Origin of the sequence: Burkholderia lata (genome assembly GCF_902499025.1) — a bacterium.
GTDB lineage: Bacteria > Pseudomonadota > Gammaproteobacteria > Burkholderiales > Burkholderiaceae > Burkholderia > Burkholderia lata_C.
Genome location: NZ_CABVPW010000049.1, coordinates 1 through 55858 on the forward strand (window position 1 = coordinate 1; position 55858 = coordinate 55858).

General features: G+C 67.2%; 55 protein-coding genes and 1 tRNA gene (1 of these 56 cut by a window edge). 34 read left to right on the forward strand and 22 right to left on the reverse strand.

Annotation, left to right across the window (positions count from 1 at the left end):
• Positions 1-182: hypothetical protein (locus BDI24065_RS35045; protein WP_217481842.1), on the forward strand; the 182-nt coding region annotated here is incomplete at its 5' end.
• Positions 183-358: 176 nt separating this feature from the next.
• Here the strand turns inward: BDI24065_RS35045 and BDI24065_RS35050 are convergent.
• The gene (locus BDI24065_RS35050) at positions 359-1630 is read right to left on the reverse strand and encodes an SGNH/GDSL hydrolase family protein (RefSeq protein WP_175035025.1); all 1272 of its coding nucleotides are present in this window, start codon (positions 1628-1630) and stop codon (positions 359-361) included.
• Between the two features lie 199 nt (positions 1631-1829).
• On the opposite strand from BDI24065_RS35050, the gene paaA reads away from it, so the two are divergent.
• The 8 genes from paaA to BDI24065_RS35090 all read left to right on the forward strand — a co-directional run bounded on the left by paaA (position 1830) and on the right by BDI24065_RS35090 (position 8110).
• Positions 1830-2828 (forward strand): 1,2-phenylacetyl-CoA epoxidase subunit PaaA, encoded by a 999-nt coding sequence (paaA, locus tag BDI24065_RS35055; RefSeq protein WP_175035026.1) that lies wholly within the window; start codon positions 1830-1832, stop codon positions 2826-2828.
• 37 nt (positions 2829-2865) lie between these two features.
• Positions 2866-3150, forward strand: a complete 285-nt coding sequence (paaB, locus tag BDI24065_RS35060) for a 1,2-phenylacetyl-CoA epoxidase subunit PaaB (RefSeq protein WP_010092957.1) — start codon at positions 2866-2868, stop codon at positions 3148-3150.
• 10 nt (positions 3151-3160) lie between these two features.
• Positions 3161-3964, forward strand: a complete 804-nt coding sequence (gene paaC, locus BDI24065_RS35065) for a 1,2-phenylacetyl-CoA epoxidase subunit PaaC (RefSeq protein ID WP_175035027.1) — start codon at positions 3161-3163, stop codon at positions 3962-3964.
• A 23-nt stretch (positions 3965-3987) separates the two neighbouring features.
• The gene (paaD, locus tag BDI24065_RS35070; protein WP_175035028.1) at positions 3988-4551 is read left to right on the forward strand and encodes a 1,2-phenylacetyl-CoA epoxidase subunit PaaD; all 564 of its coding nucleotides are present in this window, start codon (positions 3988-3990) and stop codon (positions 4549-4551) included.
• A gap of 5 nt (positions 4552-4556) precedes the next feature.
• Positions 4557-5645, forward strand: a complete 1089-nt coding sequence (gene paaE, locus BDI24065_RS35075) for a 1,2-phenylacetyl-CoA epoxidase subunit PaaE (RefSeq protein WP_175035029.1) — start codon at positions 4557-4559, stop codon at positions 5643-5645.
• Positions 5646-5773: 128 nt separating this feature from the next.
• Entirely contained in the window at positions 5774-6598 is an 825-nt protein-coding gene (locus BDI24065_RS35080; protein ID WP_175035030.1) for a DUF1835 domain-containing protein, read from the forward strand.
• Positions 6599-6614: 16 nt separating this feature from the next.
• Positions 6615-7220: a TetR/AcrR family transcriptional regulator gene (locus BDI24065_RS35085; RefSeq protein WP_174382527.1), complete on the forward strand. Its 606-nt coding sequence runs from the start codon at positions 6615-6617 to the stop codon at positions 7218-7220.
• A 242-nt stretch (positions 7221-7462) separates the two neighbouring features.
• Positions 7463-8110 (forward strand): GNAT family N-acetyltransferase, encoded by a 648-nt coding sequence (locus BDI24065_RS35090; protein WP_164462503.1) that lies wholly within the window; start codon positions 7463-7465, stop codon positions 8108-8110.
• A 58-nt stretch (positions 8111-8168) separates the two neighbouring features.
• Here the strand turns inward: BDI24065_RS35090 and BDI24065_RS35095 are convergent, their stop codons facing one another.
• Positions 8169-8693, reverse strand: a complete 525-nt coding sequence (locus BDI24065_RS35095) for an Lrp/AsnC family transcriptional regulator (protein ID WP_011655746.1) — start codon at positions 8691-8693, stop codon at positions 8169-8171.
• 211 nt (positions 8694-8904) lie between these two features.
• Here BDI24065_RS35095 and hppD point away from each other — a divergent pair, with 211 nt between their 5' ends.
• Entirely contained in the window at positions 8905-10002 is a 1098-nt protein-coding gene (hppD, locus tag BDI24065_RS35100) for a 4-hydroxyphenylpyruvate dioxygenase (RefSeq protein ID WP_175035031.1), read from the forward strand.
• Positions 10003-10134: 132 nt separating this feature from the next.
• Here the strand turns inward: hppD and BDI24065_RS35105 are convergent, their stop codons facing one another.
• A complete protein-coding gene (locus BDI24065_RS35105) occupies positions 10135-10329 on the reverse strand; it encodes a hypothetical protein (RefSeq protein WP_046547411.1) in 195 nt (64 codons plus the stop codon).
• Positions 10330-10657: 328 nt separating this feature from the next.
• On the opposite strand from BDI24065_RS35105, the gene BDI24065_RS35110 reads away from it, so the two are divergent.
• Complete coding sequence (locus BDI24065_RS35110) at positions 10658-14248, forward strand: indolepyruvate ferredoxin oxidoreductase family protein (protein WP_175035032.1); 3591 nt, start codon at positions 10658-10660, stop codon at positions 14246-14248.
• Between the two features lie 150 nt (positions 14249-14398).
• Here the strand turns inward: BDI24065_RS35110 and BDI24065_RS35115 are convergent, their stop codons facing one another.
• Positions 14399-16669: an NADP-dependent malic enzyme gene (locus tag BDI24065_RS35115; RefSeq protein WP_175035033.1), complete on the reverse strand. Its 2271-nt coding sequence runs from the start codon at positions 16667-16669 to the stop codon at positions 14399-14401.
• 460 nt (positions 16670-17129) lie between these two features.
• On the opposite strand from BDI24065_RS35115, the gene BDI24065_RS35120 reads away from it, so the two are divergent.
• The 7 genes from BDI24065_RS35120 to BDI24065_RS35150 all read left to right on the forward strand — a co-directional run bounded on the left by BDI24065_RS35120 (position 17130) and on the right by BDI24065_RS35150 (position 24645).
• The gene (locus BDI24065_RS35120) at positions 17130-17816 is read left to right on the forward strand and encodes an orotate phosphoribosyltransferase (RefSeq protein ID WP_059232636.1); all 687 of its coding nucleotides are present in this window, start codon (positions 17130-17132) and stop codon (positions 17814-17816) included.
• A gap of 240 nt (positions 17817-18056) precedes the next feature.
• Positions 18057-18650: a YbhB/YbcL family Raf kinase inhibitor-like protein gene (locus BDI24065_RS35125; protein WP_175035034.1), complete on the forward strand. Its 594-nt coding sequence runs from the start codon at positions 18057-18059 to the stop codon at positions 18648-18650.
• 229 nt (positions 18651-18879) lie between these two features.
• Complete coding sequence (locus tag BDI24065_RS35130) at positions 18880-19452, forward strand: flavodoxin family protein (protein ID WP_175035035.1); 573 nt, start codon at positions 18880-18882, stop codon at positions 19450-19452.
• Positions 19453-19606: 154 nt separating this feature from the next.
• Positions 19607-20557: an N-acetyl-gamma-glutamyl-phosphate reductase gene (gene argC, locus BDI24065_RS35135; protein ID WP_174973710.1), complete on the forward strand. Its 951-nt coding sequence runs from the start codon at positions 19607-19609 to the stop codon at positions 20555-20557.
• A gap of 435 nt (positions 20558-20992) precedes the next feature.
• Positions 20993-22414 carry a DUF2957 domain-containing protein gene (locus BDI24065_RS35140; protein WP_175035036.1) on the forward strand — a complete coding sequence of 474 codons (1422 nt, stop codon included), beginning with the start codon at positions 20993-20995 and terminating at the stop codon, positions 22412-22414.
• A 137-nt stretch (positions 22415-22551) separates the two neighbouring features.
• The gene (locus BDI24065_RS35145; RefSeq protein ID WP_175035037.1) at positions 22552-23793 is read left to right on the forward strand and encodes a DUF2957 domain-containing protein; all 1242 of its coding nucleotides are present in this window, start codon (positions 22552-22554) and stop codon (positions 23791-23793) included.
• A gap of 18 nt (positions 23794-23811) precedes the next feature.
• Positions 23812-24645, forward strand: a complete 834-nt coding sequence (locus BDI24065_RS35150; protein ID WP_124606433.1) for an OmpW/AlkL family protein — start codon at positions 23812-23814, stop codon at positions 24643-24645.
• 184 nt (positions 24646-24829) lie between these two features.
• Here the strand turns inward: BDI24065_RS35150 and BDI24065_RS35155 are convergent, their stop codons facing one another.
• Positions 24830-25759: a LysR family transcriptional regulator gene (locus BDI24065_RS35155; protein ID WP_175035038.1), complete on the reverse strand. Its 930-nt coding sequence runs from the start codon at positions 25757-25759 to the stop codon at positions 24830-24832.
• A 97-nt stretch (positions 25760-25856) separates the two neighbouring features.
• Here BDI24065_RS35155 and BDI24065_RS35160 point away from each other — a divergent pair, with 97 nt between their 5' ends.
• A complete protein-coding gene (locus BDI24065_RS35160) occupies positions 25857-27152 on the forward strand; it encodes an MFS transporter (protein WP_175035039.1) in 1296 nt (431 codons plus the stop codon).
• A gap of 85 nt (positions 27153-27237) precedes the next feature.
• On the opposite strand, the gene BDI24065_RS35165 is transcribed toward BDI24065_RS35160, so the two are convergent.
• Both BDI24065_RS35165 and BDI24065_RS35170 read right to left on the reverse strand, forming a co-directional pair.
• Complete coding sequence (locus tag BDI24065_RS35165) at positions 27238-27879, reverse strand: LysE family translocator (protein WP_175035040.1); 642 nt, start codon at positions 27877-27879, stop codon at positions 27238-27240.
• A gap of 76 nt (positions 27880-27955) precedes the next feature.
• On the reverse strand, positions 27956-29002 hold the full coding sequence (locus BDI24065_RS35170) for an NAD(P)-dependent oxidoreductase (RefSeq protein ID WP_368040802.1): 1047 nt from the start codon (positions 29000-29002) through the stop codon (positions 27956-27958).
• Between BDI24065_RS35170 and BDI24065_RS35175 the strand changes: the two genes are divergently transcribed.
• Positions 28922-29683 carry a Mut7-C RNAse domain-containing protein gene (locus tag BDI24065_RS35175; protein WP_175035041.1) on the forward strand — a complete coding sequence of 254 codons (762 nt, stop codon included), beginning with the start codon at positions 28922-28924 and terminating at the stop codon, positions 29681-29683. The genes BDI24065_RS35170 and BDI24065_RS35175 overlap by 81 nt on opposite strands.
• A gap of 77 nt (positions 29684-29760) precedes the next feature.
• Here BDI24065_RS35175 and BDI24065_RS35180 read toward each other — a convergent pair whose 3' ends face one another.
• Complete coding sequence (locus BDI24065_RS35180) at positions 29761-29994, reverse strand: hypothetical protein (RefSeq protein ID WP_043185133.1); 234 nt, start codon at positions 29992-29994, stop codon at positions 29761-29763.
• Positions 29995-30354: 360 nt separating this feature from the next.
• Here BDI24065_RS35180 and BDI24065_RS35185 point away from each other — a divergent pair, with 360 nt between their 5' ends.
• Genes BDI24065_RS35185 through BDI24065_RS35200 form a run of 4 tightly spaced genes read left to right on the forward strand, consistent with a single transcriptional unit; the run spans position 30355 to position 34609 of the window.
• Entirely contained in the window at positions 30355-31557 is a 1203-nt protein-coding gene (locus BDI24065_RS35185) for an efflux RND transporter periplasmic adaptor subunit (RefSeq protein WP_175035042.1), read from the forward strand.
• 7 nt (positions 31558-31564) lie between these two features.
• Positions 31565-32263 carry an ABC transporter ATP-binding protein gene (locus tag BDI24065_RS35190; protein ID WP_175035043.1) on the forward strand — a complete coding sequence of 233 codons (699 nt, stop codon included), beginning with the start codon at positions 31565-31567 and terminating at the stop codon, positions 32261-32263.
• Positions 32264-32284: 21 nt separating this feature from the next.
• Positions 32285-33439 (forward strand): ABC transporter permease, encoded by a 1155-nt coding sequence (locus tag BDI24065_RS35195; RefSeq protein ID WP_175035044.1) that lies wholly within the window; start codon positions 32285-32287, stop codon positions 33437-33439.
• A gap of 3 nt (positions 33440-33442) precedes the next feature.
• Positions 33443-34609 carry an ABC transporter permease gene (locus tag BDI24065_RS35200; RefSeq protein WP_175035045.1) on the forward strand — a complete coding sequence of 389 codons (1167 nt, stop codon included), beginning with the start codon at positions 33443-33445 and terminating at the stop codon, positions 34607-34609.
• Positions 34610-34625: 16 nt separating this feature from the next.
• On the opposite strand, the gene BDI24065_RS35205 is transcribed toward BDI24065_RS35200, so the two are convergent.
• From BDI24065_RS35205 to BDI24065_RS35215, 3 genes are all read right to left on the reverse strand, one after another.
• Entirely contained in the window at positions 34626-35957 is a 1332-nt protein-coding gene (locus tag BDI24065_RS35205; protein ID WP_175035046.1) for a carotenoid oxygenase family protein, read from the reverse strand.
• A gap of 17 nt (positions 35958-35974) precedes the next feature.
• The gene (locus tag BDI24065_RS35210) at positions 35975-36598 is read right to left on the reverse strand and encodes a DUF2239 family protein (RefSeq protein WP_175035047.1); all 624 of its coding nucleotides are present in this window, start codon (positions 36596-36598) and stop codon (positions 35975-35977) included.
• A 127-nt stretch (positions 36599-36725) separates the two neighbouring features.
• Complete coding sequence (locus BDI24065_RS35215; RefSeq protein WP_175035048.1) at positions 36726-37457, reverse strand: glutathione S-transferase family protein; 732 nt, start codon at positions 37455-37457, stop codon at positions 36726-36728.
• A 106-nt stretch (positions 37458-37563) separates the two neighbouring features.
• Here BDI24065_RS35215 and BDI24065_RS35220 point away from each other — a divergent pair, with 106 nt between their 5' ends.
• From BDI24065_RS35220 to BDI24065_RS35235, 4 genes are all read left to right on the forward strand, one after another.
• Positions 37564-38472, forward strand: coding sequence for a LysR substrate-binding domain-containing protein (locus BDI24065_RS35220; protein WP_254609924.1), 909 nt, complete (start codon positions 37564-37566; stop codon positions 38470-38472).
• A 206-nt stretch (positions 38473-38678) separates the two neighbouring features.
• Positions 38679-40019 carry an MFS transporter gene (locus BDI24065_RS35225; protein WP_175035050.1) on the forward strand — a complete coding sequence of 447 codons (1341 nt, stop codon included), beginning with the start codon at positions 38679-38681 and terminating at the stop codon, positions 40017-40019.
• 62 nt (positions 40020-40081) lie between these two features.
• Entirely contained in the window at positions 40082-41479 is a 1398-nt protein-coding gene (locus BDI24065_RS35230; RefSeq protein ID WP_175035051.1) for an enolase C-terminal domain-like protein, read from the forward strand.
• A gap of 126 nt (positions 41480-41605) precedes the next feature.
• Positions 41606-41917 (forward strand): hypothetical protein, encoded by a 312-nt coding sequence (locus BDI24065_RS35235; protein ID WP_175035052.1) that lies wholly within the window; start codon positions 41606-41608, stop codon positions 41915-41917.
• Between the two features lie 105 nt (positions 41918-42022).
• Here BDI24065_RS35235 and BDI24065_RS35240 read toward each other — a convergent pair.
• The 5 genes from BDI24065_RS35240 to BDI24065_RS35260 form a co-directional block, all read right to left on the reverse strand.
• Positions 42023-42098, reverse strand: a tRNA-Ala gene (locus BDI24065_RS35240).
• Positions 42099-42164: 66 nt separating this feature from the next.
• Complete coding sequence (locus BDI24065_RS35245; protein WP_175035053.1) at positions 42165-42527, reverse strand: c-type cytochrome; 363 nt, start codon at positions 42525-42527, stop codon at positions 42165-42167.
• Positions 42524-43321 carry a BON domain-containing protein gene (locus tag BDI24065_RS35250; RefSeq protein WP_174940024.1) on the reverse strand — a complete coding sequence of 266 codons (798 nt, stop codon included), beginning with the start codon at positions 43319-43321 and terminating at the stop codon, positions 42524-42526. Before BDI24065_RS35250 ends, BDI24065_RS35245 begins: the two co-directional genes overlap by 4 nt.
• Positions 43322-43338: 17 nt before the next feature.
• A complete protein-coding gene (locus tag BDI24065_RS35255; protein ID WP_175035054.1) occupies positions 43339-43923 on the reverse strand; it encodes an SIS domain-containing protein in 585 nt (194 codons plus the stop codon).
• Between the two features lie 126 nt (positions 43924-44049).
• A complete protein-coding gene (locus BDI24065_RS35260) occupies positions 44050-44478 on the reverse strand; it encodes a YraN family protein (RefSeq protein WP_175035066.1) in 429 nt (142 codons plus the stop codon).
• Between the two features lie 46 nt (positions 44479-44524).
• Here BDI24065_RS35260 and rsmI point away from each other — a divergent pair, with 46 nt between their 5' ends.
• Positions 44525-45406, forward strand: coding sequence for a 16S rRNA (cytidine(1402)-2'-O)-methyltransferase (gene rsmI / locus BDI24065_RS35265; protein WP_175035055.1), 882 nt, complete (start codon positions 44525-44527; stop codon positions 45404-45406).
• Between the two features lie 108 nt (positions 45407-45514).
• Here rsmI and BDI24065_RS35270 read toward each other — a convergent pair whose 3' ends face one another.
• Positions 45515-46123: a septal ring lytic transglycosylase RlpA family protein gene (locus BDI24065_RS35270; RefSeq protein WP_175035056.1), complete on the reverse strand. Its 609-nt coding sequence runs from the start codon at positions 46121-46123 to the stop codon at positions 45515-45517.
• 656 nt (positions 46124-46779) lie between these two features.
• Between BDI24065_RS35270 and BDI24065_RS35275 the strand changes: the two genes are divergently transcribed.
• The 3 genes from BDI24065_RS35275 to BDI24065_RS35285 all read left to right on the forward strand — a co-directional run bounded on the left by BDI24065_RS35275 (position 46780) and on the right by BDI24065_RS35285 (position 48630).
• On the forward strand, positions 46780-47424 hold the full coding sequence (locus BDI24065_RS35275; protein ID WP_043185095.1) for an MBL fold metallo-hydrolase: 645 nt from the start codon (positions 46780-46782) through the stop codon (positions 47422-47424).
• Positions 47421-48080 carry an exonuclease gene (locus BDI24065_RS35280; RefSeq protein ID WP_043185094.1) on the forward strand — a complete coding sequence of 220 codons (660 nt, stop codon included), beginning with the start codon at positions 47421-47423 and terminating at the stop codon, positions 48078-48080. The genes BDI24065_RS35275 and BDI24065_RS35280 overlap by 4 nt, the downstream gene beginning before the upstream one ends.
• A gap of 79 nt (positions 48081-48159) precedes the next feature.
• Positions 48160-48630, forward strand: coding sequence for an Lrp/AsnC family transcriptional regulator (locus tag BDI24065_RS35285; protein WP_011882933.1), 471 nt, complete (start codon positions 48160-48162; stop codon positions 48628-48630).
• A 48-nt stretch (positions 48631-48678) separates the two neighbouring features.
• On the opposite strand, the gene BDI24065_RS35290 is transcribed toward BDI24065_RS35285, so the two are convergent.
• The 3 genes from BDI24065_RS35290 to BDI24065_RS35300 all read right to left on the reverse strand — a co-directional run bounded on the left by BDI24065_RS35290 (position 48679) and on the right by BDI24065_RS35300 (position 51396).
• A complete protein-coding gene (locus BDI24065_RS35290; RefSeq protein ID WP_175035057.1) occupies positions 48679-49836 on the reverse strand; it encodes a cation diffusion facilitator family transporter in 1158 nt (385 codons plus the stop codon).
• A 241-nt stretch (positions 49837-50077) separates the two neighbouring features.
• Positions 50078-50371: an H-NS histone family protein gene (locus BDI24065_RS35295; protein ID WP_006491875.1), complete on the reverse strand. Its 294-nt coding sequence runs from the start codon at positions 50369-50371 to the stop codon at positions 50078-50080.
• 365 nt (positions 50372-50736) lie between these two features.
• Positions 50737-51396 carry a HugZ family protein gene (locus BDI24065_RS35300; RefSeq protein ID WP_175035058.1) on the reverse strand — a complete coding sequence of 220 codons (660 nt, stop codon included), beginning with the start codon at positions 51394-51396 and terminating at the stop codon, positions 50737-50739.
• Positions 51397-51641: 245 nt separating this feature from the next.
• Between BDI24065_RS35300 and BDI24065_RS35305 the strand changes: the two genes are divergently transcribed.
• Complete coding sequence (locus tag BDI24065_RS35305; protein ID WP_175035059.1) at positions 51642-52859, forward strand: MFS transporter; 1218 nt, start codon at positions 51642-51644, stop codon at positions 52857-52859.
• A gap of 90 nt (positions 52860-52949) precedes the next feature.
• Here the strand turns inward: BDI24065_RS35305 and BDI24065_RS35310 are convergent, their stop codons facing one another.
• Both BDI24065_RS35310 and BDI24065_RS35315 read right to left on the reverse strand, forming a co-directional pair.
• Complete coding sequence (locus BDI24065_RS35310; RefSeq protein WP_043185084.1) at positions 52950-54092, reverse strand: branched-chain amino acid ABC transporter substrate-binding protein; 1143 nt, start codon at positions 54090-54092, stop codon at positions 52950-52952.
• Between the two features lie 416 nt (positions 54093-54508).
• Positions 54509-55588: an NAD(P)H-dependent flavin oxidoreductase gene (locus BDI24065_RS35315; protein WP_175035060.1), complete on the reverse strand. Its 1080-nt coding sequence runs from the start codon at positions 55586-55588 to the stop codon at positions 54509-54511.
• Between the two features lie 223 nt (positions 55589-55811).
• Here BDI24065_RS35315 and BDI24065_RS35320 point away from each other — a divergent pair, with 223 nt between their 5' ends.
• On the forward strand, positions 55812-55858 hold the 5' portion of the coding sequence (locus BDI24065_RS35320) for a dienelactone hydrolase family protein (RefSeq protein WP_175035061.1). It continues 646 nt past the right edge of the window; the window shows 47 of its 693 coding nt (coding positions 1-47); the start codon lies at positions 55812-55814; the stop codon falls past the right edge of the window.

Below are 55858 nucleotides of genomic sequence, written 5' to 3' on the forward strand. Positions count from 1 at the left end.
TCTCAGCAGCGCTGCGTTTTCAGCAGCAGAGAAGCGAGATTATGAACCGTGTTTCGCAGATCGTCAACAACTTTTTTACTACATCGTTGCGACTGCGGGGCTCAACTTCCAGGCCAGTTGCGCGCCCCAGACTGCAGCACACCGCCAACCCTGCTTCCCTCTTCCACGCCGCGTTTCCGTAAGCGCGAAAGAGGCGTGATTCTAAGCACCCGCCCCCAACTGCGCAAGCCCCTTTGTGAAAATATTTTGAAAAAGCCCCCGTGCGCTGACGCGCACGGGGGCTTCGGGCCCAGCGGGCCGAGTGGCGCCGCTAACCTACGCGCCGCCAGCAACACTTCCCTCTATATATAGAGGTGCGTCACTTGCCGCCGACCGCAGCCTGCAGTTGCTCGACCGGCACCGCGTCGGCCATCGCCGTGTAGCCGGCGTCACTCGGATGAATGCCGTCGCCGCTATCGTAGCGACGCTGCAGCACGCTCGGGCGCGCCGGATCGCGCAACACCGCATCGAAGTCGACCACGCCGTCGAACCCGCTACCGCTCCGGATCCACCGGTTCACCTCGAGCCGGATTGCTTCACGCCCCGCCGGCAGCCCGGCCGGCGTCAGCGTCGCACCAAAAATCTTCACGCCCTGACGGTGCGCCGCGTCGATCAGCCGGCGATAGCCGTCGATCAGCGACGCGGCCGTGACCTGCGTATGCGGGTGGTCGCAATCGAGCCCCGCGCGCGGCGGCATCGCAGCGAAGTTGATGTCGTTGATCCCGATCAGCACGATCGCCGCCTTCACACCCGCGCGCGACAGCGCATCACGCTCGAACCGCGACGCCAGCGACGTGCCATAGCAGGCCGAATCGCTAAGCAGCCGGTTCCCGCTGATACCAAGATTCGTGACGCCGATCGATTCCACGCCCGAGGTGGTCAGCCGACGCGCCAGTGCGTCCGGCCAGCGACGGTTCCGGTTCATGCTCGAGCGCAGCCCGTCGGTGATCGAATCGCCGATCGCGGCGACGCTGGCGTGCGCGGATCCGGCCTCGACCGCGAGCTCGGTCACCCACGCATATTGGGTAAAGCGGGTGCGAAACGCGGCAGCGCCCGGATCACTCACGTGATCGCCCGGTGCAGACACATAGTTGAACTGGTTCGACACGCGGTGCCAGACCGTCATCCGCTGGTTCGGTCCCATCTGGAGGTTGATCGCATACGGCCGCCCGGCCGCCACGTCGATCGCCACCGGATCGCTTTCGAGTTCCTGGCCCGGCGCAAGCGTCACCGACGCCTTGCCGCCGAACCGGACCGGCGCCGCCGCACCACCGGCAAGTGCCGCGCCCTCGCCGGCGCGCGCGAGGCTCGCCGCCTCGACGACCAGCGGCACGCGACCGTACGCATTGCTGACGCGGATCCGAGCGGCGCGCCCCGACACCGTCGGATAGACGATCTGGCGCACGGTCCGTCCGGACACGTCGGGTGCACGATAGAGCGGCGGCGGTGCGGCTAGATCCGGAATCGGCTGCAGCGCGGTCGCCCATGCGGCAACCCATCCGGCCGGCGCGGCCGAGGCCGACGCTACGAGCGGCGAGACAAAGACGGCCGCACCCAACACGGCCGCGGCGAGACTGCTTCGAAATGACATCGGCAAAATCCTCGTCGGAAAGCGGGCATTGTGCCGCAGAAGACGCGGCCCCCACGCGCAGGATCACCATCGCACCGCCCGATCGCGCCCCGACGTCCCTCGTTTACCCGAGTCTCGCCGTAAATCCACAAGAAATTTATTAACCGACCGGTCGGTTGGTTTATACTTCGCACACACTCAACCGGACGAGAAGCTCGCCATGTACACGCAATCCCTCGACATCCCCGGCAACGTCGCGCCGCTCGACGCCGCAGCCGAGTCGCCCGAGCAGGCGCGGTTCGATGCGGTCATGGCCGCCGACGGCAAGATCGAACCGCAGGACTGGATGCCCGATGCCTATCGCAAGACGCTGGTTCGCCAGATCTCGCAGCACGCGCATTCGGAAGTCGTCGGCATGCTGCCCGAAGGCAACTGGATCTCGCGCGCGCCGAGCCTGAAGCGCAAGGCGATCCTGCTCGCGAAGGTCCAGGACGAAGCCGGCCACGGCCTCTATCTTTATAGCGCGGCCGAAACGCTCGGCGTATCGCGCGATTCGCTGATCGACGCGCTGCTCGCCGGCAAGGCGAAATACTCGAGCATCTTCAACTACCCGACGCCGACCTGGGCCGACGTCGGCGTCATCGGCTGGCTCGTCGACGGCGCCGCGATCATGAACCAGATCCCGCTGTGCCGCTGCACGTACGGCCCGTACGCGCGCGCGATGATCCGCGTGTGCAAGGAAGAATCGTTCCACCAGCGCCAGGGCTTCGACGCGCTGCTCTCGATGATGAAGGGCAGCGACGCGCAACGCGCGATGGTCCAGCAGGCCGTGAACCGCTGGTGGTGGCCGGTGCTGATGATGTTCGGCCCGAGCGACGCCGATTCGGTTCACAGCAACCAGTCCGCGAAATGGGGCATCAAGCGAATCTCGAACGACGACCTGCGGCAAAAGTTTGTCGACGCGACGGTCGACCAGGCGAAGGTGCTCGGCGTGACCCTGCCCGACCCCGACCTGAAGTGGAACGAGGCGCGCGGCCACCACGACTACGGCACGATCGACTGGGACGAATTCTGGCGCGTGGTCAACGGCGACGGCCCGTGCAACAAGGAACGCCTCGCGACCCGTGTGAAAGCGCACGAGAACGGCGCATGGGTGCGCGAAGCCGCACTCGCCCACGAAGCAAAGCGCCGGGCACGCGCCGAACAGCATGCCGCCTGAGCGGCACACCATCGAATTCAGGATTCAGGAGAAAGTGATGAACAAGGAATGGCCGATCTGGGAAGTGTTCGTGCGCAGCAAGCAGGGGCTCGACCACAAGCATTGCGGCAGTCTGCACGCCGCCGACGCGTCGATGGCGCTGCGCATGGCGCGCGACGTCTACACGCGCCGCCAGGAAGGCGTGAGCATCTGGGTGGTGCCGTCGTCGGCAATTACCGCGTCGGATCCGAACGAGAAGGCGGAGCTGTTCGAACCGGCGGGCGACAAGATCTACCGTCACCCGACGTTCTACACGCTGCCCGACGAAGTCAACCACATGTAACGCCCGCGCCATGACGATCACGCCCGAACACCTCTCCTACGTGCTGCGCCTCGCGGACAACACGCTGACCCTCGGTCAGCGCAACGCCGAATGGTGCGGCCACGGCCCGATCCTCGAGGAAGACATCGCGCTCACCAACATGAGCCTCGACCTCATCGGCCAGGCGCGCATGCTGTACACGCACGCGGCCGAACTCGAGCGCCAGCTCACCGGCGCGACGAAGACCGAGGACGACTACGCGTACTTCCGCACCGAGCGCGAGTTCGCGAACTTCACGCTCGCCGAGCTGCCGCACTACGGCCCGATCGCCGGCACCGCGCACGCCGACAACGACTACGCAGTGACGATCGTGCGCAACTTCCTGTACTCAGCGCTGATGCTGCACGTGTGGACCGCGCTCGAAACGTCCACCGACACGCAGCTCGCCGCGATCGCCGCGAAATCGGTGAAGGAAACCCGCTATCACGTGCAGCACGCACGCGAGTGGCTGGTTCGCCTCGGTGACGGCACCGACGAATCGCATCGTCGTGCGCAGGACGCGCTCGACTATCTGACGCCGTACACGCGCGAATTCTTCGCCGCCGATGCGATCGACGACGCGGTTGCCGCCGAGGGCATCGCCCCCGCACCGGCCATGCTCGAGGCGGCGTGGCGCGCGGACATAGATGACGCGCTCGCGGAGGCGACGCTCACGCTGCCGGCACCCGTGCAGCATGTGACGACCGGCAAACAGGGCGAGCACTCGGAGCACATGGGCTACCTGCTCGCCGAAATGCAAAGCCTCGCACGCCAGCACCCCGGCGCGACCTGGTAACCCCGACGCCACGGAGCCCGACGATGTCCGTCCAGACCGCCGCCCCCGCTAACGCCGTGCCTGCCGCGCACCGCAACGATCCGCTGCTTGCGCGTGCATGGGACGTGCTCGAAGCCGTGCCCGACCCCGAGATCCCGGTCGTGTCGATCCGCGAGCTCGGCATCCTGCGCGACGTCCGCCGCGCGGACGACGGCAAGCTCGAAGTCGTGATCACGCCGACCTACTCGGGTTGCCCGGCCATGTCGCAGATCGCGGAGGACATCGCCGCCGCGCTGCAGGCCGCCGACCTTCCGCCGCACCGGATCGAGACGGTGCTCGCACCGGCGTGGACGACCGACTGGATCACCCAGGACGCACGCGACAAGCTGCGCGCGTACGGCATCGCGCCGCCGGTCGGCCAGTGCGGCACCGCCGCGCCGCGGGAAAACGTCGTGCGCTTCGTGCCGCGGCCGGTCGCGGCGCCCGCGTGCCCGCGTTGCGGCTCCGCCCGTACCGAGCGTCTCGCGCAATTCGCGTCCACGGCCTGCAAGGCGCTGTATCGCTGCGTCGACTGCCGCGAACCCTTCGACTACTTCAAACCCTATTAATCGATATGGCGACCCCGCAATTTCATCCGCTGCGTATCCGCGACGTGCGGCCCGAGACCGCCGACGCCGTAACCGTCTCATTCGACGTACCGCCCGAGCTGCGCGACGCGTACCGCTTCACGCAGGGCCAGTTCGTCACGCTGAAGACCCACATCGACGGCGAGGAAACGCGCCGCTCGTATTCGATCTGCGTCGGCACGACGGACTACGACCGTGACGGCGAGCTGCGCATCGGCATCAAGCGCGTGCGCGGCGGCCGCTTCTCGAACTTCGCATTCGACTCGCTCAAGCCGGGCCACACGATCGACGTGATGACGCCGGACGGCCGGTTCTTCACACACCTGAACGCCGACCACGGCAAGCAGTACGTCGCGTTTTCCGGCGGCTCCGGGATCACGCCGGTGCTCGCGATCGTGAAAACGACGCTCGAACTGGAGCCGCGCAGCACGTTCACGCTGATCTACGGCAACCGCAGCGTCGACGCGATCATGTTCGCGGAGGAGCTCGAGGACCTGAAGAACCGCTACATGAACCGCTTCGTCCTCTATCACGTACTGTCGGACGACCAGCAGGACGTGGAGCTGTTCAACGGTGTGCTCGACCAGGCGAAGTGTGCGGAATTCCTCGGCGCGCTGACGCCGGCCGACGCGATCGACGAGGCTTTCATCTGCGGCCCGGCGCCGATGATGGATGCGGCCGAAGCCGCGCTGAAGGCGGCCGGCGTGCCGCAGGCGAAGGTGCACGTCGAGCGCTTCGGCACGCCGCTGCCGCAGGCCGGTGCGCCGGTCGTCGAAATCACCGACCAGACGCCGGCCGCCGACCTGGAAATCGTGCTCGACGGCAAGAAGCGCAAGCTGAGGCTGCCGTACGAAGGCGTGAGCCTGCTCGATGTCGGCCTGCGCGCGGGCCTCGCGCTGCCGTACGCGTGCAAGGGCGGCGTGTGCTGCACGTGCCGCGCGAAGGTGCTCGAGGGCGAAGCGCGGATGGAGAAGAACTACACGCTCGAAGCGCATGAAGTGAAGGACGGCTTCGTCCTCACGTGCCAGTGCCACCCGGTCAGCGACAAGGTCGTCGTGAGCTACGACGAGCGTTGAGCGACGTCGCGTCGCGGTGCCGGACGGTTTCTCGCCGTCACACATCTCGCTTACACTAGGGGCCGCCGGCCGGCTGGACATCGCAACGTCCGCCCGGCCGGCGGTTTTCTTTTGTTGACGACAGGCCGATGAGTACCATTCATGTGATTCAGGGCGGCACCGCCGCCGCGTCACTGCGCGAGGCGCTCGCGCAAACCGGACGCGACGAGCTCGTCGTCGGATTGCTCGACGATCTCGGCGTCGGGCCGCTCAAGGGCGCCGACGAGACGCCCGATACGCGTGCCGCCTTCTGGCAGCACGTGCTCGGCGACCAGATTCCCGACTGGAACGCAGAGATCGAAGGCGAGTTCGCGCGCCTCGACCAACTCGCGACGGATACCGGCCAGGTGGTCGTGTGGCATGCGCCGAGCGTCGGCGACAAGCTGCTGCTGCGCCGCGTCGCCTATCACCTGCGCAACGTCCCGCAACGCCTGAACGAAGTGCGGCTGTCGGCCGCCGACCTCGACGCGACGCAGCGCGCGGCGCTGTCGCGCATCGACCAGGCGTGCGCGACCGGCATGTTCTCGCCGGCCGAACTGGCGCGCAAGCGCCCGGTGGCCGCGCCGATCTCGGTGCTGCGCATCGGCCGCCTCGCGCTCGAATGGCAGGAGGCAAAGCACCTGAACGCCGAGCTGCGCTACTGGGTCAGCAACACGATCAAGAGCGGCCACTACGAGGATCTCGACGCGCTGATCATCGCGCGCGCGGAAGCCGACTGGCTGCCCGCGGCGCGCCTCGTCGGCAGCATCATGGCCGACGCCGACCGCGGCGGGCTGTTCGTCAGCGACTCGATCGCCTGGTGGCGCTGCCGCGAACTCGCGGCGGCCGGCCGGCTCGAGCTGCAGGACGACGCGCCCGACGCCCTCTCTTCCACGCAGGTGCGCGCGGCCCGCGCGGCCGCCCCGCACCGCTAATCTTCCGCATTCGACCATGGCCCGTACCCGAGCGCCCGACCACGAATCCCAGCGCGAGCAGATCCTCGATCTGGCCGCCGAAAAATTCGCGCAGACGAGCTACCCGAGCACGTCGATGTCCGATCTCGCGACCGCGAGCGGCACGTCGAAGGCACGCCTCTATCACTATTACGAGAGCAAGGAAGCCATCCTGTTCGACCTGCTCGACCGCTACACGAAACGGCTGATGCTGATCATCGCCGAGGTCGAAGGGGCGAGCCAGCGGCGCGGCCTCGGCGAGCGTGACGCGTTCGCGGAGCTCGTGCGTGCATTCCTCGCCGAATACGAGACGTCGCACAGCCGGCACGTCGCGCTGCTCAACGACGTGAAGTATCTCGAGGACGCGCAGCGCGAAATCGTGCTCGACCGCCAGCGCGACATCGTCGCGGCGTTCACGCGGCAGCTCGCGCGCGCGTACCCGGATCGCATCTCGAAGGAAAACCAGACGTCCGTGACGATGATGGTGTTCGGGATGATCAACTGGACGTTCACATGGCTGAAGCCGGGCGGCCGCCTCGGCTACCGCGACTTCGCCGAGCAGGTGATCGACCTGATCGAGCGCGGGCTGTCGACGGCCGCCTGATTGACGCGCAGCAGCAAGCGTTGCGCGACGGGCACACTGCGACCGCCTGCCACGCATTTCATATGATGAATTTTAAATCTGTTAAAAATCAGATAGATAGATATTTAACTAAGCAGATTTAGAATTCATCCTCCAGCTTAAACATCGTCAAATACGGGTTTTCCCCAATCCTGGGGCTGACGGTCGGGTAAAATGCTGTTGCATTGCACAACCCGCTGTACGGTCACACTGAGGAACCCACGATGAACACGCAATTCAACGGCACTGCCGATGTCGTCGGCAACGCCGGGTCTGCGCCGGTTCTCGTCAGGGAACTGGCTTCCAAAGACCGTGAGCAAATGCTCACCCACTTTCTCTCGCTCGACGAAGAGGACCGCCTGCTGCGCTTCGGCCAGATGGTGCCCGACCACGTGATCGAGAACTATGTCCGCACGATCGACTTCGGCCGCGACACCGTGTTCGGCGTGTTCGACCATGACCTCGAACTGATCGGCGTCGGCCACCTGGCCTACCTGCCGGCCGAGGGCGACAAGCGCACGGCCGAATTCGGCGTGTCGGTGCTCGAAAGCGCACGCGGCCGCGGCGTCGGCTCGAAGCTGTTCGAGCGCGCGGCGATCCGCAGCCGCAACACGCACGTGACGATGCTGTACATGCACTGCCTGTCGCGTAACGCGACGATGATGCACATCGCGAAGAAATCCGGGATGCGCATCGAGTACGCGTACGGCGAAGCCGATGCGTACCTGTCGCTGCCGCCGGCCGACCACTCGACGATCATCGCCGAGATGCTGCAGGAACAGGCCGCGGTGTTCGACTATGCGATGAAGCGCCAGGCGCGCCGCACCACGAAGTTCATCGAATCGCTGATGCCCGCCGCCCTGACGGCGTAATGTCGGCCAGCCGGGCCGCGCCAGCGGCGCGCCCGGCCCCTCCCTTCCCCGCCGCGCACTAGCGCACCGAACGAATCGGCAAGGCCGTCGTCTCCTTGAAGCATTCGAGCGAAAAGCTCGTCTTCACGTCGATCACCGACGGGTGATGCAGCAGATGCTCCTGCACGAAGCGGGAGAAATGCGCCATGTCCTCGACCTGCACGCGCAGCAGGTAATCCATATCCCCCGTCATCGCGTGGCACGCGACGACTTCCGGCCAGGTCTGCACGGCCGCGCGAAACAGCTCCGCATGGGTCGCCCCCGCACGCGCCGACGTTTCGTCGGCCCGCACCGGCGCGAGCCCACCGCGCTTCTCGAGCCGCACGCTCACGTACGCGAGCAGGTCGAGCCCGAGCTTCTGCGGATCCAGCAGCGCGACATAACCGGTGATCACGCCGATCTCCTCGAGCCGCCGGATCCGCCGCAGGCACGGGCTCGGCGACAGGTTCACGCGCTCGGCGATCTCCTGGTTCGACAGGCGCCCGTTCTCCTGAAGAATCGCGAGAATCCGCCGGTCGATGGCATCCAATTCGGCCTGCGCCATCTTCTGCCCTCCAATGAATATTTAAAGACTGGAAATTGCGCCATCTTAGGTTCGGGCAATTAAGTTCGCAAGTTTACGCTCGCGGCTGCCCGCTACACTCTGTCGCACGTACCGATTCGTCGCACACGCCGCCGCGTGTACCACGTTCGACATCGAACCAGGCCGGCCTGCGCACGTCGCCCCGGCCGATCGCCCCCACAGGAGACACGCCATGCAGATCCCGAACTGGGACAACCCCGTCGGCACCGACGGCTTCGAATTCATCGAATACACGGCACCGGACCCGAAAGCGCTCGGACAACTGTTCGAACGGATGGGTTTCACCGCGATCGCGCGCCACCGCCACAAGGACGTGACGGTGTACCGCCAGGGCGACATCAACTTCATCATCAACGCCGAACCCGACTCGTTCGCACAACGCTTCGCGCGCCTGCACGGCCCGTCGATCTGCGCGATCGCGTTCCGCGTGCAGGACGCCGCGAAGGCGTACCAGCACGCGCTGGAGCTCGGCGCATGGGGCTTCGACAACAAGACGGGCCCGATGGAGCTGAACATCCCGGCGATCAAGGGCATCGGCGATTCGCTGATCTACTTCGTCGACCGCTGGCGCGGCAAGAACGGCGCGCAACCGGGCGCAATCGGCGACATCAGCATCTATGACGTCGACTTCGAGCCGATCGCCGGCGCGAACCCGAACCCGGTCGGCCACGGCCTCACCTACATCGACCACCTGACGCACAACGTGCACCGCGGCCGCATGCAGGAATGGGCCGAGTTCTACGAACGCCTGTTCAACTTCCGCGAAGTGCGCTACTTCGACATCGAAGGCAAGGTGACGGGCGTGAAGTCGAAGGCGATGACGTCGCCGTGCGGCAAGATCCGCATCCCGATCAACGAGGAAGGCTCGGATACGGCTGGCCAGATCCAGGAGTACCTCGACGCGTACCACGGCGAAGGCATCCAGCACATCGCGCTCGGCGCCAGCGACATCTACCAGGCAGTCGACGGCCTGCGCAGCAAGGAAGTGAAGCTGCTCGACACGATCGACACGTATTACGAACTGGTCGACCGCCGCGTGCCGGACCACGGCGAATCGCTGGAAGAACTGAAGAAGCGCAAGATCCTGATCGACGGCGCGCGCGACGACCTGCTGCTGCAGATCTTCACCGAGAACCAGATCGGGCCGATCTTCTTCGAGATCATCCAGCGCAAGGGCAACCAGGGCTTCGGCGAAGGCAACTTCAAGGCGCTGTTCGAATCGATCGAGCTCGACCAGATCCGCCGCGGCGTCGTGCAGGACAAGGCCTGACGCATCCGGCGGGCGGCTGCCCGGGGCAACCCGGCCGGCCGCACGATCCGGCGGCACAAAGAAAAAGGGCGGGAATCCAAGGATTCCCGCCCTTTTTGCATTCCGGCGCGGCCCGCAAGCCGCGCGACCGGATCAACGCGCGTTCGCCTTCGACTCGACGGCGCGCTCGGCCGACGGCTGCGCAACGGCGTCCTGGGCCGGCACGATCTGCTGCATCTGCGCGCCGGCTGCCGCCAGTGCGCTCGCGCCTCGCGCGTGCACCGGGCCCGTCATCGAGAAAAACGCGGCGGACACGATCAGGAAACTCTGGATATGACGTGTGTTCATTGCACCTCCTGTAAAACTGCCGGCGCCTCTCCGCTTGCGTCGAAACTAACCAACGCGGCCGGACACCACCAGCAGGCCGACAAGATTAACGGCGTTTGCATGCAGATGGGGCCAGCTTTACATGCTTTTACATGATGTAACTCATGATTCAGCCCCTTTTTTGATGCGCCGCCGCAATTCCCCCGCATTCCAACCGATGGGCGGCGGGTTTGCCCCAGTGCTACCATCGCTTAAAACCGGCCAATATGCCGGCCACTGCCGACGCGTCCACAAGACGCCCGAAGCAGTCGAGTTTTGGTGATCCCAAACTGGGTGGAGGAGACAGTTAATGAATGCCCCGCTAGACGCAGGCCAACGCGCGTCGCTAGAAGCCGCGCTGAAGTCCGTCACGCTTGATGACAAATACACACTGGAGCGCGGTCGCGCGTACATGAGCGGCATCCAGGCCCTCGTGCGCCTGCCGATGCTCCAGCAGGAACGCGACCGCGCCGCCGATCTCAATACGGCCGGCTTCATCTCCGGCTATCGTGGTTCGCCGCTCGGCGGCCTCGACCTCTCGCTCTGGAAGGCCAAGCAGCACCTGGCGGCCCACCAGATCGTCTTCCAGCCCGGCCTCAACGAAGATCTCGCCGCCACCGCCGTGTGGGGCTCGCAGCAGGTGAACCTGTACCCCGGTGCGAAGCACGACGGCGTGTTCGGCATGTGGTACGGCAAGGGCCCGGGCGTCGACCGCACGGGCGACGTGTTCAAGCACGCGAATTCGGCCGGCTCGTCGCAGCACGGCGGCGTGCTGGTGCTGGCCGGCGACGACCACGCGGCGAAATCATCGACGCTCGCACACCAGTCCGAACACATCTTCAAGGCCTGCGGTCTGCCGGTGCTGTTCCCGTCCAACGTGCAGGAATATCTCGACTTCGGCCTGCACGGCTGGGCAATGAGCCGCTACTCGGGCCTGTGGGTCGCGCTCAAGTGCGTGACGGACGTGGTCGAATCGTCGGCATCGGTCGACATCGACCCGCATCGCACCGAGATCGTGCTGCCGACTGACTTCATCCTGCCGGAAGGCGGGCTGAACATCCGCTGGCCCGACCCGCCGCTCGTGCAGGAAGCACGGCTGCTCGACTACAAGTGGTACGCGGCGCTCGCCTACGTGCGCGCGAACAAGCTCGACCGCATCGAGATCGATTCGCCGAGCGCGCGCTTCGGGATCATGACGGGCGGCAAGGCCTACCTCGACGTGCGCCAGGCGCTGACCGACCTCGGCCTCGACGACGAAACCTGCGCGCGGATCGGCATCCGCCTCTACAAGGTCGGCTGCGTGTGGCCGCTCGAAGCGCAAGGCGCGCAGGCGTTCGCGCGCGGGCTCGACGAAATCCTCGTCGTCGAGGAAAAGCGCCAGATCCTCGAATACGCGATCAAGGAAGAGCTGTACAACTGGCCCGACGGCCAGCGGCCTCGTGTGTTCGGCAAGTTCGACGAGAAGGACGGCGCCGGCGGCGAATGGTCGGTGCCGATGGGCAACTGGCTGCTGCCCGCGCACTACGAGCTGTCGCCCGCGATCATCGCGAAGGCGATCGCGACGCGCCTCGAAAAGTTCGAGCTGCCGTCCGACGTGCGCGCGCGCATCGCCGCGCGGCTCGCCGTGATCAACGCGAAGGAAATGGCGCTCGCGAAGCCGCACGTGCAGACCGAGCGTAAGCCGTGGTTCTGCTCGGGCTGCCCGCACAACACGTCGACCAACGTGCCGGAAGGCTCTCGCGCGATCGCCGGCATCGGCTGCCACTACATGACCGTGTGGATGGACCGCAGCACGAGCACCTTCAGCCAGATGGGCGGCGAAGGGGTACCGTGGATCGGCCAGGCGCCGTTCACGGACGAGAAGCACGTGTTCGCGAACCTCGGCGACGGCACCTATTTCCACTCGGGCCTGCTGGCCGTGCGCGCGGCGATCTCGTCGAAAGCGAACATCACCTACAAGATCCTCTACAACGACGCGGTCGCGATGACGGGCGGCCAGCCGGTCGACGGCGTGCTGACGGTGCCGCAGATCACGCATCAGCTCGCGTCGGAAGGCGCGAAGAAGATCGTGATCGTCACCGACGAGCCGGAGAAGTACGACAGCCAGAAGGCGCTGCTCGCGCCGGGCGTGCCGATCCACCACCGCGACCAGCTCGACGACGTGCAGCGCGAGCTGCGCGAGATCGAAGGCACGACGATCCTGATCTACGACCAGACCTGCGCGACCGAGAAGCGCCGCCGCCGCAAGCGCGGCACGTATCCGGACCCGGCGAAGCGCGTCGTGATCAACGACGCGGTGTGCGAAGGCTGCGGCGACTGCTCGGTGCAGTCGAACTGCCTGTCGGTCGAGCCGCTGGAAACCGAATTCGGCACGAAGCGCCAGATCAACCAGTCGAGCTGCAACAAGGACTTCTCGTGCGTGAAGGGCTTCTGCCCGAGCTTCGTCACGGTCGAGGGCGGCCAGTTGAAGAAGCCGAAGGCCGTATCGGTCGACGGCAACGCACTGCCGCCGATCCCTGAACCGACGCTGCCGGACATCGACCGCGCATACGGCGTGCTCGTCACGGGCGTCGGCGGCACGGGCGTCGTCACGATCGGCGCGCTGCTCGGGATGGCCGCGCACCTGGAAAACAAGGGCGTGACCGTGCTCGACGTCACCGGCCTCGCGCAGAAAGGCGGCGCCGTGATGAGCCATGTGCAGATCTCGCACGCGCCGACCGACATCCACGCAACCCGGATCGCGATGGGCGAAGCCGACCTCGTGATCGGCTGCGACGCGATCGTCACGGCCGGCGACGAGTGCACGTCGCGGATGCGGCACGACACGACGCGCGTGGTCGTCAACAGCGCGCAGACGCCGACCGCCGAGTTCATCAAGAACCCGAACTGGGCGTTCCCGGGCCTGTCCGCCGAAAACGACATCCGCGCGGCGGCAGGCGTTGACGTCGACTTCATCGACGCGAACCGCTTTGCGGTCGCGCTGCTGGGCGACGCGATCTACACGAACCCGTTCGTGCTCGGCTACGCGTGGCAAAAAGGCTGGCTGCCGCTCACGCTCGCGTCGCTCGTCCGCGCGATCGAGCTGAATGCGGTATCGGTCGAGAAGAACCGAGCGGCATTCGACTGGGGCCGCCGCGCCGCGCACGACCTGGCGAGCGTGAAGCAGGCCGCGGCCGGCGACGCGCGCCCGGTGCAAGGCGCCACGGTGATCGCGCTGCATACGAAGAAGGCGGTCGACGCGCTGATCGCGAAGCGCGTGGAATTCCTCACCGCGTACCAGAACGCCGCGTACGCAGCACGCTATGCGGCGTTCGTCGACAAGGTGCGCGCGGCCGAGCGTGCGCTGGCGGACGGCGACACGGTGCAGGAGCAACTGACCGAAGCGGTCGCGCGCAACCTGTTCAAGCTGATGGCGTACAAGGACGAATACGAGGTCGCGCGGCTGCAGTCCGATCCGGCATTCCTCGCTCGCCTGACCGCACAGTTCGAGGGCGACTGGAAGCTGAAATTCCACCTCGCGCCGCCGCTGTTCGCGAAGACGGACGCACACGGCCATCTCGTGAAGAAGGCGTACGGCCCGTGGATGATGTCGGCGTTCCGGATGCTCGCGAAGGCGAAGTTCCTGCGCGGCACGGGGCTCGACCCGTTCGGCCGTACCGAGGAGCGTCGCACCGAGCGCGCGCTGATCGGCGAGTACGAAACGCTGATCGGCGAGGTGCTCGGCAAGCTGAACGCGGCCAACCGCCCGCTCGCCCTCGAGCTCGCGGCGCTGCCGGACGGCATTCGCGGCTATGGCCACGTGAAGGAGAACAACCTGCGCGCGGTACGCCAGAAGTGGAACACGCTGCTCGCGAAGTGGCGTGCGCCGGCCGGCGGCCAGTCGCACCAGCAGGTCGCGTAACGGCACTCGGCGGGCATTCGCGGTCCGGATGCCCGCTGGTGAACGCCTACCGGCTCACGTCGCTTCACGATAAAAAAACGCCACGGAACGCAGGTTCCGTGGCGTTTTTCATTACGCCGCGCATGAAGCGCGGCACACGCGGGCGTGGACTTACTTCGTGTTCACGTTCGCGGCGGCAACCGCCGTCATGTTGATGATCCGGCGCACGGTCGCAGCCGGCGTCAGGATGTGAGCCGGCTTCGCTGCGCCGAGCAGGAACGGGCCGACCGTCACGCCTTCGCCGCCGACCATCTTCAGCAGGTTGTACGCGATGTTCGCCGCTTCGACGTTCGGCATGATCAGCAGGTTCGCTTCGCCCGACAGCGTCGTGCCGGGGAATGCCTGCTTGCGGATCATTTCCGACAGCGCCGCGTCGCCGTGCATTTCGCCGTCGACTTCCAGGTTCGGGGCACGTTCGACGATCAGCTTGCGGGCCTCGCCCATCCGGCGCGACGACGCCGACGGCGCGCTGCCGAAGTTCGAGTTCGACAGCAGCGCAGCCTTCGGCGCAATGCCGAAGCGCTCGATCTCGGCCGCGGCCTGGATCGTCATGTCGGCGAGCTGTTCGGCGCTCGGCAACTCGTTCACGTACGTATCGCACACGAACAGGTTGCGGCCCGGCAGCATCAGCAGGTTCATTGCCGCGAAGTGCTCGGCGCCCTTCGCGCGGCCCAGCACCTGCTCGATGAACTTCAGGTGGCTGTGGAACGTGTCGATCATCCCGCAGATCATCCCGTCCGCGTCGCCCAGGTGCACGAGCATCGCGCCGATCAGCGTGTTGAACTTGCGCATCGCGGCCTTCGCGACTTCCGGCGTCACGCCGTCGCGCGCGCCGATCTCCTGATAAGCCTGCCAGTAGCGGTGGTAGCGCGCATCGTCTTCCGGATCGACGATTTCGAAATCGGTGCCGGCCTTCAGCTTCGAGCCGATCTTCGCGAGGCGCATGTCGATGACCGACGGACGGCCGACGAGGATCGGCTTCGCGATCTTTTCCTGCAGCACGAACTGTGCGGCGCGCAGCACGCGCTCGTCTTCGCCCTCGGCGAACACGATGCGGGCCTGCTTCTGCTTCGCCGTCGCGAACACCGGGCGCATCACCATGCCGGTGCGGTAGACGGTCGCGCCGAGCTGCTCGCGGTACGCGTCCATGTCCTGGATCGGACGGGTGGCGACGCCCGAATCCATCGCGGCTTGCGCGACGGCCGGCGCGATCTTGATGATCAGGCGCGGGTCGAACGGTTTCGGAATCAGGTAGTCCGGCCCGAATTCGAGCGAATGGCCTTCATACGCCTTCGCGACTTCTTCGCTCTGGTCGGTTTCCTGTGCCAGCTCGGCGATCGCGCGCACGCATGCGAGCTTCATTTCCTCCGTGATCGTCGTCGCGCCGACGTCGAGCGCGCCGCGGAAGATGAACGGGAAGCACAGTACGTTGTTGACCTGGTTCGGGTAGTCCGAACGGCCGGTCGCGACGATCGCGTCCGGGCGCACGGCCTTCGCGTCTTCCGGGCGGATTTCCGGTTCCGGGTTCGCGAGCGCCAGGATCAGCGGGCGGTCGCCCATCGTCTTGACCATGTCCTGCTTCAGCACGCCCGCGCTCGAGCAGCCGAGGAAGACGTCGGCGCCGACGATCGCGTCGGCGAGCGTGCGTGCGTCAGTGGTCGCCGCATAGCGCTGCTTCGACGGGTCGAGGTTGCCGCGCCCTTCGTAGATCACGCCCTTCGAATCGGCGACGAGGATGTTCGACTTCGTCAGGCCGAGGTTCACCAGCAGGTCCAGACAGGCGATGGCCGCTGCACCGGCGCCCGAGCACACGAGCTTCACTTCGGACAGCTTCTTGCCGACGACCTTCAGGCCGTTCAGGATCGCGGCCGACGCGATGATCGCGGTGCCGTGCTGGTCATCGTGGAAGACCGGAATCTTCATGCGCTCGCGCAGCTTCTGCTCGATGTAGAAGCATTCCGGCGCCTTGATGTCCTCGAGGTTGATGCCGCCGAGCGTCGGCTCGAGCATCGCGATCGCCTCGACGAGCTTGTCGGGGTCGGACTCCGACAGTTCGATGTCGAACACGTCGATGCCCGCGAATTTCTTGAAGAGACACCCCTTGCCTTCCATCACCGGCTTCGCGGCGAGCGGGCCGATGTTGCCGAGGCCGAGCACGGCGGTGCCGTTCGTGATGACGCCGACGAGGTTGCCGCGCGACGTGTACTTCTGCGCGTCGAGCGGATCGGCGTGGATCGCTTCGCACGCAGCGGCGACGCCCGGCGAATACGCGAGCGACAGATCCAGCTGGTTCGACAGCGGCTTGGTCGGGGTGACCGAAATCTTGCCGGGTTTCGGGTTCAGGTGATAAGCGAGTGCGGCCTGCTTCAGTTGTTCGTCCATGATTGACCTGCGAGAGACATGCGAAATATTGACGGTTCAGTACGCTGCACCTTCGGCCGCGTCTGCTTGAATCGAGGGGGTGATCGACTGCGAGACGGCACGCGGCGCGCCGGGTCGGCACGCCATCGAACCTTGGCGGGTGGCAAGAGGAAAGTACAAAGTACTGAACGATTTCTAAGGGTCGCCTAGTGTACACCCCCTAAATGACGCATGTTGGTGCAGCGCCGCATCCTCCGCATCAGCGCGCAATCGATCCGGCCCCGCTTGTTTCGCCAGTGGTGAGCCGCGCGGCGAACCCGCGTGAATTCCGCCGAAAACCGGCCTGAATCGGGTAAAATAGCGGGCTACGCGCGCAGCGATGCGATTGGCCCTCCGATCGCGCCCCGGCCCCCTGGGCAGGTTCCCCTTGCTGCGCCACCGGGCCCGCGCCCGCTCTTCGCTCATCACCCAAGGAATGCCCATGACAGGCTACGATCGTCAGTCGATCTCGGATACGACCGCCAAAATCCTGCTCGAAGTACAGGCAGTGCACTTCAACGCAGAAAAACCGTTCATCTTCACGTCCGGCTGGGCAAGCCCCGTCTATATCGACTGCCGCAAGCTGATTTCGTATCCGCGCGTGCGCCGCGCGCTGATGGAAATGGCTGAAACGACGATCACGCGCGACATCGGCTTCGAGCAGATCGACGCGGTGGCGGGCGGCGAAACGGCCGGTATCCCGTTCGCGGCATGGATCGCAGACCGGATGATGGTGCCGATGCAGTACGTGCGCAAAAAGCCGAAGGGTTTCGGCCGCAACGCGCAGATCGAAGGCCATCTGGAAGAAGGCTCGCGCGTGCTGCTGGTGGAAGACCTGACGACCGACAGCCGCAGCAAGATCAACTTCGTCAACGCGCTGCGCACCGCGGGCGCGACGGTGAACCACTGCTTCGTGCTGTTCCACTACGACATCTTCAAGGAAAGCGTGTCGGTCCTGAAGGACATCGACGTCGACCTGCACGCGCTCGCCACGTGGTGGGATGTGCTGCGCGTCGCGAAGGCATCGGGTTACTTCGAGACGAAGACGCTCGACGAAGTCGAGAAATTCCTGCACGCACCGGCCGAGTGGTCGGCTGCGCACGGCGGCGCGACGTCCCCGAAGGACTGACGCCGCGCCGGCCCGCTGGCCGGCGTTCTGACTCAAAAAGCCGCCCGCTTCATCGCGGGCGGCTTTTTTTCGTCCGTCGATTCGCGCAGGAAACGATCGCGACCACGGGTCGCGGCGTGCATCGCTCATCGAACCCTAATGCTAGACTTGATCCATCGCTGCCATCAGCTGCGCAGGCAACGCACTACGCCAACAACGCCGGACGCATCGGTCCGGCCCACGTGACGGGAGAAGCGCCATATGCGTGTGGATCGCCGGATCACTCCGCCTGCGCCATCGGGTTGCCCGTCGCCGTTCCTCGCCGCCCTCCTTTACGCCGTCGTCCTCACTGCCCTGCCCGCGCACGCGGAAGGCCCGTTCACCGTGACGAGCGACGACCTGACGCCGGGCGGGCGCGTCCGCGCCACGAACGTGTTCGACCGCGGCGACTGCAAGGGCGGCAACCACTCGCCGCAGCTCACCTGGCACAACCCGCCGCCCGGCACACGCGGCTACGCGGTCACGATCTTCGATCCCGATGCGCCGGGGCACGGCTGGTGGCACTGGGCCGTGGCGGGCATTCCGTCGACGGTCACGAGCCTGCCCGCCGACGCGAGCGCATCCGGCTTCCTGCGGCGTATCGGCGCGAGCGAGGCGCGCAACGACTTCGGGATCGACGGCTACGGCGGCCCGTGCCCGCCGCCCGGCAAGCCGCACCGCTACGTGATCACCGTCTACGCGCTGAAAGGCGACGACCTGCGCGTCGCGCAGGGCCGCCCCGCGCCGATGTTCGAGCACGAGATCGGCACGCTGACGATCGGCACCGCGCAACTCACGGTCAACTACGGGCAATAGCGAGCGTCGGGCGTCGTGCATTGCGCGCCGCCGCGCCGCCGCATCGCAATTGCCTGCCGCCGCGACATTGCGATTGCCTCACCCGCGCGTTTTCCCGTCATTTCGGCTTGCTAGACTCGTCGTCACCGGTCGCGGCGCCACGCCGCGCATCCGTCGCGCCGCCCATCGGCGACGCGTGACGCGGCGAGCCTGCGGTCCGCCGTTCCCGTTCCTTTCCGGAGAACGCTTCATGTCGAACATCGTCATCGTCTATCACAGCGGCTACGGTCACACGCAGAAACTGGCCGAGGCCGTGCATGCAGGCGCGCAGGACGCCGGCGCGACCGTGCGCCTGCTCGCCGTCGGCGACGTCGACGACGCGGGCTGGGCCGCACTCGATGCGGCCGACGCGATCGTCTTCGGCGCGCCGACCTACATGGGCGGCCCGTCGGCGCAGTTCAAGCAGTTTGCCGATGCGACGTCGAAAGCGTGGTTCACGCAGAAATGGAAGGACAAGATCGCTGCCGGCTTCACGAACTCCGCGACGATGAACGGCGACAAGTTCTCGACGATTCAATATTTCGTCACGCTGTCGATGCAGCATGGGATGGTGTGGGTCGGCACGAGCCTGATGCCGGCCAACTCGAAGGCGGCCACGCGCAACGACATCAACTACCTCGGCGGCTCGACGGGCCTGCTCGCGCAGTCGCCGGCAGATTCGACGCCCGACGAGGGCCCGCTGCCGGGCGACCTCGAGACCGGGAAGGCATTCGGCCGACGGGTCGCCGAAGCGACCGCCCGCTGGGTCGCCGGCCGCAGCTGAGCACGCCCTGGCGCCCGCTCCGGCGGGCGCCAAAGGGACACAAGACGGCCCGCCGGCCGTCTTTTTTTCGCCCCGCGCGGTGCAGGCCCGCCGGATGACGTCTTAAAATGGCGGTTTCAGGGCGCGGGCCCCCGTTTCATTCAGTGAGAGCGAAATGAGCACCAAAGTTTTTGTCGACGGCCAGGAAGGCACGACCGGCCTCAAGATCTTCGAATACCTGTCGGCGCGCAGCGACATCGAGATCCTGCGCATCGATGAAGCGAAGCGCAAGGATGTCGAAGAGCGCCGCCGCCTGATCAACGCGTCGGACGTCACGTTCCTGTGCCTGCCGGACGTTGCATCGCGCGAATCGGCCTCGCTCGTCGAGAACCCGAACACGACGCTGATCGACGCGAGCACCGCGTTCCGCACCAGCGCCGACTGGGCGTACGGCCTGCCGGAACTGACCCGCGCACAGCGCGAGAAGATTCGCACGTCGAAGCGCATCGCCGTGCCGGGCTGCCACGCATCGGCCTTCGTGCTCGCGATGCGTCCGCTCGTCGATGCGGGCATCGTCGCGCCGACGTTCGCCGCGCACAGCTACTCGATCACCGGCTACAGCGGCGGCGGCAAGTCGATGATCGCCGACTACGAAAACGCCGCGCCGGGCGGCAAGCTCGCGAGCCCGCGCCCGTACGCGCTCGGCCTCACGCACAAGCACCTGCCGGAAATGGCCGCGCACACGGGCCTCGCGAACCCGCCGATCTTCACGCCGATCGTCGGCCCGTTCCTGAAGGGTCTCGCAGTGACGACCTACTTCACGCCCGACCAGCTCGCGAAGCGCACGACGCCGCAGGACGTGCAGCGCGTGTTCGCCGAGTACTACGCGGACGAAGCGTTCGTGCGCGTCGCGCCGTTCGATGCGGACGCGAACCTCGACGGCGGCTTCTTCGACGTGCAGGCGAACAACGACACGAACCGTGTCGACCTGTTCGTGTTCGGCAACGAAGAGCGCTTCGTCACGGTCGCGCGCCTCGACAACCTCGGCAAGGGCGCATCGGGCGCCGCGATCCAGTGCATGAACCTGAGCATCGGCGCAGCCGAGGACGCAGGTCTCAAACGCTGATTCAGCATCGCATGCAATGCAAAGCCGGCCACTGGCCGGCTTTTTATTTACTCGTATCAGGCAATATATAAAAAATTCCGGATCGCGCATTTACAAATATTTACAAGCTTTCGATTGCGCGATTACCAGTGAATTAATTCCACCCCCTCTTTATCCAGTCAATCCCGAATAGGGATAAACCGGATACCGCCGCTTTAAACGCTGCCATTATACGCAGGAAGGCTCTCCGCCGGCCTGTCCGGCGTCGCACATTCCCCACTCCGGCCGCTTCCGGCAGCGCGTCGCACGTTTTAATTCTTACCGAATGCCGTGCCGGACAAGGATTCAAAACACGATACCCGTTTCAATCGCCTTTTTTAGACGGGTTCATCAATTGACAGCAAAAATCAAGGCGGCGACATTAGCTCGCACAATTAAACGATTGGAGACAGCGGCATGTCGCACGCCTTATCGAAGGGGGTGGCAACGGCCTTTGCCATTGCCCCTTTCCTGGTTGCCTGTGGTGGGGGGGACGGCGGCGCGCCCGCGCCGATCAATACGCCCCAATGTTCCGGATCGAGCTGCGGCACGCAAGGGCCGCCGCCGTCACAGCCCGTCAACGGTTCGCTGTGCCCGGCCAACGCCGACATCGTGAAGAGCACGTACCTCGGCGGTGCCGGTAGCGGCGAGATCGTCAGCGTCAACATCGACGCCGTGGCGATGACCTACACGCTCAAGTGGCTCGAATCGCCGATTCCGCTCGCGACCGGCACGGTCACGCCGAGCCGCGCCGGCACGACGATCACCGGCGCGGTCATGCACCCGCCGGCCGGCGTGCTGCCGACCGCCGAGCAGACGCGCTGCGCGTTCATCCTGACACCGGGCACGGGCAAGGCGCCGAGCGGTGCCGCGTACTCGACGGCCGCCGACTTCAACCAGGCGAACCCGCCGATGCTGCTGGTCGGCATGGGCGTCGCGGGCGGCGGCATTCCGGGTGCGACGATCCAGTACGACGGGCTGACGATCATCCCGGGCCTCGTGCAAAACGTCGGCCAGGTGCCGAACCGTCACTTCGATTTCTATCCGTTCCTCGGCTTCGCGAGCACGACGACGGATATCTCGAAGCTGCCGGGCACGTACAACGCGCTGATCTACCACCTCGTGCCGTCGGGCAACTACGCGACGAAGGGTTCGAACTCGAGCGAGACGTTCGACGCGAACGGCGCGTGCACGTCGACCAGTTCGGGCGGCTGCCAGACGACCGGCAACCCGTGGACCGTGAACGCCGCGAACGGCGGCTACTTCGACAGCACGAAGGCGCCGCAGACGCTGCCGCAAACGTCGCTGCCGATCGTCGGCGCGACCGGCAAGTCGGCGACCGCGCACATGGTGATCGGCCAGCTCAACGGCGCGACGGTGCCGGTGATCGTGCGCACGGGCAACGTGAACCTCGGCACGCCGCCGCTGCACACCGACGCGCAGGTCGACGACGAATCGGGCATCGCGGTGCTCGGCGCGGCGACGGCAATCACGTCGGGCGCGATCGACGGCGGCTACGCGGGCGCGGACTCGAACTTCAAGTACACGGCAGCCCTGATCCGCGGCAGCAACGCGTCGTTCATCAATCCGAGTACGCAGGCCGAGGAAGACGGCGTCACGCTCGACTACGGCCAGACGACGCCGGGCCTGCTGAACGCGACGACGACGCCGCCGAGCGGCGCGAGCTACCCGTCCGCATCGGGCGTGGTGATCGCGACGGGCGGGCTGTATGCGGCGCTGATCCAGGGCACGGTGAACGGCGGCGTCACGTCGACGTCGGCGAATTCGACCACGTCGTCGACACCGTACTTCGGCGTGGGCGCGCAGATCAGCAAGTAGCGGACGAGGACGCGACGGCGGGCTGACCGCCGTCGCGTGACGCAAGCGCGCGGCACGGCGCAGGCAGGACGAGCACAACCAACAGAAGCGGCCGACAGGGAGCTGGCCGCCACACAAGACAAATCTGGAGGAGCAACATGAAGCGCAACCTCATTCTGGCGGCGGCCCTTGCCGCCCCCCTTCTTTCTGCCTGCGGCGGCGGCGACGACAATCCGCCCCCGCTCGTCGAAGACCGGCTCTGTCCTGCCTCGCTCGACTACACCACCGTGTTTACGGGTGGCGCGGGCAGCGGCGAACTCGCGAAGGTCCAGCTCGACACGACCAAGATGACCTGGCAGGTGACCTATGTCGAATCGCCGGTGCCGCAAACGACCGGCACCGTCGTGCCGACCCGTGCAGGCACCGTCGATAGCGGCACGCTCACGCAGGAAACACTGCTGCCGACCAACAAGCTGAACCAGTGCGCATTCCGCCTGAACGGCGCGAGCCTCGATCCGTCGCGCCCGGCGCGCATCTTCGTCGGGATGGGCGTCGCGGGCGGCACGATTCCCGGCAAGGAAATCCAGTTCAACGGCGTGCTCGGCCAGGCCGCGGTGCCCGACACGAAATTCCCGTACTACCCGTTCATCGGCTTCTCGTCGATCGAGACCGACATCACGAAGGTTGCGGGCACATACAGTCACGTGGGCTTCGGTGAAGTGCCGTCGCAGAACTTCGCGCCGGCGTCGATCGACGCGAAGGTGACGATCAACGCCGACGGCAGCTGGACCAAGTGCGACACGACCGGCCAGTTCGCCGGCGGCGCGTGCACGCAGCAAGGCTCGAACTTCGTGCAGTCGGCGGACGGTAGCGGCGCATTCCAGTCGAACAACTACGCGAGCCAGTTGAAGCCGACGCTGTCGGCGACGCCGCAGGGCAAGGGCTTCATGATCGTCGGCAAGCTGCGCAACCAGCTGGTGCCGATCCTCGTGCGCACGGGCGTCGCGAACCCGAACCCGACGCCCGACAGCAACGGCGTGCCGGGCCTCACCGCCGACGACGAATCGAGCATCTCGATCCTCGCGCCGCAGACGACGATCGCGGTCGGCTCGCAGAACGGCGAGTACATCGGCGTCGACAGCCAGTTCGACTACCGCACCACCGCGCTGACGAACAACCAGGCGACGCTGCTCGATCCGTTCAACGCGTCGCAGGCGTCGCTCGCGACCGCGCTCGACCTCGACTACACGCAGAAGGTGCCGGGCACGGTCACGACGATCCACACGGGCGCCAGCAGCTCGACGCCGACCGGCAAGTTCATCTTCACGGGTGGCGTGTTCGGTTTCCTCGACAACGCCGGATCGACGCCGTATTTCACGATCGGCGCATTCGTCCAGTAAGCGGAGGGGGAAGCCGTGATGAAGAAAACCCTTCTCTGTGCAGCGGCCGGCGCCGCCGCGCTGGCGCCGCTCGCGGCGCACGCGCAGAGCGCCGGCAGCAACGTCGTCACGCTGGGCTGGTTCCACGTGATGCCGCAGCAGAGCAGCACGCCGATGACGACCAACGTCGCGCCGACGCCGATCAACACGCCGCTGCGGCTGCCGCCGTCGTTCACGTCGCCGGGCACCGGGCTGCGCACGAGCGGCGCCGACACGGTCGGCCTGACGGTCAGCCACTTCCTGACCGACCACATCGCGGTGACGTCGGTGGCCGGCGTGCCGCCGGTGTTCAAGGTGTCGGGCCAGGGCACGATCAAGCCGCCCGGCCCTGCCGGCGCGCTCGGCACGCAGAACATCGGGCTGGCGTCGGTCAACCCGATCGTGAAGAGCGTGCGGCAGTGGAGCCCGGCGGTGCTGCTGCAGTACTACTTCGGGCAGGCCACCGCGAAGTTCCGGCCGTTCCTCGGCCTCGGCGTGTCATACAACTGGTTCAGCGACCTGCAGCTCAACACGAACTTCATCAAGCAGACGCAGGACAACCTCGGCGCGATTCTCGCGGCGGGCGCGGGCAAGCCGGGTACGACATCGGTGGAAGCGAAGGCGTCGTCGTCATGGCAGCCGGTGTTCAACGCGGGCCTGCAGTACAACATGACCGAGCATTTCGGGCTGATCGCGTCGGTGACGTACATCCCGCTGAAGACGACGTCGACGGTGACGATCAAGGCGGCCGACGGCACGGTGCTCTCGGAGTCGAAATCGGACCTGAAGGCCGACCCGATCATCAGCTACGTCGGGATGACGTACAAGTTCTGAGCGCAGCGACGGACGGCGAATGGAAGGCCGCGACAAAATCGCAGGCAAAAAAAAGCCCGCCTAAGAGGCGGGCTGAATCCATATCAGAGGAGACATGGAGGAGACAGGTGCAACTATAGCGAATCGGTTTCCGCAATGCAACATTTCCGTAGAGAAAATAAGGATTTTCCCTCGAATGTCGCCTCTAGACCGCCTTCACTGCATCTGACCCCACCCTGTTTTCCCGGTCGAGCACTTCGCCCAGCGCATCGCGCAGCAGCGCGACAGGCCGCACCAGCCGGCCCGGCAGCGCGCCGTGCACGATCCACACGTTGATCCGCGTCTCCAGCCCCACCGTTTCCACCACCCTCAGCGCATCGCGATGCGCGCTGCGCGCCAGCGCATTCGGTGCCGCGATGCCAATGCCGGCGCCGCGCGCGACGAGCGACAGCTGCAGCTCCGAGCCGAATGCCTCGACCGCCACGTCGAACGGCAGCCCGGCCGCGCCGAGCGTGCGGCTCAGCGCCGAACGCATCCCGCAGCCGTCCTGGCTCAGCACCCACGGAAAACCCGACAGCATGTCGATCGACAGCGGACCGTCCGGCAGCGGGTAGTCGCGCGCGGCGACGAGCACCGTCGGCTGCGTGCCGAGCAGCGTCGCCGTGATCGTGTCGGGCAGCGCCGCACTGGCCGGCACCATCACGGCCGCGACGTCGAGCGTGCCGCGCTCGATGCCTTGCAGCAGCGCCGGCGACCAGCCGGCCGTCACGCGCAGTGTGAGGCGCGGAAACGCGACGCGCAGCCGGTCGATCGGCTGCTCGAGCGCCAGCTCGGACAGAAACGGCGGCACGCCGATGCGCAGTTCGCCCGACGGCTCGCTGTCCGGCGCGCCCGCCGCCATCAGCTCGTCGACCGCGAGCAGCACGTTGCGCGCGAGCGCATAGACGTCGCGCCCGGCGGCGGTCGGCTTCAGCGGCTTGCTTTGCCGTTCGAGCAGCGGCATGCCGAGCAGCGTTTCGAGGTTCTGCACGCGCCGCGTCAGGCCCGGCTGCGTCAGGTGGAGCTTCGCGGCCGCGGCCACCATCGACCCGCTGTCGACCACCGCGACGAATGCCTGGAGATCACGCGTATTCAAAACAAACTCGCATAATCATGTTAGAGATATTTCAATTGTCGCATAAACATCAGGCACCTACGATGGGTACTCCTTCGACCCACTCGCCAGGCTTCCGATGAACTGCCCTGCCAATCCTTGCCCCACCGCCGTTCGCCCGCCCGTCGGCGCGCCGGCCGGCACGCCGCCCGCGCTGAGCGCGGGCATGACGCTGTTCTTCGCCGCGACGGTCGGCGTGATCGTGATGGACCTGTTCGCCGCGCAACCGCTGACGGGCCCGATCAGTGCCGACCTGCACCTGCCGCGCGGCCTTGCCGGCCTCGTCGCGATGCTGCCGCAGCTCGGCTATGCAGCCGGGCTCGTGCTGCTCGTCCCGCTCGTCGACCTCCTCGAGAACCGCCGCCTGATCGTCGCGACGCTGGCCGCATGCGCGGCCGCGCTCGCACTGCCCGCGTTCACGCGGTCGGGCACCGTCTTCCTGCTGGCGACGCTCGTGGCCGGCGCCGCGTCGAGCGTGATCCAGATGCTCGTGCCGATGGCCGCGTCGATGGCGCCCGAGGCGCAGCGCGGCCGCGCGGTCGGCAACGTGATGAGCGGGCTGATGCTCGGCATCCTGCTGTCGCGGCCGCTCGCGAGCCTGATCGCGGGCTCGGCCGGCTGGCGCGGGTTCTACGTGCTGGCCGCGCTCGCGAACGCCGCGATCGCCGTCGTGCTCGCACTGCGCCTGCCGTCGCGCACGCCGTCGATCACGGCCGGCTACCGCACGCTGCTCGCGTCGATGGGACGCCTGCTCGCCGACGAGCCGGTGCTGCGCCGGCATGCGCTGTCGGCCGCGCTCGCGATGGCCGCGTTCAGCGCATTCTGGACCGCGGTCGGGCTGCGGCTCGCGCAGCCGCCGTTCGGTCTCGACCTGCACGGCATCGCGCTGTTCGCGTTCGCCGGCGCCAGCGGCGCGATCGTCACGCCGCTCGCGGGCCGCGCCGGTGACCGCGGCCACGGCCCGGCCGCGCAGCGGATCGCGCACGTGACGATGCTCGCGGCGCTCGTCGTGCTCGGGATCGCGGGCGCCGGCTGGTTCGGCTTCGACGCACACGCGCATCGCGGCCTCGCGCTCGCGTTGCTGGCCGGCGGTGCGGCGCTGCTCGACGCGGGTGTCATCGTCGACCAGACGATCGGCCGCCGCGAGATCAACCTGCTGAACCCGGCTGCGCGCGGCCGCCTGAACGGGCTGTTCGTCGGGCTGTTCTTCATCGGCGGCGCGCTCGGCGCGGTGCTCGCAGGCAGCGCGTGGGCCTGGGGCGGGTGGAGCGCGGTGTGCGGCGTCGGGTTCGCGTTCGCCGGTGCGGCCACCGTCTTCGGGCTCTCGGCCGGACGCGGGGCCGGCGCAGCGGCGTTGACGCGCCCGCGTGCATAAGCGGGCGTGACACCGGCCCCAAAAGCCGAACGCCCCGCCCTCTCGCGAGGGTCGGGGCGTTCGGCGCACCGGCGTCAGTTCGAAATCAGTGACGGACCAGCGCCATCATCGCGCCGAAGCCGACGAACAGCCCGCCCGTCAGCCGGTTGAAGATCTTCGCCACGCTCTGGCTCTTCAGCGTCGCACCGATGCGCGTGCCGAACGACGCGTAGACGAGATACCAGCTCACCTCGATCACCGCGAACGTGACGACGAGGACGCCGAACTGCGGCAGCGTCGGCTCGGCCGCATTGATGAACTGCGGCAGCAGCGCGGCCGCGAACAGGATCGCCTTCGGGTTGCTGCCCGCGACCAGGAAGCCGTTGCGGAACAGCGTCCCGCGCGATGCCGGCGCAGCCTGGCGCGACACGGTTTCGACGTCCGCGCCGGGTTTCTCGTCATCGACACGTGCACGCCACGCCTTTACGCCGAGGTAGATCAGGTAGGCCGCGCCCGCGAAGCGCAACGTGTTGAACATCGCGGGCCACGCCTCGAACACCGCACCGAGGCCCGCCGCTGACACCGACAGCATCAGCACCAGCGCAGTGAGGCAGCCGGCCATCGTCCACGTCGAACGCCGCAGCCCGTGCCGCGCGCCGTGCGTCATCACCAGCAGCATGTTCGGGCCCGGAATCGCCGACACGACGAACACCGTCGCCACGAAAAGCCACCACGTATGCAAGTTCATGCCCGCCTCTGCCTGGATGTAAGGGAAAACGAAACGTCGATTATGCCGGTGCGCCGGACTTCTGTCGCGCGACGGCTCAGCGGCCCGCGCGGCGCAGCGCGACTTCGCCGAGCACCGCGAAATCCTGCTCGCCGCCGCCGTGCGCAAGCGCATCCAGCAGGTTGTCGCGCACGACGCTCGCCACCGGCAGCGGCACCGACACGGCGTCGCCGGCTTCCAGCGCGAGGCGAACGTCCTTCAGCCCGAGGCGCGCCTTGAAGCGCGCGGGCTCGTAGCGCCGCTCGGCGATCATCGAGCCGTAGCCTTCGTAGACCGGGCCCGGAAACACGCTGCCGGTAATCACGTCGAGGAAGTCGCGCATCGCGACGCCATGCGCGCCGAGCAATGCAGAGGCCTCGCCGAGCGTCTCGATCGCCGACGCGAGCGTGAAGTTCGCGGCGATCTTCGCGACGTTCGCGTGCTGCGGCAGCGAACCGAACCGCCAGGTCTTCTGGCCGATCGCGTCGAACAGCGGCTGCACGCGGTCGATCGCCTCGGCCGGGCCGCCCGCCATGATCGTCAGGCGCGCGGCCGCCGCGACGTCGGGCCGCCCCATCACCGGCGCGGCGACGTAATGAATGCCGCGCGATGCATGCGCGTGCGCGAGCGATTCGGCCAGCGCGACCGACACCGTCGCCATGTTCACGTGGATCAGGCCGCGCGGCGCCTGGGCGAGCAGCGCGTCGTCGAAGATCGCGCGCGCCGCGGCGTCGTCGGCCAGCATCGAGAACACCGCGTCGCCGCGAAACGCGTCGGCCGGCGTGTCGACGATCTGTGCGCCGACCGCGGCGAGCGGCTCGGCGCGCTCGCGCGACCGGTTCCAGACCCGCACCGTGTGACCGGCCTTCAGCAGGTTCGTCGCGATTGCCTGCCCCATTTCACCCAGCCCGATAAATCCGAGATCCATTTCCCGCTCCTTCGCTCCGTGAAGCGGGGAGTTAAACACAGATGCGTGGCATCTGCAGGGCACGCGGCCAGCCATGCGCGGTGCCATACTGCGCGCATGGCGACCGTGACCTTCCGCTTCCACGACGAACTGAACGCCTTTCTCCCGCGCGCGCAGCGCGGCCGCGCGTTCGGGCATGCGTGCGCGCGCGACGCGACGGTGAAGCACGCGATCGAGGCGCTCGGCGTCCCGCATACCGAAATCGGCCGGCTCTGCGTGAACGACGCGCCGGCCGCGCTCGACCGGCCGCTTGACGACGGCGACCGGGTCGAAGCCTTTCCGGAGCGCGCGCAATCTGCGGCGAACGGCGCCGCCACACCGCCACCGGCGCAATGGCGCTTCGTCGCCGACGCGCATCTCGGCGGCCTCGCGCAACTGCTGCGCCTCGCGGGCTTCGACACCTGCTACGACAACCACTACCGCGACGACGAGCTCGCGGCGCTCGCCGCGCGAGAGGGCCGAATCGTGCTGACCCGCGACCGCGAGCTGCTCAAGCGGCGCGCGGTCGAGCGCGGCTGCTACCTGCACGCGCTGCAGCCGGCCGACCAGTTGCGCGAGCTGTTCGAGCGGCTCGATCTCGCGCCGCACATGCGGCCGTTCCGGCTGTGCCTGCGCTGCAATGCGCCGCTGCATCCGCTCGACGCGGCCGCTGCCGCGCCGCGCGTGCCGGCCGGCGTCCGGCAGCGGCACCGGCGCTTCGCCGCGTGCGACGTGTGCCGGCGCGTGTTCTGGGAAGGCTCGCACTGGCGGCGCATGCGCACGGTGGTCGACGCGATGCGCGCGCCGCCGCCGGTATTGCCCGGCGAACACGACGCCTGAAAAGACAAAACCCCGCATGCGTGAACATGCGGGGTCTCGCGACTGGCGGCCGGCGGTGCCGGCCCCGGGCGAAGCGCTTAGTTTGCTGCGCCTGCGTCGTTCGTGCCGGCTGCCGAAGCGGCTGCGGCCTTCGCCTTGCCCTTGGCCGAACCGTGGTGCTTCAGCTGGTGCTTCGGCTTGCTGTGATCCTTCTTGGCCGGTGCCGGAGCGGCTGCCGACGTGTCGGCTGCCGGCGCGGACGCCTGCGCGAATGCCGAAACCGATGCGAGTGCGAATGCTGCGGCGATGATCGAAGCGAGCGTCTTCTTCATTGTTCTTCCTTTAGCGGAGAAAAAATCAAACGTACCGGTAAGTAAAGATGCGAGGCATTCGCATCGGAGCCCCAGGCCGCGAGGCCGGCTTTCGCCGTTCCGTCGCGACAAAACCTGACGCACTGGTTCCATAACGCACCGCGTTCGCGGCAAGTTGACACGTTGCTTGCGTCCCTCGGGTTTCCCCGGGGGAACACGTGTATTCCGGTGTCGGCGCCCCTTCCGGCCACCGCCACGGCGGCGCTGCAAACCGGCTCGCGCGGCATCGGGACGACGCTTATACTGGCGTCCATCCGTCCCTTTCCCCGGAAACCGGATCGCGGCCGGTCGCCAGACCGCCGCCGTCTCGAGGCGCTCAAATTGCCCGATCACAATCTGGACAAACTGAAGATCGACCGGCGTCCGCTCGCACCGGCGCCCCGCCGCCGATGGCTCCGCTATGCGGTTGCCGCCGCGGTCGTCATCGTCGCGATCGCCGCCGGCCTCGCGCTGACCGGCCGGCCGGCCGTCGAAACCACCGCCGTCACGTCCGCCTACCCGTACCAGAACGACACGCAGCTCAATGCGACCGGCTACGTCGTGCCGCAGCGAAAAGCCGCGGTCTCGTCGAAGGGCCAGGGGCGCGTCGAATGGCTCGGCGTGCTCGAAGGCACGCGCGTGAAGAAGGACGAGATCATCGCGCGCCTCGAAAGCCGCGACGTCGAGGCCTCGCTGGCGCAGGCGCTCGCGCAGGTGAAGGTCGCCCGTGCCAACCTCGGCGTCGAGCAGGCCGAACTGAAGGACGCCGAAATCGCGCTGCGCCGCACCTCGGTGCTCGCGCCGAGGGGCGCCGTGCCGGCCGCGCAGCTCGACACCGACACGGCCCGCGTGAACAAGGCACGCGCGTCGCTCAACAGTGACCAGGCTGCCATCGCGTCCGCCGAGGCCAACGCGCAGGCCGCGCAGGTCGCGGTCGACCAGACGGTGATCCGCGCCCCGTTCGACGGCATCGTGCTCGCGAAGCACGCGAACGTCGGCGACAACATCACGCCGTTCTCGTCCGCGTCGGACAGCAAGGGCGCCGTCGTGACGATCGCCGACATGGACACGCTCGAGGTCGAGGCCGACGTCGCCGAATCGAACATCGCGAAGATCCGCGCCGAGCAGCCGTGCGAGATCCAGCTCGACGCGCTGCCCGACATGCGCTTCGCGGGCCGCGTGTCGCGCATCGTGCCGACCGTCGACCGCTCGAAGGCCACCGTGCTCGTGAAGGTGCGCTTCGTCGACCGCGACGACCGCGTGCTGCCCGACATGAGCGCGAAGATCGCGTTCCTGTCGAAGCCCGTGTCGGCGCAGGACCGGCAGCCCGTGACGGCCGTGCAGGCGAGCGCGGTCGTCGGGCGCGACGGCCGGCCGGTCGTGTTCGTCGTGAAGGACGACGCCGTGCGTGCCGTGCCCGTGACGCGGGGCGAGCGGATCGGCGAACTCGTCGCGATCCGCGGCGTGAAGCCCGGCGACACGGTCGTGCTCGCGCCGGACCCGAAGCTGAAGGACGGCGCGAAAGTGACCGTCGCGAAGAAGTAGCGCACGCGTGAACGACACTCCGGCGCCCCTCGTCGAGATCAGCCACGTCGCGAAGTCGTACCGGCGCGGCAACCAGATCGTGCCCGTGCTGACCGACATCACGCTCGACATCGGCGAAGGCGACTTCGTCGCGCTGATGGGGCCGTCCGGCTCCGGCAAGAGCACGCTGCTGAACCTGGTGGCCGGCATCGACCGGCCCGACAGCGGCGAGCTGCGCGTGGGCGGGCTCGACATCTCGATGCTCGCGGAGGCGCAACTGGCCGAATGGCGCGCGGCGAACGTCGGCTTCATCTTCCAGTTCTACAACCTGATGCCGGTGCTCACCGCGTTCGAGAACGTCGAGCTGCCGCTGATGCTTACGCACCTGTCGCGCCGCGAGCGGCGCGAGCGCGTCGAGCTCGTGCTCGACATGGTGAACCTCGGCGACCGGACGAGCCATTACCCGTCCGAGCTGTCGGGCGGCCAGCAGCAGCGCGTCGCGATCGCGCGCGCACTGATCACCGATCCGGTGCTGATCGTCGCCGACGAGCCGACCGGCGACCTCGACCGCACGTCGGCCACCGACGTGCTCGCGATGCTGCAGCGGATGAACGCCGAGCTCGGCAAGACGATCATCATGGTGACCCACGACGCGCACGCGGCCGGCGCTGCGCGCTCGCTCGTGCATCTGGAAAAAGGGGAGCTGATCGATGGGCACGCCGGCTGACCGGCTGCGGGAGCGCGCGCGATGTTCGTGCTGAAGCTGATCGCGCGCAATGCGCTGCGGCACCGGCTGCGCACGCTGCTGACGGTGCTCGGGCTGACCATCGCGGTGCTGGCGTTCGGGCTGCTGCACACGGTGGTCGACGCGTGGTACGCGGGCGCGGCCGCCGCATCCAGCGGGCGGCTCGTCACGCGCAACGCGATCTCGCTCGTGTTTCCGCTGCCCGTGAGCTACGAGAACCGGATTCGCGGCGTCGACGGCGTGACGGCCGTGGTCCGCTCGAACTGGTTCGGCGGCATCTATCGCGACCCGAAGAATTTCTTCGCGAGCTTCGCGGTGTCGGACAACTATCTCGACCTGTACCCGGAATACATCGTCCCGGACCAGCAGCGCGCCGACTACAACCGCGACCGGCGCGGCTGCCTGGTCGGGCGCCAGCTCGCGACGCAGTTCGGCTTCAAGATCGGCGACGTGATCCCGCTGAAGGGCACGATCTACCCGGGCACATGGGATTTCGTCGTGCGCGGGATCTTCGACGGCCGTGACGACTCGACGATCACGCGCCAGCTGGTGTTCCACTGGGACTACCTGAACGAGACGGTGCGCCAGCGCACGCCGAAGCAGGCCGACCAGGTCGGCGTATTCGTGCTCGGCGTCGCGAACCCCGACGACGGCGCGTCGATCGCGCGCAACGTCGACGCGGTGTTCAAGAACTCGCTCGCCGAAACGCTGACCGAGACCGAGCAGGCATTCCAGCTCGGCTTCGTCGCGATGTCGAACCAGATCATCGCGGCGATCCGTCTCGTGTCGTACGTCGTGATCCTGATCATCATGGCCGTGATGGCCAACGCGATGGCGATGAGCGCGCGCGAACGCACGGCCGAATATGCGACGCTGAAGGCGCTCGGCTTCGGACCCGGCTTCCTCGCGCTGATCGTGTTCGGCGAATCGGCCGTGATCGCGGTAGCCGGCGGCGGGCTCGGGATCCTCGCGACACCGCCCGCCGCGAGCCTGTTCAAGCAGGCGGCCGGCGGCATCTTCCCGGTGTTCAAGGTGTCGACCGAGACGGTCGCGCTGCAGGCCGCGTGCTCGGTCGCGGTCGGCTTTGCGGCGGCGATCGTGCCGGCGTGGCAGGCGGCGCGCGTGCGGGTCGTCGAAGGCCTGCGGGCGATCGGCTAGACCATGGCGATCCCGCTCAACTACATCGCGCGCAACCTGTGGACCCGGCGGCTCACCACCGCGCTGACCGCCGGCGGGATGGCGCTCGTGATCTTCGTGTTCGCGACGGTGCAGATGCTCGACGCGGGGCTCACGAAGACGCTCGTGTCGACCGGCGAACCCGACAACGCGGTGGTGATCCGCAAGGGTGCCGAGACGGAAATCCAGAGTTCGATCGACCACCAGCAGGCCAACGCGCTCGAGATGCACCCGGCCGTCGCGCTCGGCCCCGACGGCCGGCCGCTCGTATCGAAGGAAGCGGTCGTGCTGATCTCGCTGGTGAAGACGTCGACCGGCAAGCCGTCGAACGTCGTGATCCGCGGCGTGTCGTCGGCCGGCCTCGCGCTGCGCCCGCACGTGAAGCTCACGGCCGGCCGCCTGTTCACGCCCGGCTCGTCGGAAATCATCGTCGGCAGCGCGATCGCGAAAGGGTTCAGCGGCACGCAGCTCGGCGACAGCCTGCATTTCGCGCAGCGCGACTGGACCATCGTCGGCATCTTCGACGCGGGCGGCAGCGGCTTCGATTCGGAGATCTGGGGCGCCGTCGACCAGCTGATGCAGTCGTTTCGGCGCACCAGCTATTCGTCGATGGTGCTGCGCATCCCGAGCGCCGACGGCTTCGCGCGCTTCAAGGCCGACATCGACGTCGACCCGCGCCTCACCGACGAGGCGAAACGCGAACAGACCTTCTACGGCGACCAGTCGAAGGCGCTGTCGAAGTTCATCAACATCCTCGGCATCACGCTGTCGACGATCTTCTCGATTGCCGCGATGATCGGCGCGATGATCACGATGTATGCGTCGGTCGCGAACCGCGTCGCCGAGATCGGCACGCTGCGTGCGCTCGGCTTCAAGCGCATGAACGTGCTCGCCGCGTTCCTGCTGGAAGCGCTGCTGCTCGGCTTCGTCGGCGGTGTCGCGGGGCTCGCATGCGCGTCGTTGATGCAGTTCGCATCGTTCTCGACGACCAACTTCCAGACCTTCTCGGACCTGTCGTTCCGCTTCGTGCTGACGCCCGCGATCGTCGTGAAGACGCTGCTGTTCTCGCTGGTGATGGGGCTCGTCGGCGGCTTCCTGCCGGCGATGCGCGCCGCGCGGCTGAAGATCGTCGACGCGCTGCGCGCGCAGTGACGCGCCGCCCCGCCGCTCAACGCTCGCGCGGCACCCACGCGCCGTGGAACCCGGCCGGCACGCGACGCGGCAGGTGCACGGTCGCGACCGGCCCCGCGTCGATCGCGCGCGCATCGAGGATCACGACGTCGCTCGTATCCGTTGCCGCACGGTAGACGATCACCAGCAGCCAGCCGTCGTCCTCGTCGACGCCGCCCGGGCACGGCACGAACACCGGCTCGCTGTTCTGGTCGCCGGGCGGCACCGCGTAGCGCGTGGTCGTGCCGCTCACGTGATCGAAGCGCATCACGCCGCGCATTTCCGCGTTGTTCGGCTGCTCCATGGCGTACAGATAGCGATAGCTGCGCCCGGTCCGGCTTTCGTTGATGCGCGGCAACTCGATGCCGCCGTCGGCCAGCGGCCCTTCGTCGACCAGCCCGTTCGCCGTGTCGATCACGTAGCGCCACAGCTCGCCGACCGGGTTGTCGGCGAAGCGGCCCGTGCCCGCATCGAGCCGCAGGAACGACGGATAGCGCACCGCATCGAGCACGATGCACGACGCATCGCAGTCGTACGCGTTCACGACGTGCAGGATGAAACACGGTTCGACGCCGAACCAGCGCACCGCGCCGCCGTGGCGCGGGAGCACGCCGATGCGCGCGGGCCGGTCGTCGTGCCAGCGCAGCGGCATCCGGTAGCCCTGCTTCAGCAGCGAAAAGTCGTAGCCGACGTTCAGGTCGAGCAGCAGGCTGCGGGTTTCGGTAATCGCGAGGTCGTGCATCATCGACGGCGCGCTCAGGTCGATCTCGATATCGACGCGCTGCACGCCCTGCGCGTCGGCCACGCCATAGCGCAGCCACGGCGCGCGCCAGTCCGCGCGAAACGCGATCAGCTCGCCCGTGACCGGATCGACCTTCGGATGTGCGGTCATCCCGCCGCCGAAGCCCGCGTGCCGCGCCGGCACGCCGAGCGAATCGAGCCCCGCCGTGATCGCGAACGGCGCGCCGCCTTCCGCCAGCGCGAGCAATTCACCGGCATGCTGCAGCACGCTCACGTTCGGGTTGGTGTCGGGCAGATGCGATGCCCCTTCTGGCGCATGCACGGCGGCCCAGCGCTGCGTGCGCGCCCAGCGGTTCCGGTAGCCGGTCGCGCGGCCGCCTTCGAACGCGATCGCATGCAGCATCGCCGCTTCCGGCCACCACGACAGCACGTCGTTCCCTTCGAAGCGGCCACCCGGCGGATTCGGGCCGTTGCGCAGCAACGTGCCGTCGAGTTCGCGCGGGATGGCACCGGTCACGCGCAGGTCGACGAGATCGACCTCGTCGGCGACCGGCGCGATCGCGCCCTGGTTCAGATCGAATACGGTCATTGCGTCGAATGCTCCTTTCAGCAGTCTTCGGTGGACGGCGGCAGCTCGCCGCGCGCCAGCGCGAGCGCGTGGTCGCGCACATCGTCCGGCCAGCCGGCGATCAGCTCGGTGAGCCGCGCCAGATCGTTTGCATACAGCGCGCGCGCGGCCTCCTCGAAACCGGGCAGGTCGCCCGCCATCGCCGACATGAAGTGGTATGCGCGCGCCTGCGCGTCGCGGAGACGATCGGCCGCCGCATGCGTGCGCCGTGCGTCCTCGACGAGCTTGCGCAACGCGACCGACGCACCGCCCGGCTGCGTGGCGAGCCATTCCCAGTGACGCGGCAGCAGCGTGACCTCGCGCGACACGACGCCGAGCTTCGGCCGGCCGCGGCCGCGCTGTTCGCCTGCACCGGCCGGCTCGCCGGCGGCACCGACTGCATCGCCCTGCGGCGGCGCATAGCGCGCGCGGATCTCGTCCGCCGTGCCGCGCAGGTCGAGGTCGATCGAGCGGCCGGTCGCGTCGTCGAAGATCAGGATCGTGGCGGACATCGCATCGCCGGCGGCCTGCCGGACCGCGAGAGCGACGGTCGCGAGCGAACCCGACGCTAGCCGCCGGTGGCCGTCGAAAGCCGTGTAGGAGGGAATCAGGGTGGTGGTCATCGTGGTCGCCCGCAGGCTGGAATCGGAATGTCGCTATTTTTATCCGGGTATAAATTGGATGTCAATATTATCCGGGTAAAAAAACAACGTCAGCGCGTTCCATCCCTTCGGGCGATCACGACGCCGGTCAGATCGCCCTGGCCGGAATCGCGATGTCGCGTGCGCTTGCCAGCGCGTCGTCGAGCGACACGTGTCCTTCGAACGCCGACGACGCCGGCAGCGGCAGGTTTTCCTCGATCGCATGCGCGAACTGCACGCCTGCATCGTCCGCGAGCCGCGCACGCAGGGCGGCAATGCGCGGAAACGCGTCGGGCTCGAACACCGCGTGATAGTCGGCCCAGCGCGCGATCCCGGCGAAGTACGCATCGGCCAGCGTGCGCCGTGCGCCCAGCAGCCACGGGCCTTCACCGCGCTCGAGCATTGCCTCGAGCTGCCGGTGCGCCTTCAGCACCTTGCCGCGACCGTATGCCTGCAACGCCGCTTTCTCGGCGCCTTCGGTGTCGTGTTCGTACACGTACCAGAGCGCACCGAACGCGTTGAAGAACGTCGTGTTCAGCCACGCCAGCATCCGGTTCAGCCGGTCAAAATCCGCGCTGCCCTGGCGGAACGCAAGGCCGCTGTCGAGCGCCTGCGCGCCGATGTGGCCAAGGATCGCAAGGCTTTCGGTCAGCACGTCGCCGTTCGCGGTCACGAACGCCGGCGTCTCGGCGACGGGATTCAGTGCGAGGAACGCGTCGCTCGTCACGGCGCCCGGCATCGCGATGCGCGACAGCCGGTACGGGCGGCCGGTCCATTCGAGCGCAACGATCGAGCCGAACGAGCAGCCGGCGGGAATGCCGTAGAGAAGAATGGGAGACATCGGGAGGTTCCGCAGGAGTTGAACGAGTGGTCATGCTCCCACGACGAACGATGACGCAGTAGCCGCTAAAATCGAAACCCGTCGTTTCTCCTTGTGGACGCTGGAAGTGAATCTGAACGATCTCTACCTGTTCGTGCAGGCGGTCGACGCCGGCAGCATGTCGGCCGCCGCGCGCCGGCTCGACCTGCCGAAATCGACGGTCAGCAAACGCGTTGCCGAGCTCGAGCGCACGCTCGGCGCGCGGCTCGTGCATCGCACGTCGCGCAGCTTCCGGCTCACGCCGGTCGGCACCGAATTCTTCGAACATGCGCGCGCGGCCGTGATCGAGGCCGAAAGCGCGCGCGACGCGGTGCTGCGGCAAGCCGCCGAGCCGGCCGGCATCGTGCGGATCACGAGCTCGGTGCCGGTCGCGCAGCACATCCTCGCCCCGTGCCTGCCGGCGCTGGCGATCGCACACCCGAAGCTGCTGCTGCAGATTCATGCGAGCGACCGTCTCGTCGACATCGCGCAGGAAGGCTTCGACATCGCGGTGCGCAGCCATTTCGCGCCGCTGCCCGATTCCGCGCTGGTGCAACGGCCGCTCGCGGCATCGCCGATCGTCGCCGTCGCGTCACCGGCCTATCTCGCGCGTGCCGGCACGCCGGACGCGCCGGCCGATCTCGTGCAACATGACGGGCTGCAACCGGGCCAGCAGCCGTGGCGGCTGCAACGCGGCGCAGACACCGTCGACGTGGCGCCGCGCCTGCGCCTGCAGGCCGACGAATCGACGCTGCTGCTGCAGGCGGCGACGGCCGGCCTCGGCATCGCGTGCCTGCCCGACTGGATCGCCGGCGCCGCGCTCGCGTCCGGTGCCCTCGTGCGCGTGTTGCCCGGCTGGCGCGCCGGCACCGTCACGACGACGCTGCTGATGCCGCACCGGCGCGGCCAGTTGCCCGGCGTGCGTGCCGCCGTCGAGTTTCTCGCGCAGCACGTGGCACGCCATCACGGCACCGCTGCGGACGACGCACGCGCCTGAGCGATCGCCTGATCGATCGATTCAAATCGTGAATCGATCAAGTCAGCAATTGGCATGAAGGCGCAAATTTCGACATGACAGAATGGCCCGGACGCCCTGCCCTCAGGCAGCGGCGTCCGGCCTCCGGCCGGCAGCACCCACACGAATGGCGCGCACCGACGCGCCTGCCGCACGACGGCACCTTCCGCCCTTCGGAGGAGACAGTCATGAATCCGCTTCAAGCGCTGCCGGCGTCCGCGTCGGCAACGGCCCGGCGCACCCGCGTGCGCTGGCTGGTGCTGGCCGTCCTGTTCGCGGTCACGACGATCAACTACGCGGATCGCGCGGCGATCGCGATCGCGGGCCCGAGCCTCGCCCGTGTGCTGCACCTGAGCCACGTGCAGATCGGCTTCATCTTCTCCGCGTTCGGCTGGTCGTACGTGGTCGCGCAATTGCCGGGCGGCTGGCTGCTCGACCGCTACGGGTCGCGCCTCGTCTATGCGTTCAGCATTTTCTTCTGGTCGCTGTTCACGCTGCTGCAGGGCTCGATCGGCTTCTTCGGCGGCGCGGCCGCGTTCGCGCTGCTGTTCGGGCTGCGCTTCCTGGTCGGCGCCGCCGAGGCGCCGTCGTTCCCGGCCAACAGCCGGATCGTGTCCGCGTGGTTCCCGGCCGCCGAACGCGGCACCGCATCCGCGATCTTCAATGCCGCGCAGTACGCGGCGACTGTCGTGTTCGCGCCGCTGATGGGGTGGCTCGTCCATTCGTTCGGCTGGCAGTCGGTGTTCGCGGTGATGGGCGTGCTCGGCTTCGCGCTCGTCCTGGTGTGGAACCGCACGATGTACGACCCGAAGGACCACCCGAACATCAATCGCGCGGAACTCGACTACCTTGCCGAAGGCGGCGCGCTCGTCAACATCGACCAGGCGACCGGCAGCCGCGACGGCGGCCCGTCGATGCGCCACGTGAAAGCGCTGCTGAAGAGCCGGATGCTGATCGGCGTGTACGTCGCGCAGTACTGCATCAACGCGCTCACCTATTTCTTCATCACGTGGTTTCCCGTCTATCTCGTGCAGGCGCGCGGGATGTCGATCCTCAACGCGGGGCTCGTCGCGTCGATCCCCGCCGTGTGCGGGTTCCTCGGCGGGATTCTCGGCGGCGTCGTGTCCGACGGGTTGCTCAAGCAGGGCCGCTCGCTGTCGGTCGCGCGCAAGGTGCCGATCGTGTTCGGCATGCTGCTGTCGATGTCGATGATCGTCTGCAACTACACCGATTCGCATGTGCTCGTCGTGCTGTTCATGGCGCTGTCGTTCTTCGGCAAGGGGCTCGGCGCACTCGGCTGGGCCGTCAACGCCGACACCGCGCCGCGCCAGATCGCAGGCTTGAGCGGTGCGCTGCTCAACACGTGCGGCAACCTCTCCAGCATCACGACGCCGATCGCGATCGGCTACATCGTCGACCGCAGCGGATCGTTCAACGGCGCGCTGGTCTATGTCGTCGCGCACGCGCTCGTTGCCGTGATCTGCTACCTGTTCGTCGTCGGCGAGATCCGCCGCGTCGAGCTTCAATGAACGGCGCGGGCCGCACCGGCGCAGCCGGCGGCCCATCCGCCACCGGAACCAGGAGCGAACCGATGTCCGAATCCCGCCGTGCCGGCACCCCGCGCGTCACGCGCATGCAGGTGATTCCCGTCGCCGGCCGCGACAGCATGCTGCTCAACCTGTGCGGCGCGCACGCGCCGTACTTCACGCGCAACCTCGTGATCCTCGACGACAGCAGCGGGCATACGGGCGTCGGCGAAGTGCCGGGCGGCGAAGGCATCCGCCACGCGCTCGAGCGCATGACGGATCTCGTGGTCGGCCAGTCGATCGGCCGCTACCAGGCGACGCTCAACGCGATGCGCGCGGCGCTGTCCGGCGCGGGGCCGGGTGCCGGCCGCACGATCCGGCACGAGGTGACGTCGGCCGGCGAAGCGGCAGTGCTGCGCCAGCCGCACGAGATCAACCTGCGGCTCGACAACGTGATCACCGCGATCGAGGCGGCGCTGCTCGACCTGCTCGGCCAGCATCTCGACGTGCCGGTCGCGGCGCTGCTCGGCGAAGGCCAGCAGCGCGACGCGGTGCCGATGCTCGCTTATCTGTTCTATATCGGCGATCGCGGCCGCACCGACCTGCCATATCGCGACGAGGCGCAGGCGCGCACCCCATGGTTCCGGCTGCGCAACGAGGAGGCGCTCACGCCGGCCGCGATCGCGCGGCAGGCCGAAGCCGCGGTCGATCGCTACGGCTTCGCCGATTTCAAGCTGAAGGGCGGCGTGATGGCCGGCGCCGACGAGATGGAAGCGATCGCCGCGATCAAGGCGCGCTTCCCCGACGCACGCGCGACGCTCGACCCGAACGGCGCGTGGTCGCTCGACGAGGCCGTCGCGCTGTGCCGCGGGCAGGGCCACCTGCTCGCGTATGCGGAAGATCCGTGCGGGCCGGAAGGCGGTTATTCGGGCCGCGAGGTGATGGCCGAATTCCGCCGCGCGACGGGGATCCCGACCGCGACCAACATGATCGCGACCGACTGGCGGCAGATGGATCACGCAGTGCGGCTGCAGGCGGTCGACATCCCGCTCGCCGATCCGCATTTCTGGACGATGCAGGGGTCGGTGCGGCTCGCGCAGTTGTGCCGCGACTGGGGGCTCACGTGGGGCTCGCACTCGAACAACCACTTCGACGTGTCGCTCGCGATGTTCACGCATGCGGCGGCAGCTGCGCCCGGCACGATCACCGCGATCGACACGCACTGGATCTGGCAGGAAGGCGATGCACGGCTCACGCGCGAGCCGCTCGAGATCGTCGGCGGCCAGGTGGCCGTGCCGGAGCGGCCAGGGCTCGGGATCGAACTCGACATGGCGCAGGTCGAGGCCGCGCATGCGCTGTACAACGCGGTGGGCGGCACCGCGCGCGACGATGCGGTCGCGATGCGCTATCTGGTGCCGGGGTGGACGTACGATCCGAAGCGGCCGAGTTTCGAGCGGGGGTGAAGGTGGTGGCGGGCGGCGGCGAGTGGTTGTCAAACGCGGAAAACGCCCGCATTCTGCCGGCTGCCTGAATCGGCCCGCACGGCGAACGGTTCGGCGGCCCGTCCATCCGAAACAAAAGCGCTCGCCATGAAGTCTCCCGATCCGACACCGCGACAGATCATCGTCCTCATCCTGTACTCGGTGCTGAGCCTGCCCGCGAGCATGACCATCGCCGGCTACGTCGCAACCCTGATCACGCGGAACGTATCGAACTTCGAAGGCGGCGCCGGCTACGCGGCGCTCTGGTGGATCATCCTGCTGACCTGCGCGTTCTCCGTACTGTCGATGATCATCGCCGCGCTGCTGCGGAAAAGAACGACGATTCTCGCGGCCATCACGGTGGCGTTCGCCGCGCTGTCGGTGCCGACGTTCAAGCTCGCGCACGAGCTGTTGACCTGACCGGTCGCCCCTCCAGGTCGAACACGGCACCCGGGCACGGCCTGCCGTCGCGGACCCGCAAAAACAAAAAGGCCCGATCTTGAGATCGGGCCCTTCGAATTTCGTTGGTGGAGCGGAGGAGGATCGAACTCCCGACCTTCGCATTGCGAACGCGACGCTCTCCCAGCTGAGCTACCGCCCCAACAGTCAACCATCATACACACGCATTTCTGCGCTTGGCAATAGGGGTTGAATCGCCCCTGAAACCTTACTTTGACGGTGCGCCAGCCAGCACCCATTCGACCACCGAACGCACGTCGGCGTCGCTCATGCGCGGGTGCGCGGGCATCGGAATCGCGCCCCAGACGCCGGAGCCGCCCTCCTTCACCTTCTTCGACAGCTTGGCCACGGCCTGCGGATCGGCCTTGTAGCGGGCGGCGATATCCTTGAACGACGGACCGACGAGCTTGCGATCGACCGCGTGGCAGCCCATGCATGCGTTGCCGCGCGCGACCTTCAGGCCGTCGCCGACATCCGCGTGCGCGACGCCCAGCGTGCCAACCACGAGCGCCGCGGCCGCAGCGCCTTGCACCATCCACTGTTTCATCTGCTTCATCTGCATGTTCTTCATTGCGACGGGGCCTTCGGGTTGCCCGGGTGCACGTTCGACGAATTCGAGATCGGTGCGGGCGGCTGCAGCGGCGTGGACTGCACCGACGCGTCGGGCACGGCGCCCACCGTCGCGGTATCCGCCGGCGCGGCGGCCTGCGCACCGGACGCGCCGCTTGCGGGCGATGCGTCCTGCAGCGCCTGCGCGTCCTGCGGCTTCACGTACTGGAACACCTTCACGACCTTCTCGACGCCCGGCACCTGGCTGGCGGCTTCCGCGCCGCGATTGCCCTCGTCGACCGTCACGAGCCCCATCAGGTAAAGGTTGCCGCGTTCGCTGACGACCTTGTAGTAGTTCGACGAGATGCCCTTCGTCGCGATCAGCTCGGACTTCACGCGCCCTTCGAGGTAGGAGTCGTTCGCGCGCGACGACAGCGACGATGCCGGCTCGACCGACAGCTCGTTGACGATGCCGTTCACGTTGTTGATGCCGCGCACGATTTCCTCGGCGCGCTGCTTCGATGCATCGTTCGGCACTTCACCCGTCAGCAGCACGCGGCGGTTGAACACCGTCACGTTCACGTGCGACTGGTCGGGCAGCCCGTTGTTGATCTGCGTGAGCGACTTGACCTGGATCTCGCGATCTTCCGTCTGCGCGCCGAGCGTACGGCGATCGGTCGCGATCAGCGCGCCACCGCCGGCCGCTGCGCCCACGACCCCGAGCACACAACCTTGCAGCGACACGGCGAGGCCCGCCGTCAGCGCAGCGAGCAGCGTGGTTCTGACGAGCGTCTGTTTGACGCGGCTTTGATTCATCGACGGCTCTCCTTCGTTCAATCCTCACCCAGCAGCATCGCGTCGATGCCGTCGCACAGGCAGTGGATGGTCAGCAGATGGACTTCGTGGATGCGCGCCGCGCGAACGGCGGGCACGCTGATCGGAATATCGGTATCGGACAGCGCAGCGGCGACCGCATGGCCGTCGCCGCCCGTCAGTGCAACAACGGTCATCTCGCGCTCGTGCGCTTCGTCGATCGCCGCCAGCACGCGCGGCGACGCACCGGCCGGATCGAGCACCAGCAGGATGTCGCCGGTCTGGCCGAGCACGCGCACTTGCTGCGCGAACAGTTGCTCGGCGGACACCGCGCCCGCGAGGCCGCCCTGCGATGCATCGGTGGCCAGCGCGATCGCGGGCAGACCCGGGCGCTCGCGCTCGAAGCCGCCGACGAGCGACACGGCGAGGTAGTGCGCGGCGGCGGCCGACGGGCCGTCACCGCAGGCGACGATCTTGTTGCCGTTCGCCAGCGCGGCGAACATCGCATCGACCGCGGCTGCGATCGGCAGCGACAGCACGTCGGCCGCTTCGGCGTGAAGCGCGGCGCTGTCGCGGAAATGTTGCTGAATACGTTCGACTGACATCGATTCCTGGTGAACTGGGCGCGTGGCACGCATCGCGCGACATCGTGGGTGCGGCGAGTTTACCGTACTCCGGCACCCTCTCCGGGGGTCCGGCAAGAACTCTTTACATCTCGTCACAGCTCGCGGCTACGCATCGTCGGCACGAAATGCGTCACGCAGCCACACGAGCCGGCCGGCCTCGAACGCGACGACGTCGAAGCGGCACGCGGCACCGGCGCCGTGCCGCGCCCAGTACTGGAGCGCGGCCGCCACCAGGCGACGACGCTTGCGCCAGCCGACGCTCGCGGCCGCGCCGCCATGCCGGACGCTGCGCCGCGCGCGCACCTCGACGAACACGAGCATGCCGTCGGGCTCGCGCATCACGAGATCGAGCTCGCCGCCGCGCATCGTCGCGTTCGCCGCGACGAACGCGAGGCCGCGGCGTTCGAGAAACTGCCGCGCACGCTGCTCGAACGCCGCGCCGACCGGTTTGGATCGCGCCGCACCCGAAAAGTTGTCGCCTGCTCGTGCCAAACCGCGCCCGTCGCCCGGCCGGGCCGGCGCCGCGTGGCACAATGCCGTCCTTGTTCCGCTTGCGCCGCGATTGCGCGCATTGCCTGCCATGACTGCCCTCCTCGAACTCGCGCAAACGCAGCACTACCCGGACGCCGCGCTCTACGTGGTCGCCACGCCGATCGGCAACACCGCCGACATCACGCTGCGCGCGCTGCACGTACTCGGCCTCGCCGACCGCATCGCGGCCGAAGACACCCGCAACACGGGCCAGCTGCTTGCCCGCTACGGGATCTCGAAGCCGCTCATCGCCGTGCACGAGCACAACGAACGCGAAGCCGCGCAACGCGTGATCGAACTGCTGCGCGGCGGCGAACGCGTGGCCTATGTATCGGACGCCGGCACGCCCGGCATCTCGGACCCCGGCGCGCGGCTCGTCGACGCAGTGCGCGCCGCCGGCTTCGCTGTGATCCCGCTGCCGGGCGCGAGCGCGGCCGTGACCGCACTGAGCGTGGCCGGCGACTGGGCCGGCGCGTTCACGTTCGCGGGCTTCCTGCCGCCGAAGGCCAAGCAGCGCGCGACCGCGCTGCAGGCGCTGGTGTCGCACCCGTATGCGCTGGTGTTCTACGAGGCACCGCACCGGATCGCCGAATGCGTCGCCGCGCTCGCCGACGCATTCGGCCCCGCGCGCCGGCTGCTGATCGCGCGCGAGCTCACCAAGCTACACGAGCAGTTGTTCCAGGGCACCCTGGCCGAAGGACAGACCTGGCTCGCCGGCGATGCGAACCGGCAGCGTGGCGAGTTCGTGCTGGTCGTCGAAGGTGCGCCGGACACGAGCGGCGAGGCCGACGACACCGCGCACGACGCGCTGCTCAAGCTGTTGCTGGAAGAGGTACCGGTGAAGAGCGCGGCCAAGCTCGCGGCCGCGCTGACGGGCGCGTCGCGCAACACGCTGTATGCGCGAGCGCTTGTGCTGAAGGAAGCAAGCTGACGCGCGACGCGGCCGGCACCGGGAACCCGGCGCCGGCATCGCGCGGTGCAGGAAAAGCAAAGGGCTGCCCTCGGGCAGCCCTTTTGCATGAGCGGTCGATCCGCTGCGTTACTTCGCCGAGATCGACGCGAACATTTCGTCGCGTGCCTCGCGCGCTTCCTGCGGCGACAGCCCTTCGATCTTCACGCGGCCCGTGCCGGCGTGCACGAGGCCGATCAGCTTCGCGGCCGCATACGACAGGTCGAGCACGCGGCCCCGCTTGTACGGCCCGCGATCGTTGACCTTCACGACGACCCACTTGCCGGTCGACGCGTTCGTCACCTTGATGTACGACGACAGCGGCAGCGTGCGATGCGCGGCGGTGAGTGCGTTCATGTTGAAGCGCTCGCCGTTCGCGGTGCGGCGGCCGTGGAAATCCCGCCCGTACCACGATGCGCGGCCCGTCTGGCGGAAATCGGACACATCCTTGCCGTCGATCGGCTCGGCGTCCGCCAGCGACGACTTCTTCGCGTCCTTGCTGTCGGCAGCCGGCATCGACGCCAGTGCGGAATCAAAACTGAGTTGCTTGTCGCTATCCGCCTTCGCGGCGGCAGCCGTCTTGTCGACGGTGTTCTTCTGGTTCGCGCTACCGGTGGTCTGGCTGGGTGGCACCGCGCAGCCCGTCAGCGCAAAAAACAATGCAATGGTCCCGAATCGACTCGGAAAACGTAAATTCATCGACGTGTCGCCTTCTGGTTCGGGCCGCTCCTTCATCACGCCGATTCACAGCGCAGATACGCGGCCCGGACGGCAAATGCGTGCACGCCCCGCTCGGATGCGAGCAGGCGGCTAGCATGGGCGCGGCTTTCGTCTAGGCCGCAACCGTCCTGATTAGTTTTCACGTCTGGCGCAACCTGTCCCCAACAGCCTGACCAGACCCCACATGCCGCCATCGAACATGGCTTCACGTTCGCGCGCGTCGAAACGACCGACTCACAGGAACGGCGGCACAGGCCTCATCCGGCGGCGCGGCAGCAGGGCCGCAGGCGGGCGCGCAGCACCCGGCCGGACAAGACGTGAGCACCGAAATTTCGGTGCTGGATACACCGCCGGACTCCCCGGCGGCTGATGCTTGACGGTGCCTCCGACGCCCCTTTTTAACGGGGCCGAAACACCAGCGAATTGCGTGAAAATCACGCGCAATGGGGCGCATTATACATAAACCAAAAGGTCAACCCGAAAAGCACCCCCTGCGGACCATTGATTCTCACTATGGCTGTAACAATCGGCATGCTCCGGGAATGCCCGCAGGTGTGCGTCGCGACGCGCGTCGTGCGACCGGCAGGCGGCACGCGCGACCGGTACAATCGCTCCTTTTAGCCGCCGGTGCCTCCATGAAAGTCACGCTCATTCCGGTCACGCCGTTCCAGCAGAACTGCTCGCTGCTTGTCTGCGAGAAGACGGGCCGCGCCGCCGTCGTCGATCCGGGCGGCGATCTCGACCGGATCGAACAGGAAGTCGCGCGACAGAACGTGCAGGTCGAGAAGGTGCTGCTCACGCACGGGCACATCGATCACTGCGCGGGCGCGAAGACGCTCGCGACGCACTACGGCGTGCCGATCGAGGGGCCGCAGGAAGAGGAGCGCTTCTGGATCGAGAAGCTGCCGATGCAGAGCGAGCGCTTCGGCTTTCCGGCCGCCGAAACCTTCGAGCCGGACCACTGGCTGAACGACGGCGACACCGTGCAGTTCGGCGACGAGACGCTCGAGGTCTATCACTGCCCGGGTCACACGCCCGGCCACGTCGTGTTCTTCAGCCGCGCGCATCGCGTCGCGATCGTCGGCGACGTGCTGTTCGCGGGCTCGATCGGCCGTACCGATTTCCCGCGCGGCAATCACGAGGATCTCGTCCGGTCGATCAAGGAGAAGCTGTGGCCGCTCGGCGACGACGTGACGTTCGTGCCGGGCCACGGCCCGGTGTCGACGTTCGGCGACGAGCGCCGCACGAACCCGTTCGTGTCCGACAAGGTATTCGGATGAACCAGACCGCCATCCCGGAAATCTACGTCAGCACCGATGTCGAGGCCGACGGCCCGATTCCCGGCCCGCACTCGATGCTGAGCTTCGCGTCGGCCGCCTACACCGAAGACAAGCAGCTGATCGCGACGTTCTCGGCCAACCTCGAGACGCTGCCGGGCGCGCAGGCACACCCGGTGCAGGAAGCGTGGTGGAAGACCGAGCCCGAAGCATGGGCCGCGTGCCGGAAGGATCTGCAGGCGCCCGAAGCCGCGCTCGTCGCGTACGTCGACTGGGTCGAGGCGCTGCCCGGCAAGCCGGTGTTCGTCGCGATGCCGGCCGGCTTCGATTTCACGTTCATGTTCTGGTACATGATGCGCTTCGCGGGCCGCTGCCCGTTCTCGTGGTCGGCGCTCGACATCAAGACGCTCGCGTTCGCGATGACGGGCCTGCCGTACCGCAAGGCAATCAAGCCGCGTTTTCCGAAGCACTGGTTCGACGACCATCCGCACACGCACGTCGCGCTCGACGACGCGATCGAGCAAGGCGCGCTGTTTTGCAACATGCTCGCCGACCTGCGCCGCCAGCAGGCCGCGCTCGCGGGCCTCGCGGTGTCGGACACCGATCGGTCGGAAGACGCAGGCGCGGGACAAATCCCCACGGATCCGCGAGCAAATTAGCGAATCTCGCTCAACAACGCGACGCCAGATTGCCTTTCCTTTCCCGGCCCTCTAACATTCAGCGTGTTGTAGCTGCCGCATGGAGGCGCAGGTGACGCTCGATTCCTTTTCGCAAAAAATCCTTCGCCTGTTGCAGCTCGACGCGCGTCGTTCGGTCCAGGAAATCTCGGACCAGGTCGGCCTGTCGAGCACGCCGTGCTGGCGCCGCATCAAGGACATGGAACAGTCGGGCGTGATCCAGCGCTACACGGCGCTGCTCGATCGCGAGAAGCTCGGCCTGCACGTCTGCGCGCTCGCGCACGTGCACCTGACCCGCCACAACGAAGGCGGTGTCGAGCAGTTCGAGCGCGAGATCTCGACCTGCCCGGAAGTCACCGAGTGCTACAGCACGACCGGCGAAGCCGATTACATCCTCAAGATCGTCGCGCCGGACATCAAGGCCTACGACGTGTTCCTGCACGAACGCATCTTCAAGATCCCCGCCGTGTCGCAAGTGCGCACGAGCGTCGTGCTGCGCGAGATCAAGTTCGACACGCAACTGCCGCTGTAACGCGGCGGCACGCGCAGGTGGCTCGCCGGCGCGGTGGCCGGCGGCGCGTTACGCCTGCGCGGGCATCGTGCGTGTGAAGCCGATCCGGCGCGCGCCGAACTCGCGCTTCAGTGCATCGGCGTCGAGCCGGCCGGCCAGCGCCGCGTCGGTATCGTGCGGATCGCAGGCCAGCGTCACGTCGATCTCGAGCCCCGTACTCAGGTAATGCAGGTTGATGGCCGCCGCATGCAGCCCGCGCTGCGCGAGCGCGGCCTCGAGCCGGGCCGCGATCTCGCCGCGCGGCGGCAGCGCGAGCGCCGGACGGCGCGCCGCGTCGTTCTCGGGATCGACGTGGATCAGCGCATCGAGCACGCGCGGGTCGGTCAGCACGCGCGCACGCGCGGTCTCGGCGATGTAGTGCCCTTCGGAGACGGAGATTTTCGGATCGACGAGGATGTGCGCGTCGACGAGCGCGGCGTCGCCCATCTTGCGCGTGCGCAGGTCGTGCACATCGCGCACGCCGGGCGTCGCCGCGAGCAGCGCGCGGATCTCGGCCGTATCGGTCGTATCGAGCGCACGATCGGAGAGGTCCTGCAACGCGTCATAGCCGAACGTCCAGCCCATGCGCGCGACCATGAAGCCGACGATCGCCGCCGCGATCGGGTCGAGCAGCTTCACGCCGGCCAGGCTGCCGACGATGCCGATCGCGACGACGAGCGACGATGCGGCATCCGAACGCGCATGCCATGCGTTCGCGACGAGCATCGCCGAACGCACGCGCCGCGCTTCGCGCAACATGTAGCGAAACAGCGCCTCTTTCGACACGAGCACCGTCAGCGCGACGATCAACGCGGAAAAATGTACCGCCGGGATGTTTTCGAGATTAACGAGACGGTCGCCGGCCCGCCAGAGCATGCCGACGCCGACCGCAATCAGGATCGCGCCGAGAAACAGCGAGGCGACGGTCTCGTAGCGGCTGTGTCCGTAATTGTGGTCGGCATCCGGCGATGCGCCGCTATGCCGATTCGCAACCAGCACGACAAAATCCGAGATCAAATCGGAAATCGAATGCACCCCGTCAGCAATCAATGCCTGGGAATGCGCAATCGTGCCGACGACGATCTGAAATGTGGCCAGCACGACATTCAGCACAATACTGACGAACGTGCTCTTGCGTGCAACCTCGTGCTTATCTGCGCTCTGCGCGTCGCCGGAAAACGTGGACATGAAATATGAGATATCGGTGAGCGATACCCGATTCTATCAAGGGCGCCCCGTGAACCCCGACAATACCCACAAATTTCTTATTTAAATCAACCGCTTATGCGAACGGGTCGTATTTTCATTCACGCCCCATTATTACATTTTCATGACATCGCCACGTGCGCGGCGGCCGCGGAAAACAAAAAAGCCGCGCTCCTTAACGGACACGCGGCTCTTTTGAAGAGCAGGCAACTTAAACAAACACTTAAATTGCAAACTGTTCGCGGTTCTTGCCAGCGATCCAGCGCGGCGGCTTGCCGCGGCCCGACCACGTCGCGCCCGTTTCCGGATCGCGGTATTTCGCGGCAACGCCTGCGCGCGGACGGCCAACCTTGCCTGCCTTCGCGCGGCTGAGACCGAGTTCGGCGAGCGAAAAGCCGTAGTCGGCAATTTTCTGCTTCACGTCATTCAGCACTTCAGCGTATTCACGCGACTTCGCTTCTTCGATTTGCTTCTCCAGCTTCTCCCGCTGGGCCAGCAGGTCCTTGTAAGAAGACATAGTTTCCCTTTCTATCTGACCAATGGCGCCGGTCTGTAGCCAGCTCACCATTCATGAAATATATGTGCCTCGGATTTTCGAAGGCAGAGATTAGCACAAAAAAGATTTGATAGAAGCGAGATTCATGAAAATCCCGAGACCAATTGAAATTCACTCGTGTCATTTTGACCGGTCGCGGCCTTTTCTCAAATTTTTACGTTCCTACACAGAGATTAGGACATTAGCGATTGCCTATTAGGTCTATCAACATACGCAATTACCCTGCATTCAAAAAATAGAAGCTTTCATCGGACGACAGCTTTGCGAAAATCGGATGGCGCGGCGCGCTAAACGAGCAAAACACGGACAAGCCGGCATCCGCGACGTCACGTCACATCCCGCGCGCATGCAATCAGCCGCTCGCGTAATGCGCCTGCATCCGCTAATGGCGTATCAAACGGCGTGCGCACGCGCCGGCCGTCATGTCGCCAGTCGGCGCCGTGGCGATCGACGCCGAGCAATTCAAGCCCGTCGCGGCACGCAGCGCCGGCATCGTACGCGTCCCACAACGCCTGTTCCTCGTCGAACGCGAGCGGCGGCAGCACATCGAGATGCGTGCCGTCGACCCAGCCCATGCGCCCGAAGCCGCCGATATACCGCAGCCGCTCGACGTCGAGCGCCCAGAACGTGAAATCGCCGAGCGCGAGATAGCGCGCGGCGTCCGGCTCGTAGCGGCAGTAGCGCGCAGTGACGTGCGGATCGTCGCCGAGCGGCACGAACCGGCCGAGCAGCGTCGCGCGCTCGGCGTTCAGCACGTCGCCGCCGGGCGCATCGACGACGAGGAAGCCCGCGCGCGGATCGGCGGCCAGATTGCGCGTGTGCTCCGCGAGGCCGCTCACGAGGATCACGGGACGATGGCTTGCATCCGGTGCAAACGGGACGACCGTCGGGTACGGGAAACCCTGCGGCTCGCGCGAATGCGTGGCGAGCGTGCCGAGCGCGCAACGGTGGAGCAGATGCAGCGCGAGAGCGGGATCGATGTTCAAGAGGACTCCTGCGGTCGAGGGGGAGCGCGCCACGCACGCCATGCACTTCGATGTTACCCGCGGGCACGATGCGCCGCGCATCGGTCGAACGGCCGATGCGGTTGAACGCGGGCCATCGGGGCGCACGGTCGCCGGACCATCGGCCGATCGGCCATCGCCCGGCAGGATCGTAAGCGATTCGATAGAATCGGACGGGTCCGACGGGCGCCGCGTGCGTCCGCGCATTTCCTTTGCCGAGCCTTTCCGTGTCCGAATCCTCCTCCCCCGAATCGTCGTCCCCGTTCGCCGCGCCGCCCGACGCGCATCGCGTGCTGTCGCTGCCGGCCCGCCAGCGCGCACGCGCGGCGTCGATGGCGCTGTTCTTCGTCGCCGGCATGATGTTCGCGTCGTGGGGCGTGCACGTGCCGACCGTGCGCGACAAGTTCTCGCTGAGCCCCGGACTGCTGTCGATCGCGCTGTTCGCGGTCGCCGTCGGCTCGATCGCCGCGATGCTGACCATCGCGCGCTGGATCGCGCGCGTCGGCTCGCGCACCGCGTGCCTCGCGGGCGGGCTCGTGATGTCGGCCTGCGCGGCGCTGATCCTCGTCGTACCCGATTACCCGATGCTGCTCGCGGTGCTCGCGCTGTTCGGCTTCTCGATGGCGACGCTCGACGTCGCGATGAACGCCGAGGCCAGCGCGGTCGAGATCGCGATCGGCAGGCCGATCATGTCGTCGCTGCACGGCATGTTCAGCATTGGCGGGATGGCGGGTGCGGCCGCCGGCGGCGCGCTGCTGTCGGCCGGCATGGCGCCCGCCGTGCATCTCGCGCTCGCAGCGGCGACGAGCGCGACGGTGCTGGTGGTCGCCAGCCCGGCCGTGCTGCCGCATGTGCCGCACCACGAACACGCGCACGGCGGCGGCAACCGCTGGCGCTCGCCCGCTCTATGGATGCTCGGCGGCATCGCGCTCGTCGCGCTGATCGCCGAAGGCGCGATGTACGACTGGGCGACCGTGTACATGCGCGACGTCGTCGCGGCAAGCCCCGCGCTCGCGAGCGCCGCCTATGCGGCGTTCTCGGGCGGGATGGCGATCGCGCGCTTCGCGGGCGACGCCGTGCGCGCCCGCTTCGGCGCGCCGCAGCTCGTGTTCGCGAGCGCGTCGCTCGCCTGCGCGGGGATGATCGGCGCGCTGCTGCTGCCGTATCCGGCCACGGTGCTGACCGGCTTCACGCTGATGGGCCTCGGCCTCGCGAACATGATGCCGGTGCTGTTCGCAGCCGCCGCGCGCGTGAAAGGCATCCACGCCGCCGAAGGGCTCGCGCATGTGGCCGGGCTCGCGTATTTCGGCATGCTGTTCGGGCCGGTCGCGATCGGCGCGGTCGCGCAGGCTTCGAACCTGACGATCGGCCTGTCCGTCGTCGCGCTATGCGCGGCGCTCGTCGCGGCCGTCGCGCCGAAGGTACTCGCGCGGCTGAAGATCTGACGGCGCGACAGAAGCGCCCCGGCTAAAAAAGAAAGCGCGCATGCGTTGCCGCATGCGCGCTTTCACCCCTCCTGTTGACCGCTTGTTGCGTTACATCTTCACTTCGTCGAGCAGCGACTTCTTGCCGTTCTTGTAGTTGTACAGCGAGATCACGCCGTGCTGCAGGTCGCCCTTCGAGTCGAAGGTCGTCGTGCCGATCACGCCCGAGTAGTTCGTCGTCGGCATGGCTGCGAGGATCTTCGCCGGATCCGTCGAGTTCGCGCGCTTCATCGCATCGACGATGATGTACACGGCGTCATACGTGAACGGTGCGTAGATCTGGATCGGCTGGCCGAAACGCTTCTCGTACTTCGCCTTGAACGCTGCGCCGCCCGCCATCTTCTCGAGCGAAGCGCCGGCTTCCGAGCACACGACGTTGTCGGTCGCGTCGCCGGCCAGGTCGGCCAGCTTTTCCGTGCACACGCCGTCGCCCGCGAAGATCTTCGCGCGCAGGCCGAGCTGCTTCGCCTGTTTCGCGAACGGGCCGCCGGTGGCGTCCATGCCGCCGTACATGATCGCGTCCGGATTCTCGCCCTTGATCTTGGTCAGAATCGCGCGGAAGTCGACCGCCTTGTCGTTCGTCGCGTCATGCGACATCACCTTCAGGCCGAGCGCCTTGGCCTTCTTCTCGAACTCGTTCGCGAGACCCTGGCCGTAGGCGGTCGAATCGTCGACCACGGCCACGCTCTTGATGCCCTTCGAGTGCGCGTAGTTCGCGAGTGCCGGGCCCTGCTGCGCATCGGTCGCCACCACGCGGTACGTGGTCTTGAAGCCCTGCTGCGTGTAGGCCGGGTTGGTCGCCGACGGCGAGATCTGCACGATGCCCGCATCGCTGTAGATCTTCGAGGCCGGGATCGACGTGCCCGAGTTCAGGTGGCCGACCACCGCGACGACCTTGTCGTCGACGAGCTTCTGCGCAACCTGCGTGGCCTGCCGCGGGTCGGCCGCGTCATCCTGCGGGTCGAGTTGCAGCGTGATTTTCTGGCCGCCGATCGTGAGACCCTTGGCGTTGATCTCCTCGACTGCGAGACGCGCACCGTTTTCGTTGTCCTTGCCCAGGTGTGCAATGCCGCCCGTCAAGGGCGCGACGTGGCCGATCTTGACGACTTGATCGGCGGCCGCGTTGCTTGCAGCTGCAACGCACAGCATCGCCGCGGCGGTGATCGGCAACAGCTTTTGCATTTTGATATTCATGTAAGTCTCCAGTTTCGGTCCCAATAAACGCCATCGCCCGGTGCCCCGCTGCCATCCCTGTGTTTGCAATCACTGGACGATTCGCCGGTTGCATCGTTCATGCACTTGGCCTCAAGCACGTGAAAACCGCCGCTTTTAGCAGCCGCCCGTCCGTACTTGCGCGCAAGTGTAGGTGATCAAATTAATTTGTGGGACTTTTTTGGGGTAGTGGTAACACTACCGATATGCGCGCTTTGGAATGACTACTCGAATATCGCTGCGAGCCCCGCCGGATAAGGGTTTCCGCTAATTCCCGGCGACTTGCTGAAAGGTCGTTTTAAAACATTCCGGGGGCATTTCGATTCCGTATTTTGTGCCCGTGATCATTGAATGAAACGCGCGTGACAACGCGCGTTTCGTCGTCCGATATGAACGATTCAGGCAGCCGCCGCACGCCATTCTGCATCGAGCGCGGCAACGAGCTGCGACGTCGTCAGCGCATCGCCGCGCCGCCGCGCGAGCGGCGCGCCCTGCCCGGCCCACAGCGACAGGTAGTCGCCGTCGTTCGCGCGCGCGGCGGCCTGGCGCAGCGGCTGCGTCAGCGCGTTCTGCACCGGGTACGGCGCGGCGTCGGCCACGCGTTCGCCGAGCCGGGCCATCAGCGTGTTGCGCAGCCCGCGCGCGTGGCGGCCGGTGATCGCGCGCGTGACCTGCGTCGACGTATCGGCGCTCGCGAGCAGGCGCGCCTTCCAGTCCGCCGCGATCGCGCTTTCCGTGCAGGTGAGGAACGCGGTGCCGAGCTGCGCGCCCTGCGCGCCGAGTGCAAGCGCGGCCGCGATCCCGCGGCCGTCCATGATGCCGCCCGCGGCAAGCACGGGCAGGCCCGTCGCATCGACGAGTTGCGGCACGAGCGCGAGCGTGCCGATCAGTGCGTCATCGGCGGAACCGATGAACGTGCCGCGATGGCCACCCGCCTCGGCACCCTGCGCGGACAGCGCGTCGGCGCCGGCCGCCTGCCATGCGAGCCCCTCGGCCACGTGCGTCGCCGTGCCGATCACATATGTGCCGGCAGCCTTCAGGCGCGCGACGTCGGCTGCATCGAGCACGCCGAACGTGAAGCTCGCAACGGGCACGCGCAACGCCACGAGCGCATCGAGCTGCGCACGGAAGTCGGGTGCATAGCGCGCGGGCGCGGTGCCCGGCGGCAACCCGAGCGCCGCATTCAGCGGGTCGATCGCGGCCAATGCGCGGGCGACGGTCGCCGCATCGGGCGCAGCGTCCGGCAGCACGAACAGGTTGACCGCGAACGGGTGATCGGTCGCCGCACGGATGGCTTCGACTTCGGTTGCGAGACGCTCCGGCGCGAACGCGGCGGCGCCGAGACTGCCGAGCGCACCGGCATTCGAAGCGGCGGCGACCATCGCGGTCGTGGTCGCGCCGACCATCGGCGCCTGCACGAGCGGCAGGCGCAGGCCGAAGCGTTCGGAAAAGGGGGTGGAAAACAGACGGGCAGACATGGCGAATCCTTCGATGACGATGCGCGAAAGCGCTTTGTAAAGGCCGGCACATCGACTCTATCGAAGCGGCGCAGCGCCGAAAAATGAATAATCGAGATCGAAACGATCGCTGCGCGAGAAGCGGGCGCGCGCCCTGCAGCGACACGGGATCGGTGGCACACTAGGCCGCCCTCTTTCACCCCGGGGCGCGCCTCGCGCACCCCGTTCGCCAGGAGTTCAGAACGTGACTGCCCAATGGATCGACATCCCGACCGGTAACGACAGCTTCGG

Bases quoted from the DNA above. Each gene is read 5' to 3' on its own strand.
- paaA (WP_175035026.1), top strand. From the start codon at position 1,830: ATGTACACGCAATCCCTCGACATCCCCGGCAACGTCGCGCCGCTCGAC.
- BDI24065_RS35130 (WP_175035035.1), top strand. From the start codon at position 18,880: ATGTCGAACATCGTCATCGTCTATCACAGCGGCTACGGTCACACGCAG.
- BDI24065_RS35085 (WP_174382527.1), top strand. From the start codon at position 6,615: ATGGCCCGTACCCGAGCGCCCGACCACGAATCCCAGCGCGAGCAGATC.
- BDI24065_RS35275 (WP_043185095.1), top strand. From the start codon at position 46,780: ATGAAAGTCACGCTCATTCCGGTCACGCCGTTCCAGCAGAACTGCTCG.
- rsmI (WP_175035055.1), top strand. From the start codon at position 44,525: ATGACTGCCCTCCTCGAACTCGCGCAAACGCAGCACTACCCGGACGCC.
- paaE (WP_175035029.1), top strand. From the start codon at position 4,557: ATGGCGACCCCGCAATTTCATCCGCTGCGTATCCGCGACGTGCGGCCC.
- paaD (WP_175035028.1), top strand. From the start codon at position 3,988: ATGTCCGTCCAGACCGCCGCCCCCGCTAACGCCGTGCCTGCCGCGCAC.
- BDI24065_RS35140 (WP_175035036.1), top strand. From the start codon at position 20,993: ATGTCGCACGCCTTATCGAAGGGGGTGGCAACGGCCTTTGCCATTGCC.
- BDI24065_RS35180 (WP_043185133.1), bottom strand. From the start codon at position 29,994: ATGAAGAAGACGCTCGCTTCGATCATCGCCGCAGCATTCGCACTCGCA.
- BDI24065_RS35295 (WP_006491875.1), bottom strand. From the start codon at position 50,371: ATGTCTTCTTACAAGGACCTGCTGGCCCAGCGGGAGAAGCTGGAGAAG.
- BDI24065_RS35310 (WP_043185084.1), bottom strand. From the start codon at position 54,092: ATGAATATCAAAATGCAAAAGCTGTTGCCGATCACCGCCGCGGCGATG.
- paaC (WP_175035027.1), top strand. From the start codon at position 3,161: ATGACGATCACGCCCGAACACCTCTCCTACGTGCTGCGCCTCGCGGAC.
- BDI24065_RS35170 (WP_368040802.1), bottom strand. From the start codon at position 29,002: ATGCCCGAACGCGCGGCCGCGCTGCGCGCGCGGGAGAAAGGCGTTCAG.
- BDI24065_RS35255 (WP_175035054.1), bottom strand. From the start codon at position 43,923: ATGTCAGTCGAACGTATTCAGCAACATTTCCGCGACAGCGCCGCGCTT.
- BDI24065_RS35050 (WP_175035025.1), bottom strand. From the start codon at position 1,630: ATGTCATTTCGAAGCAGTCTCGCCGCGGCCGTGTTGGGTGCGGCCGTC.
- BDI24065_RS35210 (WP_175035047.1), bottom strand. From the start codon at position 36,598: ATGACCACCACCCTGATTCCCTCCTACACGGCTTTCGACGGCCACCGG.
- BDI24065_RS35315 (WP_175035060.1), bottom strand. From the start codon at position 55,588: ATGTCTGCCCGTCTGTTTTCCACCCCCTTTTCCGAACGCTTCGGCCTG.
- BDI24065_RS35175 (WP_175035041.1), top strand. From the start codon at position 28,922: ATGGCGACCGTGACCTTCCGCTTCCACGACGAACTGAACGCCTTTCTC.
- BDI24065_RS35280 (WP_043185094.1), top strand. From the start codon at position 47,421: ATGAACCAGACCGCCATCCCGGAAATCTACGTCAGCACCGATGTCGAG.
- BDI24065_RS35080 (WP_175035030.1), top strand. From the start codon at position 5,774: ATGAGTACCATTCATGTGATTCAGGGCGGCACCGCCGCCGCGTCACTG.
- BDI24065_RS35090 (WP_164462503.1), top strand. From the start codon at position 7,463: ATGAACACGCAATTCAACGGCACTGCCGATGTCGTCGGCAACGCCGGG.
- argC (WP_174973710.1), top strand. From the start codon at position 19,607: ATGAGCACCAAAGTTTTTGTCGACGGCCAGGAAGGCACGACCGGCCTC.
- BDI24065_RS35235 (WP_175035052.1), top strand. From the start codon at position 41,606: ATGAAGTCTCCCGATCCGACACCGCGACAGATCATCGTCCTCATCCTG.
- paaB (WP_010092957.1), top strand. From the start codon at position 2,866: ATGAACAAGGAATGGCCGATCTGGGAAGTGTTCGTGCGCAGCAAGCAG.
- BDI24065_RS35215 (WP_175035048.1), bottom strand. From the start codon at position 37,457: ATGTCTCCCATTCTTCTCTACGGCATTCCCGCCGGCTGCTCGTTCGGC.
- hppD (WP_175035031.1), top strand. From the start codon at position 8,905: ATGCAGATCCCGAACTGGGACAACCCCGTCGGCACCGACGGCTTCGAA.
- BDI24065_RS35165 (WP_175035040.1), bottom strand. From the start codon at position 27,879: ATGAACTTGCATACGTGGTGGCTTTTCGTGGCGACGGTGTTCGTCGTG.
- BDI24065_RS35225 (WP_175035050.1), top strand. From the start codon at position 38,679: ATGAATCCGCTTCAAGCGCTGCCGGCGTCCGCGTCGGCAACGGCCCGG.
- BDI24065_RS35200 (WP_175035045.1), top strand. From the start codon at position 33,443: ATGGCGATCCCGCTCAACTACATCGCGCGCAACCTGTGGACCCGGCGG.
- BDI24065_RS35120 (WP_059232636.1), top strand. From the start codon at position 17,130: ATGACAGGCTACGATCGTCAGTCGATCTCGGATACGACCGCCAAAATC.
- BDI24065_RS35105 (WP_046547411.1), bottom strand. From the start codon at position 10,329: ATGAACACACGTCATATCCAGAGTTTCCTGATCGTGTCCGCCGCGTTT.
- BDI24065_RS35095 (WP_011655746.1), bottom strand. From the start codon at position 8,693: ATGGCGCAGGCCGAATTGGATGCCATCGACCGGCGGATTCTCGCGATT.
- BDI24065_RS35250 (WP_174940024.1), bottom strand. From the start codon at position 43,321: ATGAATCAAAGCCGCGTCAAACAGACGCTCGTCAGAACCACGCTGCTC.
- BDI24065_RS35115 (WP_175035033.1), bottom strand. From the start codon at position 16,669: ATGGACGAACAACTGAAGCAGGCCGCACTCGCTTATCACCTGAACCCG.
- BDI24065_RS35150 (WP_124606433.1), top strand. From the start codon at position 23,812: ATGAAGAAAACCCTTCTCTGTGCAGCGGCCGGCGCCGCCGCGCTGGCG.
- BDI24065_RS35245 (WP_175035053.1), bottom strand. From the start codon at position 42,527: ATGAAGAACATGCAGATGAAGCAGATGAAACAGTGGATGGTGCAAGGC.
- BDI24065_RS35205 (WP_175035046.1), bottom strand. From the start codon at position 35,957: ATGACCGTATTCGATCTGAACCAGGGCGCGATCGCGCCGGTCGCCGAC.
- BDI24065_RS35290 (WP_175035057.1), bottom strand. From the start codon at position 49,836: ATGTCCACGTTTTCCGGCGACGCGCAGAGCGCAGATAAGCACGAGGTT.
- BDI24065_RS35195 (WP_175035044.1), top strand. From the start codon at position 32,285: ATGTTCGTGCTGAAGCTGATCGCGCGCAATGCGCTGCGGCACCGGCTG.
- BDI24065_RS35230 (WP_175035051.1), top strand. From the start codon at position 40,082: ATGTCCGAATCCCGCCGTGCCGGCACCCCGCGCGTCACGCGCATGCAG.
- BDI24065_RS35110 (WP_175035032.1), top strand. From the start codon at position 10,658: ATGAATGCCCCGCTAGACGCAGGCCAACGCGCGTCGCTAGAAGCCGCG.
- BDI24065_RS35285 (WP_011882933.1), top strand. From the start codon at position 48,160: ATGGAGGCGCAGGTGACGCTCGATTCCTTTTCGCAAAAAATCCTTCGC.
- BDI24065_RS35160 (WP_175035039.1), top strand. From the start codon at position 25,857: ATGAACTGCCCTGCCAATCCTTGCCCCACCGCCGTTCGCCCGCCCGTC.
- BDI24065_RS35270 (WP_175035056.1), bottom strand. From the start codon at position 46,123: ATGAATTTACGTTTTCCGAGTCGATTCGGGACCATTGCATTGTTTTTT.
- BDI24065_RS35125 (WP_175035034.1), top strand. From the start codon at position 18,057: ATGCGTGTGGATCGCCGGATCACTCCGCCTGCGCCATCGGGTTGCCCG.
- BDI24065_RS35145 (WP_175035037.1), top strand. From the start codon at position 22,552: ATGAAGCGCAACCTCATTCTGGCGGCGGCCCTTGCCGCCCCCCTTCTT.